General features: G+C 42.1%; 56 protein-coding genes (1 of these 56 running past the window's edge). 52 read left to right on the forward strand and 4 right to left on the reverse strand.

The window, feature by feature from the left end; all coding sequences use genetic code 11:
- Positions 1-65 precede the first annotated feature (65 nt).
- The 4 genes from PG418_RS03820 (at position 66) to PG418_RS03835 (ending at position 3,841) form a co-directional block, all read left to right on the forward strand.
- Complete coding sequence (locus tag PG418_RS03820) at positions 66-239, forward strand: hypothetical protein (protein WP_021739259.1); 174 nt, start codon at positions 66-68, stop codon at positions 237-239.
- A gap of 218 nt (positions 240-457) precedes the next feature.
- Positions 458-1,456 carry an aldo/keto reductase gene (locus PG418_RS03825; RefSeq protein WP_498837086.1) on the forward strand — a complete coding sequence of 333 codons (999 nt, stop codon included), beginning with the start codon at positions 458-460 and terminating at the stop codon, positions 1,454-1,456.
- 84 nt (positions 1,457-1,540) lie between these two features.
- Positions 1,541-2,488, forward strand: coding sequence for a hypothetical protein (locus PG418_RS03830; RefSeq protein ID WP_455346638.1), 948 nt, complete (start codon positions 1,541-1,543; stop codon positions 2,486-2,488).
- Positions 2,489-2,518: 30 nt separating this feature from the next.
- A complete protein-coding gene (locus tag PG418_RS03835) occupies positions 2,519-3,841 on the forward strand; it encodes an MATE family efflux transporter (RefSeq protein WP_455346639.1) in 1,323 nt (440 codons plus the stop codon).
- A 40-nt stretch (positions 3,842-3,881) separates the two neighbouring features.
- Here PG418_RS03835 and PG418_RS03840 read toward each other — a convergent pair whose 3' ends face one another.
- Entirely contained in the window at positions 3,882-4,772 is an 891-nt protein-coding gene (locus tag PG418_RS03840) for an AraC family transcriptional regulator (protein WP_055260736.1), read from the reverse strand.
- Between the two features lie 158 nt (positions 4,773-4,930).
- Here PG418_RS03840 and PG418_RS03845 point away from each other — a divergent pair, with 158 nt between their 5' ends.
- Positions 4,931-6,616: an alpha-glucosidase gene (locus PG418_RS03845; protein WP_498837087.1), complete on the forward strand. Its 1,686-nt coding sequence runs from the start codon at positions 4,931-4,933 to the stop codon at positions 6,614-6,616.
- Here the strand turns inward: PG418_RS03845 and PG418_RS03850 are convergent, their stop codons facing one another.
- Positions 6,617-6,778: a hypothetical protein gene (locus PG418_RS03850; RefSeq protein WP_498837088.1), complete on the reverse strand. Its 162-nt coding sequence runs from the start codon at positions 6,776-6,778 to the stop codon at positions 6,617-6,619.
- A 268-nt stretch (positions 6,779-7,046) separates the two neighbouring features.
- On the opposite strand from PG418_RS03850, the gene PG418_RS03855 reads away from it, so the two are divergent.
- From PG418_RS03855 to PG418_RS03915, 13 genes are all read left to right on the forward strand, one after another.
- Entirely contained in the window at positions 7,047-8,036 is a 990-nt protein-coding gene (locus PG418_RS03855; RefSeq protein WP_055155816.1) for a RelA/SpoT-related domain-containing protein, read from the forward strand.
- Positions 8,037-8,168: 132 nt separating this feature from the next.
- On the forward strand, positions 8,169-9,344 hold the full coding sequence (gene rlmD / locus PG418_RS03860) for a 23S rRNA (uracil(1939)-C(5))-methyltransferase RlmD (protein WP_498837089.1): 1,176 nt from the start codon (positions 8,169-8,171) through the stop codon (positions 9,342-9,344).
- Positions 9,345-9,750: 406 nt separating this feature from the next.
- Positions 9,751-11,112: an ankyrin repeat domain-containing protein gene (locus PG418_RS03865; protein ID WP_055297412.1), complete on the forward strand. Its 1,362-nt coding sequence runs from the start codon at positions 9,751-9,753 to the stop codon at positions 11,110-11,112.
- Positions 11,106-11,939: a radical SAM protein gene (locus tag PG418_RS03870; RefSeq protein ID WP_195434444.1), complete on the forward strand. Its 834-nt coding sequence runs from the start codon at positions 11,106-11,108 to the stop codon at positions 11,937-11,939. The genes PG418_RS03865 and PG418_RS03870 overlap by 7 nt, the downstream gene beginning before the upstream one ends.
- Positions 11,936-13,555, forward strand: a complete 1,620-nt coding sequence (locus PG418_RS03875) for an AAA family ATPase (RefSeq protein ID WP_055260746.1) — start codon at positions 11,936-11,938, stop codon at positions 13,553-13,555. The genes PG418_RS03870 and PG418_RS03875 overlap by 4 nt, the downstream gene beginning before the upstream one ends.
- 295 nt (positions 13,556-13,850) lie before the next feature.
- Positions 13,851-15,773, forward strand: coding sequence for an ABC transporter substrate-binding protein (locus tag PG418_RS03880; RefSeq protein ID WP_227084606.1), 1,923 nt, complete (start codon positions 13,851-13,853; stop codon positions 15,771-15,773).
- Between the two features lie 204 nt (positions 15,774-15,977).
- Entirely contained in the window at positions 15,978-16,958 is a 981-nt protein-coding gene (locus PG418_RS03885) for an ABC transporter permease (RefSeq protein WP_008369366.1), read from the forward strand.
- Between the two features lie 11 nt (positions 16,959-16,969).
- Positions 16,970-18,727 carry an ABC transporter permease subunit gene (locus PG418_RS03890; RefSeq protein ID WP_008369364.1) on the forward strand — a complete coding sequence of 586 codons (1,758 nt, stop codon included), beginning with the start codon at positions 16,970-16,972 and terminating at the stop codon, positions 18,725-18,727.
- 8 nt (positions 18,728-18,735) lie between these two features.
- The gene (locus tag PG418_RS03895) at positions 18,736-19,731 is read left to right on the forward strand and encodes an ABC transporter ATP-binding protein (protein ID WP_008369363.1); all 996 of its coding nucleotides are present in this window, start codon (positions 18,736-18,738) and stop codon (positions 19,729-19,731) included.
- A complete protein-coding gene (locus PG418_RS03900) occupies positions 19,721-21,193 on the forward strand; it encodes an ABC transporter ATP-binding protein (protein WP_055155822.1) in 1,473 nt (490 codons plus the stop codon). The genes PG418_RS03895 and PG418_RS03900 overlap by 11 nt, the downstream gene beginning before the upstream one ends.
- A gap of 18 nt (positions 21,194-21,211) precedes the next feature.
- Entirely contained in the window at positions 21,212-21,424 is a 213-nt protein-coding gene (locus tag PG418_RS03905; protein ID WP_008369357.1) for a hypothetical protein, read from the forward strand.
- A gap of 30 nt (positions 21,425-21,454) precedes the next feature.
- On the forward strand, positions 21,455-22,132 hold the full coding sequence (locus PG418_RS03910) for a GntR family transcriptional regulator (protein WP_008369355.1): 678 nt from the start codon (positions 21,455-21,457) through the stop codon (positions 22,130-22,132).
- A 166-nt stretch (positions 22,133-22,298) separates the two neighbouring features.
- Positions 22,299-22,541, forward strand: a complete 243-nt coding sequence (locus tag PG418_RS03915) for a hypothetical protein (RefSeq protein ID WP_008369354.1) — start codon at positions 22,299-22,301, stop codon at positions 22,539-22,541.
- Positions 22,542-22,735: 194 nt separating this feature from the next.
- Here PG418_RS03915 and PG418_RS03920 read toward each other — a convergent pair whose 3' ends face one another.
- Complete coding sequence (locus tag PG418_RS03920) at positions 22,736-23,359, reverse strand: HAD family hydrolase (protein ID WP_055246986.1); 624 nt, start codon at positions 23,357-23,359, stop codon at positions 22,736-22,738.
- Between the two features lie 53 nt (positions 23,360-23,412).
- Here PG418_RS03920 and PG418_RS03925 point away from each other — a divergent pair, with 53 nt between their 5' ends.
- The 7 genes from PG418_RS03925 to PG418_RS03955 all read left to right on the forward strand — a co-directional run bounded on the left by PG418_RS03925 (position 23,413) and on the right by PG418_RS03955 (position 31,866).
- Positions 23,413-23,598, forward strand: a complete 186-nt coding sequence (locus tag PG418_RS03925; protein ID WP_156333056.1) for a hypothetical protein — start codon at positions 23,413-23,415, stop codon at positions 23,596-23,598.
- On the forward strand, positions 23,556-24,533 hold the full coding sequence (locus tag PG418_RS03930) for a LacI family DNA-binding transcriptional regulator (protein ID WP_055155824.1): 978 nt from the start codon (positions 23,556-23,558) through the stop codon (positions 24,531-24,533). The genes PG418_RS03925 and PG418_RS03930 overlap by 43 nt, the downstream gene beginning before the upstream one ends.
- 112 nt (positions 24,534-24,645) lie before the next feature.
- Positions 24,646-25,146 carry an acetolactate synthase small subunit gene (ilvN, locus tag PG418_RS03935; RefSeq protein WP_008369341.1) on the forward strand — a complete coding sequence of 167 codons (501 nt, stop codon included), beginning with the start codon at positions 24,646-24,648 and terminating at the stop codon, positions 25,144-25,146.
- A gap of 137 nt (positions 25,147-25,283) precedes the next feature.
- The gene (gene ilvC, locus PG418_RS03940) at positions 25,284-26,303 is read left to right on the forward strand and encodes a ketol-acid reductoisomerase (RefSeq protein WP_008369340.1); all 1,020 of its coding nucleotides are present in this window, start codon (positions 25,284-25,286) and stop codon (positions 26,301-26,303) included.
- Between the two features lie 1,394 nt (positions 26,304-27,697).
- Positions 27,698-29,389, forward strand: coding sequence for an ATP-binding cassette domain-containing protein (locus PG418_RS03945; protein ID WP_022220264.1), 1,692 nt, complete (start codon positions 27,698-27,700; stop codon positions 29,387-29,389).
- Entirely contained in the window at positions 29,379-31,097 is a 1,719-nt protein-coding gene (locus tag PG418_RS03950) for an ATP-binding cassette domain-containing protein (protein WP_055247044.1), read from the forward strand. Before PG418_RS03945 ends, PG418_RS03950 begins: the two co-directional genes overlap by 11 nt.
- Positions 31,098-31,224: 127 nt before the next feature.
- A complete protein-coding gene (locus PG418_RS03955; RefSeq protein WP_008369334.1) occupies positions 31,225-31,866 on the forward strand; it encodes a type I phosphoribosyltransferase in 642 nt (213 codons plus the stop codon).
- Positions 31,867-32,015: 149 nt separating this feature from the next.
- Here PG418_RS03955 and rpsT read toward each other — a convergent pair whose 3' ends face one another.
- Positions 32,016-32,279 (reverse strand): 30S ribosomal protein S20, encoded by a 264-nt coding sequence (gene rpsT, locus PG418_RS03960; protein WP_008369333.1) that lies wholly within the window; start codon positions 32,277-32,279, stop codon positions 32,016-32,018.
- A gap of 193 nt (positions 32,280-32,472) precedes the next feature.
- On the opposite strand from rpsT, the gene gpr reads away from it, so the two are divergent.
- The 27 genes from gpr to PG418_RS04095 form a co-directional block, all read left to right on the forward strand.
- Positions 32,473-33,435: a GPR endopeptidase gene (gene gpr, locus PG418_RS03965; RefSeq protein WP_117823782.1), complete on the forward strand. Its 963-nt coding sequence runs from the start codon at positions 32,473-32,475 to the stop codon at positions 33,433-33,435.
- A gap of 119 nt (positions 33,436-33,554) precedes the next feature.
- A complete protein-coding gene (locus PG418_RS03970) occupies positions 33,555-34,733 on the forward strand; it encodes a stage II sporulation protein P (protein ID WP_270205947.1) in 1,179 nt (392 codons plus the stop codon).
- A gap of 228 nt (positions 34,734-34,961) precedes the next feature.
- Complete coding sequence (locus PG418_RS03975; protein WP_022220261.1) at positions 34,962-36,881, forward strand: DNA gyrase/topoisomerase IV subunit B; 1,920 nt, start codon at positions 34,962-34,964, stop codon at positions 36,879-36,881.
- An 80-nt stretch (positions 36,882-36,961) separates the two neighbouring features.
- Entirely contained in the window at positions 36,962-39,202 is a 2,241-nt protein-coding gene (locus PG418_RS03980) for a DNA gyrase/topoisomerase IV subunit A (protein ID WP_498837090.1), read from the forward strand.
- A 9-nt stretch (positions 39,203-39,211) separates the two neighbouring features.
- Complete coding sequence (locus tag PG418_RS03985) at positions 39,212-39,406, forward strand: Hsp70 family protein (RefSeq protein WP_173686261.1); 195 nt, start codon at positions 39,212-39,214, stop codon at positions 39,404-39,406.
- Positions 39,381-40,010, forward strand: a complete 630-nt coding sequence (locus PG418_RS03990; protein ID WP_498837091.1) for a hypothetical protein — start codon at positions 39,381-39,383, stop codon at positions 40,008-40,010. Before PG418_RS03985 ends, PG418_RS03990 begins: the two co-directional genes overlap by 26 nt.
- A gap of 12 nt (positions 40,011-40,022) precedes the next feature.
- Complete coding sequence (locus PG418_RS03995) at positions 40,023-40,583, forward strand: hypothetical protein (RefSeq protein ID WP_498837092.1); 561 nt, start codon at positions 40,023-40,025, stop codon at positions 40,581-40,583.
- Positions 40,584-40,712: 129 nt separating this feature from the next.
- A complete protein-coding gene (rimP, locus tag PG418_RS04000; protein WP_008369315.1) occupies positions 40,713-41,180 on the forward strand; it encodes a ribosome maturation factor RimP in 468 nt (155 codons plus the stop codon).
- Between the two features lie 19 nt (positions 41,181-41,199).
- Positions 41,200-42,381 carry a transcription termination factor NusA gene (gene nusA / locus PG418_RS04005; protein WP_195412942.1) on the forward strand — a complete coding sequence of 394 codons (1,182 nt, stop codon included), beginning with the start codon at positions 41,200-41,202 and terminating at the stop codon, positions 42,379-42,381.
- 38 nt (positions 42,382-42,419) lie between these two features.
- Positions 42,420-42,674, forward strand: coding sequence for an RNase P modulator RnpM (gene rnpM / locus PG418_RS04010; protein WP_334294126.1), 255 nt, complete (start codon positions 42,420-42,422; stop codon positions 42,672-42,674).
- 10 nt (positions 42,675-42,684) lie between these two features.
- Positions 42,685-42,975, forward strand: coding sequence for a L7Ae/L30e/S12e/Gadd45 family ribosomal protein (locus tag PG418_RS04015; protein WP_118217726.1), 291 nt, complete (start codon positions 42,685-42,687; stop codon positions 42,973-42,975).
- A 27-nt stretch (positions 42,976-43,002) separates the two neighbouring features.
- A complete protein-coding gene (infB, locus tag PG418_RS04020; RefSeq protein ID WP_498837093.1) occupies positions 43,003-45,630 on the forward strand; it encodes a translation initiation factor IF-2 in 2,628 nt (875 codons plus the stop codon).
- 13 nt (positions 45,631-45,643) lie between these two features.
- Complete coding sequence (rbfA, locus tag PG418_RS04025; RefSeq protein ID WP_008369305.1) at positions 45,644-46,015, forward strand: 30S ribosome-binding factor RbfA; 372 nt, start codon at positions 45,644-45,646, stop codon at positions 46,013-46,015.
- Between the two features lies 1 nt (position 46,016).
- A complete protein-coding gene (locus tag PG418_RS04030) occupies positions 46,017-46,979 on the forward strand; it encodes a DHH family phosphoesterase (RefSeq protein WP_055155875.1) in 963 nt (320 codons plus the stop codon).
- The gene (gene truB / locus PG418_RS04035; RefSeq protein WP_055155876.1) at positions 46,976-47,902 is read left to right on the forward strand and encodes a tRNA pseudouridine(55) synthase TruB; all 927 of its coding nucleotides are present in this window, start codon (positions 46,976-46,978) and stop codon (positions 47,900-47,902) included. Before PG418_RS04030 ends, truB begins: the two co-directional genes overlap by 4 nt.
- 16 nt (positions 47,903-47,918) lie before the next feature.
- Positions 47,919-48,851 (forward strand): bifunctional riboflavin kinase/FAD synthetase, encoded by a 933-nt coding sequence (locus PG418_RS04040; RefSeq protein ID WP_008369299.1) that lies wholly within the window; start codon positions 47,919-47,921, stop codon positions 48,849-48,851.
- Positions 48,852-49,071: 220 nt separating this feature from the next.
- Positions 49,072-49,338, forward strand: a complete 267-nt coding sequence (rpsO, locus tag PG418_RS04045) for a 30S ribosomal protein S15 (protein WP_008369295.1) — start codon at positions 49,072-49,074, stop codon at positions 49,336-49,338.
- Between the two features lie 329 nt (positions 49,339-49,667).
- Positions 49,668-51,755, forward strand: coding sequence for a polyribonucleotide nucleotidyltransferase (locus PG418_RS04050; RefSeq protein WP_498837094.1), 2,088 nt, complete (start codon positions 49,668-49,670; stop codon positions 51,753-51,755).
- Positions 51,756-51,859: 104 nt separating this feature from the next.
- Positions 51,860-52,777: a stage III sporulation protein AA gene (gene spoIIIAA / locus PG418_RS04055; RefSeq protein WP_008369292.1), complete on the forward strand. Its 918-nt coding sequence runs from the start codon at positions 51,860-51,862 to the stop codon at positions 52,775-52,777.
- The gene (locus PG418_RS04060; RefSeq protein ID WP_022220255.1) at positions 52,768-53,286 is read left to right on the forward strand and encodes a stage III sporulation protein AB; all 519 of its coding nucleotides are present in this window, start codon (positions 52,768-52,770) and stop codon (positions 53,284-53,286) included. Before spoIIIAA ends, PG418_RS04060 begins: the two co-directional genes overlap by 10 nt.
- A gap of 13 nt (positions 53,287-53,299) precedes the next feature.
- Entirely contained in the window at positions 53,300-53,494 is a 195-nt protein-coding gene (gene spoIIIAC, locus PG418_RS04065) for a stage III sporulation protein AC (RefSeq protein WP_008369289.1), read from the forward strand.
- Between the two features lie 12 nt (positions 53,495-53,506).
- Positions 53,507-53,893 carry a SpoIIIAC/SpoIIIAD family protein gene (locus PG418_RS04070; RefSeq protein WP_008369287.1) on the forward strand — a complete coding sequence of 129 codons (387 nt, stop codon included), beginning with the start codon at positions 53,507-53,509 and terminating at the stop codon, positions 53,891-53,893.
- Between the two features lie 12 nt (positions 53,894-53,905).
- A complete protein-coding gene (locus PG418_RS04075) occupies positions 53,906-55,120 on the forward strand; it encodes a stage III sporulation protein AE (protein WP_498837095.1) in 1,215 nt (404 codons plus the stop codon).
- Positions 55,121-55,130: 10 nt separating this feature from the next.
- The gene (locus PG418_RS04080; protein ID WP_207737980.1) at positions 55,131-55,400 is read left to right on the forward strand and encodes a stage III sporulation protein AF; all 270 of its coding nucleotides are present in this window, start codon (positions 55,131-55,133) and stop codon (positions 55,398-55,400) included.
- Positions 55,397-55,933: a SpoIIIAG-related protein gene (locus PG418_RS04085; RefSeq protein WP_270205165.1), complete on the forward strand. Its 537-nt coding sequence runs from the start codon at positions 55,397-55,399 to the stop codon at positions 55,931-55,933. Before PG418_RS04080 ends, PG418_RS04085 begins: the two co-directional genes overlap by 4 nt.
- A gap of 26 nt (positions 55,934-55,959) precedes the next feature.
- A complete protein-coding gene (locus PG418_RS04090) occupies positions 55,960-56,595 on the forward strand; it encodes a SpoIIIAH-like family protein (RefSeq protein WP_008369281.1) in 636 nt (211 codons plus the stop codon).
- A 68-nt stretch (positions 56,596-56,663) separates the two neighbouring features.
- Positions 56,664-57,671, forward strand: the 5' portion of a protein-coding gene (locus PG418_RS04095; RefSeq protein WP_498837096.1) for a peptide chain release factor 3. It continues 585 nt past the right edge of the window; only the first 1,008 of its 1,593 coding nucleotides appear in the window; its start codon is at positions 56,664-56,666; the stop codon falls past the right edge of the window.

The raw sequence follows: 57,671 nt of genomic DNA on the forward strand, positions 1-57,671 counted from the left end.
TCTTGGTCTTTCTTTTTTTTCGGGACTATTCTTTTTTCACAGCCCCATTTTATAACTAAGAAGTAATGGATTGGAAAGAAAATAATCAAGAACTTATTGTAGTATTATTAACCTTTGATACAGACGAAAAAGGTGGAGATGGTGGGGTCAATCCTAATGCTACATATACCAACTGGCAGTGGCATTTAGTGAAAACAAAAGATAAAAAGAATTGGGAAATAATCAGTTGGGGTTATTAATCGATTCCGGTTTGATGAATTCATGTGGCTTTTGAAATGGTAAAGTGATTTTATTTTACTTATTCCGGAGCGTGGTATATACTAATAGGTAGAGTAAGTAACGCACAGATGTGACAAAATTGTCTTTTTAAATATAGACAGCTTTGTCAGGGGAACGCTGTACGGTTAGGATACTGCATAAAAAGCAGGAAAGAATAACGAAAAACGGAGGAATTAAAATGAAATTTCAAAAGCTTGGCAACACGGACATCGATGTTTCTGTGGTTGCATTAGGTACTTGGGGGCTTGGCGGCGGAAGTGTCTGGACAGACGGAGATTCTACAGTTGAGGACGCGAAGAGTCTGCTTGATATTTGTCATGAACATGGCGTGAATTACATCGATACCGCACCGGTGTATGGCACAGGAGTAAGTGAGGAATTGCTTGGTAAGGCACTGAAAGGTAGAAGAAATGATTTTGTTTTGCAGACCAAATGCTCTCTGAACTGGAGAAATGAGGGCGGTAATTTTCATTATGAACGAGACGGTTATACCGTTAACAATGACACCCGCGCATCAGCAGTGAAAAAGGACGTGGAAGACTCTCTGCGCAGAATGGGAACCGATTATCTGGATTCTGTTATCGTACATTATGTCTGCGGCAGCTTTCCGGTGGAAGAAACTGTTGGAGCATTGGAAAATCTGGTTCGTGAAGGAAAGATCCGTACCTATGGACTTTCTAACAGTCAGCCGGCAGATCTGTCTGCATATCAGGAAGCCGGCGGAAACGTATCCGTTGTACAGGAATTTTTCAGTATTCTCTCTCCTTTCCATGGCAGAGAATATTTTGATCTGTGTAAAAAGTATAACACGGTATTTCAGACCTATGGTGTGCTGGAGGAAGGATTTTTAACTTCTCCTGCCTTTATGGACCGTGAATTTGCAAAAACCGATATCCGCTCCAGAATACCTTGGACAGATCCGGAGAAAAAAGAAGGACTTCGCAGGGCTTTTGAAATCTGGAAACCACTTTGTGAGGAATATCATTGCAGTTTTGCAACGCTGGTAGAAGCCTGGGCATTATCTCAGTACGACCGGATGAGTCTTCTGGTTGGAATGCGAAAAGCTTCCAGTGTGGAAGATACTGTAAAGTGCTTGGATATTAGGTTGCGTGCCGAGGACATCAAATGTATGGAGGAAGCAGTAAAGACAATTCAGGTTGCGGTTTTGGACAAATAGAAAACTGAAAAGGTGGAAAGGATCGGGAGCGTGTATCCGATCCTTTCTTTATCCGAGAATAGATAGCATGAAAGGAAAATAAGTATGAAAGAACCTATGATGGCAGACAGCCATGAAATCACAGTTAGAAACTATAAGCAACCGATGCGAAATCGTCTGATCATGATGCTGATCTGCATTGGGATTGCTCTTATATCATTTTTTGTTGTTTCCAAATGGGCAACTTCTGTCGAATCGTACCGTTGGGTTATCAAAACACTGAATGGATTGCAGAAAAAAGCACTTGGGCTTTCCGGAACAGCAACCGCTTTTGCAACAGGTGCTGCAGCAATACCGGGAGAAGCCGCAACTCCGATCGCGAATAAGCTGGCAGATGTCGCAGGCTATATGGTGATCGTTTATGCAGTGATCATTGTTGAAAAATATTTACTGACTATCACCGGGTATATTGCATTTAAAATCTTATTTCCTATCGGATGCGTGCTTCTGGCAGCAGGCAACTTTTTGAAAAACGGATGGAAAGAATTTATTTACAGAATCGGAATCAAGAGTATCATTCTGGGGGTTCTTTTGTGGGGACTGGTTCCTACCAGTGCATGGGTGACGAATATGGTAAATGAAACCTATGCAAAGTCCTATGAAGCTGATTTTACACTGGAAGATACGGAAGAATTATTAGATGAGGGAGATACCTCTGCAAACGCAGACAAGAAGGATGAAGCACAAGAAACGAAAGATAAAAAGTTTTCTCTCAGTGAATTCCTTAATAATGCGAAGGATAAGGTTGATGATGCGATTGATGCGGTAGGTGAAGTCGCTACAGAAAAACTCTCTGCTTTTGAGGATGGATTAAACAGAATTATAGAGGGTGTGGCAGTGCTGCTTGTGACAACCTGTGCCATTCCGGTTCTGGTCATGTTATCATTTACCTGGATTCTGAAGGGAATAATGGGTTTAAAAATTCCATCTATTACTCTTCAGTCAGTGCCAAGGGTTTCTGAAAGGAAAAGAAAGAAAACGGAAGAGAATTAATTTTAAATTTTACCGAAGGAGAGGAATGAGATGACAAAAGATCTGACAACCGGGAAAATCATGCCGATTCTTGTGGATTTCACTGTGCCGCTTGTTTTGGGAAATCTGTTTCAGCTGACTTATAATGCGGTGGACAGCATCATCGTAGGGCATTTTGTGGGGAAAGAAGCGCTGGCGGCAGTTGGTATCTGTAATCCGATCAGTACGCTTATGATACTGTTTTTAAATGGATTATGTATGGGGGCAAGTATCCTCATGGGAATTCAGTATGGGGCAAAGGATTATAAGACTTTGCACAGGCAGATCAGTACAACCATGTTGTCGGGAGTAGTTTTTTCATTTTTTCTGACTTTACTTTGCGTGGTATTTGCTGTACCGATCCTGCATCTGCTGCAGGTAGATGCATCGATTATGGAGATGACGCGGCAGTATTTACGGATTATTTTTCTGGGACTAATGTTCACCTTTTTGTATAACTTTTTTTCCAGTACCTTAAGAGCTTTGGGAGACAGTGCATCGCCTTTGTATTTCTTAATTATCAGTGCAGTCCTGAATATATTCGGAGATCTGTTTTTTGTCATTGTACTAAAGGCAGGAAGCAATGGATGCGCCATTTCAACAGTGCTTAGTGAGGCACTGTGCTGCCTGTTCTGTATTATTTATATACAGAAAAAAGTACCGATTCTTCGTCTGGGTAAGAAATGGCTGGTATTCGATTCACGTTTGCTGAAGAAAACAATTGCTTACGGATGGGCATCTGCCATGCAGCAGGCCACCGTGCAAATGGGAAAAATTGCGATCCAGGTGCTGGTTAATACTATGGGAGTTTCCGTGGCTGCAGCTTTTGCGGTGGTCAATCGGATTGATGACTTTGCAATTACACCGGAACAGAATATTGCCCATGCCATGACGGCACTTATGGCGCAGAATAAGGGAGCCGGAAAAAATGACCGCATGCGGGAGGGATTTCGTTGTGGGATGATTCTGGAAATTGTTTATGGAGCAGCTGTTATGGTGATCTGCCAGGTATTTGCCGGAGAACTAATGGCACTTTTCGTAAAAGATGAGGAAGTAATAGGACATGGTGTCATTTATCTGCATCTGATTGCTGTGATGTATATTCTTCCGGCCGTTACGAATGCAATTCAAGGATTCTTCCGTGGAATCGGAGACCTGAAGGTGACACTGATGAGCAGTTTTACCAATATGGCAGTCCGAGTCATTGCAGCAGCACCTATGATTTTGTTGTGGAACTTTGGAATTGAAGCGTTGCCATATTCCTATCTGGCAGGCTGGGTTGCCATGCTTTTGGTAGAAACGCCTTTGATGATTCGGATTTATCGTAAAAAATAACAGGATTTAAAGAAAATATAAAATCGCTCAGGGAATGAGCTTATACAGAATCCAGTTCTAATCTTTTTATAAAAGCCAGCGGTGTCATATGGTATTTTGCTTTGAATGCTCTGTAAAAATAAGAAAGATTATGAAAGCCAACAGATAAAGACACCTCTAATATGGAGGTGTTACCGTGTTCAAATAACTCTACCGCTTTTTCCAGTCTGATATTGTTAATATACTGAATGCAGGTCATATTCATGTGTTTTTTGAAAAAGCGCATAAAATGATACTCGCTGAAATAACATAGCTTTGCAAGTTCAGAAACCGACAGAGCTTCTGCATAATGCAGATCAATATGATCAAGTACAATTTTTAATTTGTCGGAAGAGTCTGATTCCGTGGAGAATCTTGTGCTACTGTACTGGAGCAGAAGAAAAAGTGTCTGCAGCAGATAAGATTTTATGGCGAGTTCATATCCAAACATCCGGGTATCGTAAAGGGAGGCAAGCTGTGCAAAAGACTTGCAAAGAGAATCATATGCAGGATGATCCGCGGTAATGAGACAGGGTAAAGATAATTCGTGGTTTACCAGGGGAGTAAGGTAGCGGGTAGAACAGATGTCTGCAGTATTTCCTCCCAAAAGCTTCATATGGAATACATAGGTTTCCGAACAGAAGTCCTGACTGCTTTTCAGGATAATGGAATGTAGCAGTAGGGGAGGAATAAACAGGATATCCCCGGTACTTGCCTCATATTCAACTAAATCGATCTGGTAGACACAGGAACCTTTTGTTATAAGTGTAAGCTCTGCTTCCTCGTGCCAGTGCATTGTTATGACAGGTGCTTCTTTTGTCAGCTTTGTAATATACTTCTGGATTGGAAAATAAACTTCTCCATGTTTGATATTTTCTTTTTGCTCCGGTATAAGTGAATGTGGCGTTTTCATTTTTTGTCCTCTCCATAATAGCAGTATTGTGTTATATAATGAAAAAATAATGCAAGATTTGTCAAGAATAAGATCTTATAATAGCAGTATAATACAGCTAAAGCAATAACGCAATGGCGAACAAATACTATGATTATATATGAAAGAGGTTGATAAAAATGGGAAAAAAGTGGTGGCATGACAAAGTAGCGTATCAGATTTACCCAAAGAGTTTTCTGGATACAAATGGGGACGGAATCGGAGATCTGAGAGGAATTATTTCTAAACTGGATTATCTGAAAAAATTAGGAATCGATATTATTTGGTTATCACCTATTTATAAATCACCATTTGTAGACCAGGGATATGATATTGCGGATTACTATGCAATTGCAGAAGAATTCGGAACAATGGAAGAATTTGATGAACTGCTGGCAGAAGCAAAAAAACGAGACATGCATATTATTATGGATCTGGTTATTAATCATTGCTCCGATAAACATGAGTGGTTTCAGAAAGCACTTGCTGATCCAGATGGAGCGTTTGCGGATTATTTTTATTTCCGCAAGGGAAAAAACGGCAATCCACCGAGCAATTACCGTTCCTATTTTGGAGGAAGTTGTTGGGAAAAGGTACCGGGAACGGACAAATATTATTTTCACATGTTTGCAAAGGAACAGCCGGATCTGAATTGGGAAAATCCGAAGTTACGGCAGGAACTGTACAAAATGATCAACTGGTGGCTGGAAAAAGGTCTCTCCGGTTTTCGAATCGATGCGATCATAAACATTAAGAAGGATCTGAATTTTCCTGATTTTGCACCGGATGGGAAAGATGGTCTGGCAAGCTGCTGGAAGATGGTTGAAAGTGTAGACGGAGTAGGGGAGCTGTTGGAAGATCTGAAAAAATCAACTTTTGAAAAGTATGATGCCTTTACAGTCGGAGAAGTATTTAACATGAAACCGGATGAATTACCGGAATTTATTGGAGAAACCGGTCATTTTTCAACGATATTTGATTTTAGCGCCCATACACTCACTGATGGAGAACATGGATGGTATGATGCTCCGAAGCTGGAATTTGCGAAATGGAGAGCTGCGATCATTCAGGCACAATTAGAAGCACAGAAGTATGGCTTTAAGGCGAATATCATTGAAAATCACGATGAGCCAAGAGGGGCATCCAGATTTTTGCCATCTTATGCTCAGACACCGGACGGAATCAAGATGCTTGGTACCATAAGCCTTCTCCTCAGAGGAATTCCTTTCATTTACCAGGGGCAGGAAATTGGTATGAGAAATGCCAAATGGAACAGCATGGAGGAATTTGATGATATCAGTACAAAAGACCAGTATCATACTGCCCGTGAAGCTGGATTATCGGATCAGGAAGCCTTGGAAGTATGCAGCCGTATGAGCCGTGACAATGCAAGAACACCGATGCAATGGACGAGCGGGGAAAATGGCGGTTTTACAAAAGGAACTCCATGGTTAAAGGTAAATCCTTTATTTAAAGACGTGAATGTGGAAGCTCAGGAACAGGATCCGGATTCAGTTTTGAATTATTATCGCAAACTGGTTGCACTGCGTAAATCGGATGAACTGAAAGAAGTATTTACCTATGGAGAATTTCTTCCGGAATATGAAAATGTGGATGGAGTCATGGCATTTTATCGTAAAGATGAATCCAAGTGCATTCTTGTGGCTGCTAATTTCGGAAAGGATGCTGCAACAATCAAACTGAAGAGCGAAATCGAAAAAGTATGGTTATCGAACCGTATAGATGGAACGGTAGATTGTGAAAAGGATTCATTGAATTTACGGAGCTGTGAAGTGGTTGTTCTGGAGCTGGAAAACCACAAGTAACTAACTATATAACTCCCGGATCTCTTTTTGAATCAGACGTCTTTTGCGAAGCACTCTTACCTCTGCTGCAGTATCCTTGATGGCAGCATGTTCTTCGTAAGCAGATCCGAAAGGAGCATTTGATGTCGGATATTTGATTTTTGATTTGGTTGCCGCTAGCATTATCTCCTTTAGATGCTACACTCCGGTAACACTATTCAGTAAAACAAAACCAAAAGTCAGATTACTGATGATTCTGAAGACATGTGCGTATATGTGGATCATTGCTATGGGGCTTCAGCTTTTATTTTAGAAATATGATAAATCAGGGATTGACCTTGCTGGATTATATGCAGCAGATCAATCCCTGCTTCTATTTAACAAAACGGTATCCAATCTAGCCAGATTCTGCTATACTGTATAAGAAAATCAAATAGAAAGGGTGGAACGTATGATCACATTAAATGACTATTTATATTCAGGTGATACGATTTTTCGGATTTTAAGAAATTATACAGTGGATCTGAAGAAAGAAGCAAAGAAGAATCACAATGAAATAGATCTCATCCATTCCAATTTCCTGATCCAGTTCAGGGAACTGCTTGAACACAATGATTTCCTTACTGCACAGTCGCAGAAAATCAGGGATTTTTATAAATACATGGTACAGGAATATCCTCTGCTTGCTTTTACTTTTAAAGGAAGGATCAAGTCCCTGATCCGCGCAGAGGAAAAATTCAACGGGTATATTGTAGAATATATTTATGATTATTATGAAAAACATCATACCTATCCGCCGGTGCCTGACCTAAGGGAAAAACTGAGCTGCTTTCGGGATATTATCGCATACCGTCTGGTAATTTCTCTTCCAAAATGCCATATCAGGGATGACAAACTGCGAGAAGAAGAGGAAATCAAGTATTTATATAGGATTGCGAATGTTCTTCCGGGATTTCTGGAGGAAAGAGGATTTACGGCAGAACCTGCAAAAGGGGTGCTTGAAAGTACATCTCCTTTTATGGATGAGGCGGTGAAACCTTATTATCGGGATTATATTTCCAATGGAAGCGGAGGCAGCTATCAATCACTCCACATCACGTTTTATGATAACTGTTCGAGAAGTTACATGGAAGTACAACTGCGGACAAAGAAGATGGATGATATAGCGGAGATTGGAGCGGCAAATCACCAGGCCTACGAGAAGGAACAGGAAAGAGTCAGGGCAAGAAGAGAAGCTATTCCGGAAGGAGAATGCATTTATTTTGATGAGGCATACGAAAGAGGAATGCGGCTTCTGGGGTTGGAACTGAAGGATCTGGAAGTTAATATGTTTGCTGCGGCAAATAATAGTCTCATCAATGACGGATGCGGATTATACAGGGGGAGACTGATCCTGCCGTATGAACATTTATCAAGATTCCAGACGGATCTGAACGATTAAAAGGGTTATAAGAATGAATACATCAGATACAAAAAAAGCATATTACCATCTCCAGGTCAGAGAAGAGTTGTATCTGGATAATATGCCGGATCTCTTTTGAGAAAAGAATGAAAAAAGAAGAGAGGGTAAAAAATGGAAGAAAAGAAAAAACAGACAGAATCGGAAGCCTGTAAAGTGGCAAAAAAATGCGGAGGATGCCAGTATCAGGGAGTGCCATATAAGGAGCAGCTGAAAAAGAAGCAGAAAATGGTGAACGCTCTGTTGTCAAAATACGGAAAAGTAGAACCGATCATCGGAATGGAGAATCCGTATTATTACAGAAATAAAGTACACGCCGTATTCGACAGAGACCGAAAGGGAAATATCGTATCCGGAACCTATGAAGCGAAGACACACAGGGTCGTTCCTGTTGAAAACTGTCTGATCGAAGACAAAAAGAGTCAGGAGATCATCCGGACGATCCGGGGACTTTTGAAATCTTTTAAGATCAAAACTTACGATGAAGATACAGGATATGGCCTGTTCCGTCATGTGCTGATCAGAAGAGGGTTTAAAAGCGGAGAGATTATGGTGGTTCTGGTGCTTGGATCACCAATCCTTCCATCGTCTAATAATTTCGTAAAAGCACTCAGAAAAGAACATCCGGAGATTACAACGGTTGTCCTTAATATCAACGACAGAAAGACCAGTATGATCCTTGGGGAGAGAGAAAAAGTGTTATATGGGAAAGGATTTATCCGGGATGAACTCTGCGGGTGTACTTTCCGGATTTCACCAAAGTCCTTCTATCAAGTAAATCCGGTGCAGACGGAGATCCTTTATCAGAAAGCGATTGAATTTGCACATCTGACAGGGAAAGAAAGCGTGATCGATGCCTATTGCGGAATCGGAACGATCGGTCTGATCGCATCGGGACATGCAAAAGAAGTAGTCGGTGTAGAACTTAATAAGGATGCCGTGAAGGATGCAATATTAAATGCAAAAGAGAATCAGATCCGGAATGTGAGATTTTTCCAGGGAGATGCCGGGGAGTTTATGGAGACGATGGCAGCAGAGGGAAATAGTATGGATGTGCTGTTTATGGATCCGCCGAGAGCCGGAAGTGATGAAAAATTTATGGCATCTGCAGTGAAGATGGGACCGGAGAAGATCGTGTACATTTCCTGCAATCCGGAGACACTGGCAAGAGATCTGAAGTATCTGACAAAAAAAGGATATCAGGTAAAAAAGATACAGCCGGTGGAAATGTTTGCGTTTACGGAACACGTTGAAACAGTCTGTCTCCTTTCAAAGAAATGCCCAGTTTAAGCGGGTTTGAAAGCACTATTTTAATAAACATATTCACAAAATAGTGCGGAAAAATATGTGCGTGTGATGAAAAATTGAAAATGATTTAACACCAGAAAGCCTTTTGGCGTACTTGTTCCAGTGGTACGCCAGAAGGTTATTTTTGTTAGGCCAAGGACCTGTTTTCATTGTGGAGTTTTTCGTTGATCCGAAAAACGGAACTTTGAAAAAAACCACATTTGTGTTGTTGCAAGTAGCTTCATTTAGTTGCATATATTAAGTAAATGAAGTGATGAGTTGCGCCTTTTGAATATTTGTTGCAAAAACACCCCTTTTCGTTGTGAAAAATGCAACGATGTATATAATGAGAGTATGAGATAAAGCCAATAATCAAATTACATACATACCTGTGAAAGGGGCGTTACTTATGGCAAATGATAATCAGATAGCTTTCCTTTGTTCGAGATTGAAGGAGTTTCGTGAAAAGAATGGCTGTACCATGGCTGACATGGCGAAGAAGATTGATGTATTAGAGGGCTTGGAACCAGGAACTGGTATGAACAAGTCGTCTATTTCACGTGTTGAAGGTGGAAAAACTGCAGAAAAAACTCTATTGGAAATGGCAAGAAAATATTGTAAGGTTTTTGGAATGTCAGAATCACAGACCGAACAATTTTTGAGAGGGGAGAAGGCTGCAGTTCCAGATACTTCAGCGTTACTTAAGAATTCACAGTTAATTGATGAACTGAACAAGGAATATAGCAAGGTAGTTATTCCAAAGGTAGTTGTTGATGAATTAGATAATATAAAGAATAAGAACTCAGGTTCTCTTGGGAGAAAGGCTTGGGAAGTTATTCGTGGTATTAGCTATGGTTCTCGTACAATTCTTATGGAATATAATGGCGATGCTGATGAAGATAACGAAGATTGCAAAATAATATATATTGCACAGGAGGCTTCTGATACATATCACTGCAAAGTAGATATCATAACAGAGGACACCGATTATTCAGCATATCTTAAAGGGCATGAATCCGTTTCAGCATTACATCTTAGAGAATATATGGCTACTAAGCAGGATCTTATCAATATGACTAAATTGGCTAGAATTGACGCTTATTACGCAGATTCATATGAGGAATGCGAAGAACCGACAGCAGACGAAGTTAATGCATATCTTCAGGATGGAAATACCCTTATTATTTCTGCTGTAAGAAATAATAGGGTCACAATTGAGCAAAGAAAAGAAAAAATCAAATGGCTCATTCAGCTTGGTGCAGATGTTAATAAGCGTGATTGCAGTCGTAGATATTTCCCTGCTCTATCGCATGCAGTGCAGATGAAGGATTATGAGATGTTTATGTTTTTGCTTTTAGAGTGTAAGGCAAATCCTAATGTTGGAAGTAGAAATCCTTTTGATGCCGGAAAAGTACGCCAGAAGAATGAGGGCAATATGCCATTAATGATTGCTGCCTGGGAGGGAAAGAAGGATTTTGTAATTGCTTTATGTGAGGATGAAAGAACCAGTATTAACCAGCAGGACGCTAATGGATTTACTGCGCTCATGAAGGCCTGCATGAATGGTCACTTTGAAAATAATAAGGAAAAGCATACTTGGGATATTCGAAAGATACTCATTGATGCAGGAGCTGATCAGAAGATCGTTGACATTGATGGTAAAACTGCTGCTGATTGGGTTAGTGAGTATCATGAATCTGGTCCTACAAGAAAGCAGTTTAATAGAGGTAACAATACGAATAGTCAGAAGAGGGGGAATAGAAGATGGTAACACGAGCTTGTATATCGATAAATAATCGATGCAATCTCAATTGTACTTATTGCCATTTTCATGAGAAGAAGGATTACATTCAAGAGGACAATATGGATGTAATTACTATCCTTGATATTATTACTTCGCATATTGAAGACAACGATATTGATTTGTTTAAGTTAGGGTTCGTGGGTAATGGAGAACCAATGTTAGATTATGAAAAATTTAAGCAGTATATCGCTCATATTGGAGATTATTTGAAATCTGGAAGAATTGCTGCATACACCATTACAAACGGTCTTTTAGTTGATCGTGAGAAGTTAGAATTCTTCAAAGAATACAATGTAAATGTTGGCTTTTCAGTAGATGGAATCTCTGCTATTCACGACAAGTATAGATGTGGAACTCATGAGCGAGTGATGGCAAATATAGCTTTATACAAAGAAGTGAATGGAAAGTATCCTTCTATGAATTGTACTGTTGGAAAAGAGATCATTGATAATCCGGAAGCGACCATAGGGTTCTTTGAACAATTTGGTAATAGGATCACGTTTTCTAGGATGATTGGAAAACAGGGGATATCGTTACCTGATTTTAATGCGTTCTTGAATAAGGCGATGGAACGATTGAATGTTAGAACTGGTGGCTACGACTGTACCATGTATGGTGGTATGTGTGGTGCAGGAATGGATAATATTTTTTACGCAAATGGAAAGATATTCATATGTGGTAATTGTATCGATTTACCTTTTTCAATGCCTTACGACACACCTCTAAATGAGGTCAGTTTTGACGTTATCGATTTTGACAGAAGCTGTTGTTTCAAGGAGGTGTTTACTGGTTGAAGATAGCATTATATGGAATGCCTTGTGCAGGCAAAAGTACATTGATGGATAGAATCACTGATGCAAAGGTTATTAATGGCAGCCAGGAGTTGAGACGTATTTGCGGTGGTTCCTTTTTGGAACTATCAGAAGAAGAGAAACATCAAGTTAGAATTAAATACACAGAATATATTAATGGTTTGAATGATGAAGTAATTGTTTCAGATGGACACTATTCATTTATGGAAACTGTTGCATTTACTGAGGCTGACGGAGAGTTGTACGATATCTTTATTTATCTGTATTGTTCTCCGGAAAATCTTAAGGAAAGATATGCTTTGTCAGAGAAAAATGGTAAGTTTGCTGGCGAGTCCATTGAGTCGTTAAGACAATGGCAGGAATTTGAAATAAATAATCTTAGAGAGGAATGTCATAGGCGAAATAAGGACTTTTACGTTGTCAGTGATAATGAAGAAGAACAGAATAAGTTTTTTGATTTCTTATCTTTACTTCGAGAAGGTTTCAGCTCCTACGATTTAGCGACAGATATCTGTAATCAAATAATGGAGCAGTTCAACAAGCAGGATATCTTGTATATAGTTGACGGAGATAAAACCATTATTATTCAAGATTCATATAGGTTCTGTTGTAATGGCAAGACAAAGATCTTCGATGGAGATTTTTATACTGGCTATCAATCATTTCTTTTTGAAAAGGAATTACAAACCGCGTCTATTGACAAATCTAAAATTGCAGAGATAACAATTAATAATGAAGTGTATGACATAGTTGCATCGAATAATTATGTTGTACTTTCTTCTGGAATAAAAGATTTGTGGAGCGATATTGCTAATGCTAAGAATCTTGGAACTATATTTGCTAGTCCATACATAAGTGCAGATGTTAAGTATTATGTCGTAAAGCAATTGCGAGAACATGGATACACTATTTTTGCCTATGGAGATAGCAAGATTGATTTATATATGTTACGCGAGGCTGATAAAGGATTTCTGTATATTGGTAAGCGAATAAGCAGATCATTGAAGAATGAAAGCTTATCAGGCTTGGTGCCGATTTACGATCATTCTTTGGTGATATTGGCTGATGAGGACGAAGAAGTACAAGCTGATATTGCTATCTGCAAATCGAATTCAGGAATAAGTGGAAGTAGGCTGGCAGCAGCACATGTGCGTTTAGGAGAAAAAATAGGAAGGCACATTGCTGCCGTATTCCCAGAGAAAAATACATCAATCTTAGTTTTGGAACGAGGTGGCAGGTTTTTTGGTGACGGAGTATATATGGGAGCAGGCGGCATTTTTTATTCGATGAACCCGAAGCAAGATGATGCTCCTGTGATTAATACAGAGAGAGTAGTTATTGTTGATAGTGTGATTAATACTGGAAAATCAATAATGAGGATTATTGATGAGTTAAAGAATCATAATCCAGGCATTGACGTTATTATCGCTGCAAATGTTATTCAGAATGAAGCTGTCGAGTTGTTTAAGGATTATCTTGTGTTTGCAACAAGGCTTTCGAAGAATTCATTTGTAGGAGTTAATCAATCAAAGCAAACTGGCAAAACAGGACCGGATACTGCAGATAGACTTTTTAATTTAATAAAAAAACGATATTGAAATGATTTTGTTGCAACAAGATTTTTTTTGTTTTTAGTCAAATGTCAACATTTAACAATTTGTTAAAAATGCACAAATTGTAGACTGTTAACAATCTGAATGTGTGTGAATGAAAAACAGATATCGTTCATATATGTAGTAAAATCCGTCCACGAAAGACTTGTTTTTTTTGTATACAATAAAAATACGTCGTATTCCACAAAAATGCACAAAAACGAAAACGATAATAGATGTTTAATTGGTAAAATGTTATAATTGTCTTAACACAAAGTTTACATTTATGGAGGAATGCAAAATGAAAAAGAGAATGATAGCCCTCATGCTGGCTGGTATCATGGTACTCTCGGTCACAGCCTGTGGCGGTGGAGGAGCTTCCAGCAAGAACCAGAATAATCAGGATGATGGTGAAAGCAAACAGGTTGGAGTTGAGGTAACCGAGGACATGCAGAGTGCACCGCCGGAAGATGCACCTGTAGGAGGACAGGTTGTAGTTGCGATCTCACCAGGTACCTTATCACCGGATATGTACGGCGGATGGTCAAACAATGCAACAAACTCCGGATTCATTGGATTGATGAGTGGTTACGCCCTCGCTGATTACAATCGTGATTATGTTCTTGATTGGGACCCGGTTGTTGTTAAAGATCACGAAGTAATCGAAAACGATGACGGAAGCAAGACATACCGTTTTGAAATCAATGATAACCTGAAATGGAGTGACGGTTCTCCGATTACAGCAAAAGATTATGTATTCAGTCTTCTGCTTCATTCTTCTCCGGAATTTGCAGCCTGTGAAGGTGATGCAACATACGGATGGGCTTTAGTTGGATACAACGATCATGTACAGGGAACAACAAAAGAATTCGCAGGTGTTAACCTTCTTGGGGATTACGAATTTTCTATGACAATCAGTGCAGATCAGCTTCCGAACTATTATGAGATGGCAAATGTTGCCTATGGACCGGAACCGCTTGCAGCAATCGCTCCTGGATGCGACGTGAAAGATGATGGAAACGGAGCATACCTTACAGACGGATTTACAGAAGATCTCATCAGAGAAACCTTGCTTGATCCGGATAAAGGATTCCGTTACAAAGCACCGGTTGTATGCGGACCTTACAAATTAAAGAGTGTTGACCTTACAACTGAAACTGTTGAACTTGAAATCAACGAAGAATACCTTGGAACATATGATGGAACAAAACCACATATCCAGACAATTATTTCCAAACCGGTTGCAGATGAAACAATCCGTGACGAATTTGAAAAAGGAACAATTGATTTCTACTCGGCAGGTACAGGAGAAAAGATCGAAGCTGCTTTAACAAAAGTAGAAGAAGGAAAATTAGATGCAAACTATGGTCTTGTACCGGGAACACGTATCAACGAGATGCGTTATATGTGTGACTTTGGACCGACACAGTTTGAAGAAGTAAGACGTGCAATCGCTTATATCGTAGACCGTGATGAAATCAACAAACAGTTAACAGGCGGATACGGTACAGTGGTAGACTGTTATGCAACAGATGCTACAACAGATTTTGCAGCAATCAAAGATGATATTGAATCTGAACTGATTCACTACTCATATGACCTTGATAAAGCAAAACAGGAACTCATCGATGGTGGTTGGACACTGAACGAAAAAGGTGAAGAGTACAAAGAAGGTACAGACAAATACCGTTATAAAGAAGTAGATGGTGAATTGATGAAATTAAAAGTTGAAGTAGCATGCTGTGAAGATGACTACTCAAAACTTTACAACACAGTAATCCCACCGGAAGCAGAAAAGATCGGTATGGAATACAAATACACATCTATGGACTTTGCACTTATGATCAACCATTTGAATCGCCAGGGTATCGATGAACCAGAATATAACATTTTCTACAGTAGTATCGGAATTCCGGAAATTCTCTTCTACTGGAACTGCTTCGATGACGATCCGAGTTTAATGGGAAGCTGGAATGTTAACTACATTTCCGATCCGGAATTAAAAGCAATCGGTAAAGAGATGCAGAAAGTTGATCCTGAAGACATTGACGGATTCAGAAAATTATATGGAGAATTCCAGCTGGCATACAACAAAAAACTTCCAAGTCTTCCAATGGGATCAGGAGTTTCTTATATGTTCTTCAATCCGAAGCTTAAGAATTTCGTTCCTAGAGCTCATGTGGGATGGGGAGCAATGGTATTAGATGCATACTTTGAAGAATAAGCATAAAGGATTCATCAGAATAGATCAATTCTATTAACTTTTGATATGCATGACAAAACAGGGAGGACAGAACAAAGGCAAATGTTCTGTCTTCCCGTATCTTTTCTTTATACGAAAACAAAATTATGGTAATGGTTCAGACAGAATCACATGTCATGAATAATTCAGGAATAACTATTTCATCCAGAAGGAGAAAACTACATTATGGCAAAATACATATTGAAAAGACTTGGTTATATTATTATAGTATTCTTCCTGCTTTCCATCTTACTGTTTGGTATTTTTAAAATGGTACCTGGTGACCCTGCCAGACTTATGGTCGAGGGACAAAAGCAGAGTGTTTCACCGGAACAGTATGAGATGCTTTATCAACAGGCAAGAGTACGTCTCGGACTTGATAAACCGATTCCGGTTCAGTATTTAAGCTGGATGGGAAATATCTTACAGGGAGATTTCGGTTACTCTACCGTATATCGTATTCCGGTTAAAGAACTGATCGGACCTCCGATGAAAAATACAATCGCCCTGAACGTTGTATATTATATTTTCCTTTTCGCAATCGGAATTCCGCTGGGAATCAAATGTGCGGTAAAAAAAGACACGGTGTTTGATACATCACTCCAGGTAGCAACTATGATCGGTATCAGTATTCCTTCATTTATTTCGGCGCTGATCTTTATCTACCTGTTTGCAATTAAAATTCCGATCTTTCCAATCAGTGGAATGGTCACAACGGGTGCAAATTTTACAGGCTTCCGTGCATTCTTAGATTATTTATATCATATGGCACTTCCTATTATTGTATGTCTGACAGGTATCGGTGGTCTGATCCGTTATGTCAGAGGAGCTCTTCTTGATGCATTATCTATGGATTATGTAAGAACAGCCCGTGCCAAAGGTCTGAAAGAAAAAACTGTTATTTACAAACATGCGTTCCGTAACGCGATGATCCCGATCACAGGCTGGATCGTAGGCTCTATCGTAGGTATCTTTGGTGGAGCGGTTATCATTGAGACTCTGTTCTCATGGAAAGGTGTCGGAAAACTTCTGATCGATTCCTTGAACCAGCATGACTATACAGTCGCACTGTCCATGCAGATGTTTTACATTTTGTTAGGACTTGCTGCAAACCTGATCACAGACTTATGTTACTGTATCGTTGATCCAAGAATTAAACTCGATTAGGAGGAAGACAAATGTTATTTGGAAAGAAGAAAGAAAAAGAGCAGCGTTCCGTTCTTGAAGAAGAACAGATGCAAAGTCCTTTTCGTACGATTATAAAAAATCTGCTGGAAAACAAACTGGCTATGGGAGGATTGATCGTATTTGTATCAATTTTTGCAATGTGCTTCATCCTTCCGATCTGGTTTCACCAGGATTTAAACTATCAGGATCCAACACAGAAAAATATCGCACCGGGATTTTCATTCCTTTCGGTTCCGTCAGATTTAAAAGACAATGCCGAAGTGATTGAATTTGGTCCGACATATGGTGTAGGAGTAGACAAAGACGGTTACGTTTATGAGTGGGGACAGTTAACGAAAAACCTGAAAAAAATTCCGGCTGATATGGGAAAAGTTGTTGATATCGCAGTTGGTCAGGACCACGTGCTGGCAATCAACGATAAAGGTACCTTATACACCTGGGGCTTCAACCGAATGGGTCTTAATGTGATTCCGCCGGAACTGAAAGGCAAAAAGATTGCTGACATTGAAGCAGGATATCAGGTATCCGTTGTTGTAACAGAAGACGGAAAAGTTGTTTCATGGGGAAATACAAGTGCAGTTGATATTTCTACAGCTAATGTAAAGGATGAAAAAGTCAAAGAAGTAAAAGCAAATATTCAGACAGCCATTGCCCTTACAAAGGATGGAAAAGTCATCTCGCTTGCAAAGAAAGAAACTGCTTTAGATAATGTACCGGAAGAGATTCAGGGAAAAGTAGAAAAAATCGCTTTAACAGATAAAGCAGCAGCAGCTGTATTAAAAGATGGTACTGTAAAAGTCTGGGGAAACAATCACAACCATATTTTCTCCGTACCGGAAGAAGTGCAGGGCAAAGCAGTGGATATTTCAGGTGGACGTAACCATCTTGTTGTTGTGACAGAAGATGGAAACGCAGTAGCCTGGGGCGGAAATGAAAATAATCAGGCAAAGGTTCCTGCTAAGGCAACCAATATTGCAAAATTAGCTTCCGGCTATTATCAGAACTGTATTATCAAAGAAGACGGCTCTGTTGTGACATGGGGACTGAAAGGTTACTTACTTGGAACAGATAATCTTGGAAGAAACGTATTCTACCGTATCTTAAAGGGTGGACAGATGACTATGACAGTCGGATTCATCGCTGTTATCATCCAGTTCGCGATCGGTATCTTAGTAGGGGGTATTTCCGGATACTACGGTGGAACTGTGGATATCCTTCTTATGCGTCTGGCAGAGGTTGTCGGATCCCTTCCGTTTATCCCGCTGGCACTGATCCTTTCTGCTTTGATCGGAAATAAAGTATCTGATGTCGGAAGAATCATCATGATCATGTTGATCCTCGGTTTCCTCGGATGGACCGGTATCGCAGGTCTTGTCCGTGCACAGGTGCTTGCAGAACGTAACAAAGAATTCGTTGTCGCTGCAAAAGCACTGGGTGTAAAAGAAAAGAATATTATTTTCCGTCATATCGTACCGAACGTAATGACGATCATTATCGTACAGGCAACAATCTCATTTGCAACCTGTATGCTGACAGAATCCGGATTATCATTCTTAGGATTCGGTGTTGCAGAGCCAATTCCTTCATGGGGAAATATGCTGAACAACTGTCGTTCTTCAGAAGTTATCTCACAGTACTGGTGGAGATGGGTATTCCCGTCAGTTGTATTAGGACTTTGTACTGTAAGTATCAACTTGTTTGGTGACGGACTTCGTAGAGCAGTTGACCCGAAAGCAAATGAAAGGTAGGAATAACGATGGCATATTTATTGGAAGTAGATGATCTACATACATTTTTTAAGACAAAAAAAGGAATTGTAAAAGCGGTCAACGGTGTTTCCTATCGAGTAGAGCCTGGGAAAACATTAGGTATCGTAGGAGAATCCGGAAGTGGAAAGAGTGTATCGGCAATGAGTATCTTAAAACTTTTGGATGGAAACGGATATATCGACAGCGGTACAATTACTTTCAAGGGAAGAAATCTTGCGGAGTGTACAATCAATGATATGTACCAGATTCGTGGAAATGAGATTTCCGTTATTTTCCAGGAACCGATGACAAGTTTGAACCCGGTATATACGATCGAAAAACAGTTAAATGAAGTTTATTTAACCCATCAGAAAATCACAAAAAAAGAAGCAAGTGAGAAATCACTTGAAATGTTAAAAGCTGTTAAGATCCCGAATCCGGAATCTGTTATGAAACAGTTCCCGCATCAGCTGTCAGGTGGAATGCGTCAGAGAGTTATGATCGCCATGGCTCTTGCCTGCGAACCAAGTCTTCTGATCGCTGACGAACCGACTACTGCTTTGGACGTTACCATTCAGGCACAGATCTTAAAGCTGATGAATGAACTGAAAAAGGAAAAAGGGACCTCTATTCTGTTCATTACACATGACCTTGGAGTTATCAACCAGATGGCAGATGAAGTGGCAGTTATGTATTGTGGTCAGGTTGTGGAAATGTGTAAAGCAAGAACTATCTTTGCAAAAGAGACAACCTGTTCACATCCATATACGGAAGGACTTATGACTTCAATTCCACGTCTGGATACACCGGTCGGAGCAAGACTTGAGGCAATTCCGGGAGCAGTACCTCATCCGCTCAATCTTCCGAAGGGATGTAAATTTGCTCCGCGTTGTAAATATGCAACAGAGAAATGTATGAATGAAGAACCAAAATTAGAGTTGGCAGAAGACAATCACTTGATTCGTTGTTTCTACCCGGATAAGGAGGCACGCCATGCCAAATAATGATGAAAAGAAAGTGCTTTTGAAGGTCACGGATCTGAAACAGTGGTTTCCACTTAAGAAAACAAAGTTATTCCAGAAAGAGCAGGAGTATGTAAGAGCCAATGACGGAATTACTTTGAATATTTACGAAGGAGAAACAGTTGGTCTTGTTGGAGAATCCGGATGTGGAAAATCAACATTTGGAAGAACTTTACTTCAGATCTACAAACAGACAGAAGGTAAGACAATGTATTACGGCAGAACTCTTACCGATATGGCACCGCTTTATGTAGACGAAACAATCAAAAATATTTCTTCTGGTAAAAAGAAAATTGCCGAATTAGAAGCGAAGGCAGAAGCATTAAAAGCGGAATATGAAAAAATGGAAGATTCTGCGGAAAAATTCCAGAAACAGGCCGAATATGAAAATATCCAGAAGAAATGTAATATGGAATTCCTGAATCTTGTTCAGATCATTGGTGGATTCTATAGCTTAGATGACACAAAAGAAGCAGAACAGTTACTGCTTGAAAAATTCAAAGTTGCCAGAGTGATCAGCGGTTTAAATGAAGAAAACCAGATGGAAGGTGTCGATAAGACAAAAGAAATCGCAGAGAAGAAAGTGGAACTTGAAAAAGCGGAGAAGAAGTTAGAAGAACTCCGCAGCAAATATAAAAATGATGAAGCTTTTACAAAATACGAATCATACCGTGATAATGGAGTAGATCTTGCGAGACTGAAAACACAAGAAATGCGTTTCCTTCGTAAAGATATGCAGATGATCTTCCAGGATCCATACTCATCACTGAATCCACGTATGACAGTTGGACAGATCATCGGAGAAGGTCTTCTTGCACATGGCATTTTTAAGAAAAATGATGAAAAAATGCAGGCGTATGTTATGGAAGTCATGGAAAAATGTGGACTTGCACCATATATGATCCATCGTTATCCACATCAGTTCTCCGGTGGACAGAGACAGAGAATCGGTATTGCACGTGCACTTGCATTGAAACCAAGATTCGTAGTCTGCGATGAGGCGGTTTCCGCACTTGACGTTTCCATTCAGTCGCAGATCGTCAACCTTCTGAAAGATCTCGGAAGCGAAGACAATCTTGCATACTTATTTATTTCACATGGTTTGAGTGTTGTAAAATATATCAGTGACCGAATTGGTGTTATGTACCTTGGAAACATCGTAGAGCTTGCAGAGTCACAGGAAATGTTTGATCACCCTACACATCCATATACAGAAGCGCTGTTATCAGCAATTCCGACGACAGACGTAGATTCTAACAGAGAGATGATCCCGCTTGAAGGAGATATCCCAAGTCCGGTTCATCCGCCGAAAGGATGTAAGTTCCATACAAGATGTAAATACTGTACAGAAATCTGTAAGCATATTACACCGGAACTTGTGGAAATGAGACCGGGACATTTTGTAGCCTGTCATAATCCACTCGGAGTAGAAAAGGATTCATAAAATCAGAAAGGAATTAGCATGAGCTTTTTTGGAGGATACAGCAAACGAGGAAGACAGTTGGAAGAACAGGATAAAAAGTTCCTGGAATTTAAAAAGCAGATGAGTGACCAGAACATTGTTTTTGAAAAGGGAGATTATCTGGCTATGGTTTTGGGGGCATTCTGGGCACTCTGGCCGGCTCTGGCCATTACACTGGCAGTAATTGTGGGGATCAGCCTGTTCTTTTTATAAAAAACTGCAAAAATCTGAAAGGAAGAATGAATGGATTATACCAGGAAGGCATCAATACAAAGAAAAACTCTTTGGCAGCAAATCGCTGATGTATTAAGAGAAGACATCATTCGGGGGAAGATCAAACCGGGGGAACGAATTGTAGAAGAAGATATTGCGGAGAAGTTTCATGTAAGCCGGGGACCGGTCAGAGAAGCCCTGCGTCATATTGGGGAGGAAGGATTTGTTGTTTATGAGTCTCATAAAGGCAGTACAGTAAAGACGATTTCCTATGAAGAAATGCAGGAAAAATATCTTGTCCGCTCTACCCTGGAAGTTCTGGCAATCAGGATCATTGCCGGAAAACTTCCGGAAGAAATCGAACGGGAAATGGATGAGTGTCTGGAGCAGATGGAAAAAGCTGCGAAAGAAAAAGATGTGTACCACATTATGTGTTATGATGAACAGTTTCATTCATGCATTGTTCGAGCAGCAAAGTGCGAAACCTTATATAAAATATGGGCAATGCTCCGGGAAAGCAATTTGTGCGGATATTATACAATGGGTGTTGAATCCATCATCCCCTTTGATGTACTTCGCTACAATCATGAGATCCTTTTAAAAGGAATAAAAGAATTGCCTGTTGAAAAGACAGCAAAATTGATTGAGGAGCATTATATGATCGTTCCGGAAGTTCTGCATGAAAAACAGTGTAAGAAATCCGAATAGAACGAAGGATAATGTGATTTCAGTTGTTTTAGATCAGGTGGCTAAAAAGACCACCTGACAGCGGCGTTCTACTTCAAAGCTTCGTCACAAAACAGACTGTGTAAATACTTGCAATTACAAGAAAAAACGAATACAATATAGAAAAAGAGGCAGGTATCAGGCGGAAATGAGACAGATGGAATTTAAAATGGAGCGTCCGGGACTGGTTGAACCCGGACAGATTGTTGATGTGACAGAGGGCGTTGTAGCTGCGTATTTTTATTATACGATTGAGCCGGCTGTGGCAATGAGCGCCAATTATCGTTCATGGCAGAGACTTAAGTCAGGACAGGGAAAGGTGATTGACGTAAAGCAGACACCGCAGGGGTATTATGTGGTGTGTGAATTTGATGAAGAGGATGTGGAATAAAGAGAAGGAAAAATCCACTGGAAAGAATTCAATATAAAAAGATCAGAGAATGATAAAAAATGTGATTATCAGACTCTGATCTTTTTATATTGTCATGTGTATGGAAGGAAACTACCGGTGGCAGACTCTGCTGATGCTGAATGATGGAAAAAACTGCTATATAATCCTGAACCAGGAACATAAACAGAGAAAATCTACAGTCCAAGAAGAGCAGGAAGTTCCCTGATTGCGCCAATCTGTCTTGGTGGATCCGGAATATCACCAAATCCATACGAAGCATAAATAAAAGGCACGTCTGCTTTCTGGCAGGCATCAAAATCACCTGAAGTATCTCCGACATAAACCACATCCTGCAGATGATTGCGCTCCATCAGAAGACGGATGGATTCATTTTTTGGAACCTGTGTCTGACCAAAGCATAAAAAATCTTTGATATATTTTTCGAGTCCCATCGTTTTTAGAAAAACTTCGATATATCCACACTGGCAGTTGCTGACGATATAAAGGCCGGTTTTCTGAGAAAGGTTTTCCAGTGTCTGCGCAACATCTGGGTAAAGAACACCGTGATCGGTTTCAAGCAGCCGATTTTCATAGTTAAAGCAAAGATAGCCGATTCGGTCACGTTCTTCTTTTGGGCAGGAAGGAAAGAGTGCAAGCGTGATCTCATCCATTGTTTTTCCAAAAAGTGACTTAAGCCAATCTGCTGTAAGTGAGAGGGAAAAATCTGTATTCTCCTCTATCGCCTGATTCCAGGATCTGGCAACTGCTTCGGTTGAGTCCCAGAGTGTGCCGTCTACGTCAAATATAATACCATCCATGATTCAATCTCCTGTATCTGAAAAATTATTTAACAGATTAAGGATAGCACAAGGTGGATATCCGGGCAATGATCTGTAAAATATTTTATCGAAAAGTTACAGGTGATGTCGAAAAAATGCGAATTAGTAAGAAAGAAGAAAAGAAGTGTAAGATAGTAGAAACAGAAAAAACAAAAGAAATAAATGGGGGAAAGAAATGGCTGAGGGGAAAATCAGGATCAAAGATATTGCAAAAATAGCCGGAGTGAGTGCAACAACTGTATCGAATGTGATCCATGGAAGAACGGAAAAAGTATCAAGAAAGACGAGAAAAAGGATAGAGGAGATCCTGGATGAACAGGAATATGCCCCAAGCATGGGAGCACGTATCCTTTCCGGAAAATCTTCCGGGATGATTGCTGTAGTTGTTGGAAAAAGGCAGGAATGGGAGCAGGAGAGTGAAAAATTAGAAGAAATACTGCGTGAGATCGAGAAGAGTCTGGATGAGAGGGAATACTATATGCTGCTGCATTTTGTAAAAACAGCAGAAGAATTTGTACGATATGCGGCGGTATGGAAACTGGATGGGGTTATCTGTATCTGGCTCAATGAAGAGGCGTGTACAAGAATCCGACAGATGTGTGCAGTTCCGGTGGCTGCGATATACAGAACAGACCGGATTTACGGAAAAGCCGGTGAGGAAGTCGCAAGGTTTCTGTTTAAAAGAGAGAAACAGAGAATCTGGTTTCTGGATGGAACGGAAGAGTACGGAAAAGTGGTATGGCAGGGAATGCAGAAAATATTTTCAAAAAAAGGCTGCTGTCTTGAAGAAGAACAATATCTGGAAATTCCAAAAGACAGGGATCTGCGGAGAATGTTCTATAAAATCCGGCTGGCAGGGCTTGCTTTATCCGCAGATATGCTCGTATTTGCATCTGCCGTACAGGGAGCAGAGGCTGTCGGTTATCTGCATGATCTGGAAATCAAGGTGCCGGAGGAAATTGAAGTGATGGCAGTCGGAAAAGAAGAAACAGCACTCATTTGCCGACCGCAGCTGACAACAGTCGAATTTGACAAAAAACGATTTGTCCGACAGGCAATTGAAGAATTATATGTCCAGATGATAAAAGGATATATTTTGACAAAATCCGGAAAAATCAGTGTGAAAACGATAATTAGAGGTTCCTGTAATTGATAAAATCGAATTAAAGTGATAAAATTTTAGAAAGCTACTTGACAAAGGTGGTGTCAATTGCTACAATAAAAAAACAGAACGCACTCTGTTTTGTAAAGTAAAGGAGTATGTTATGAGAAAACAAGCTTATTCAATTTTGGTTTATAACAATCCGGGACTATTAAGCCGTATGGCAGGATTGTTCAGCAGACGGGGGTACAATATTGAAAGTATTACCGCAGGTACAACTGCAGATCCGAGATTTACAAGGATCACGATCGTAGCAAGTGGAGATGAACAGATTCTTTCACAGATCGAGAAGCAGGTTCGCAAGATGGAAGATGTGATCGAGATTAAGCCGTTAAATGACAGCAATTCAGTATGCAGAGAACTGGTTATGATCAAGGTTCGTGCAAATGCATCTGAAAGAGCAGAACTTATTTCACTGGCAGATATTTTCCGTGCGAAGATCGTTGATGTTGAAAAAGACTGTCTGATGATTGAACTGACGGGAACCGAATCAAAGCTGAAAGCGTTTATGGAGCTTCTGGACGGATATGAGATCCTGGAGCTGGCAAGAACCGGTATTACCGGACTGAAGCGCGGAAGCGATGATGTGATCATGTTTGATTAAAGCAGAGAGACGTTTTGAAAAGAGCGACGAGCTCGAAAGCGGCACCTTCAGGGATGCAGCAGTAGTTACATAAGAAAGCTAGGGGCATGGAGCCTTTAACTCTATAGAATTCAATAAGTCATAGGAGGAAATTAAAAATGGCAGCAAGAATTTTTTATCAGGAAGACTGTAATTTATCAGTATTAGAAGGACAGACAATAGCTATCATCGGATATGGTAGCCAGGGACATGCACATGCACTGAACCTGAAAGATTCAGGATGCAATGTCATTATCGGTCTCTACGAAGGAAGCAAATCATGGGCAAAAGCAGAAGCTCAGGGATTTGAAGTATATACAGCAGCAGAAGCTGCAAAGAAAGCTGATATCATCATGATCCTTATCAACGATGAACTTCAGGCTGATATGTATAAGAAAGACATCGAACCAAACCTTGAGGAAGGTAACATGCTGATGTTCGCACACGGATTCAACATCCACTTCGGATGCATCACACCTCCGGCATATGTAGATGTAACAATGATCGCTCCAAAAGCACCGGGACATACAGTAAGAAGCGAATATCAGGCAGGAAAAGGAACACCATGTCTGATCGCAGTAGAACAGGATTACACAGGAAAAGCCTGGGACAGAGCACTTGCTTACGGTCTTGCAATCGGTGGAGCAAGAGCAGGACTTCTTGAAACAACATATAGAGTAGAGACAGAAACAGACCTCTTCGGAGAACAGGCTGTACTTTGCGGTGGTGTATGTGCCCTTATGCAGACAGGTTTCGAAACACTTTGCGAAGCAGGATACGATCCAAGAAACGCATACTTCGAATGCATCCATGAAATGAAACTTATCGTAGACCTGATCTACCAGAGCGGATTCGCCGGAATGAGATACTCAATCTCCAACACAGCAGAATACGGTGATTACATCACAGGACCAAAGATCATCACAGAAGATACAAAGAAAGCAATGAAGAAGATCCTCTCAGACATCCAGGACGGAACATTCGCAAAAGAATTCCTTCTCGACATGTCACCGGCAGGACGTCAGGTACACTTCAAAGCAATGAGAAAGAAAGCCGCAGAACATCCATCAGAAGTAGTAGGAGAAGAAATCAGAAAACTCTACAGCTGGAATGGTGAAGATAAACTGATCAATAACTAAGCGATAGGCAACAAGCCGGTCAGCTAAGCGGAAATAGAAGGAGTCCCGGAAAAACATGCTCGCATGCTTTTCCGGGACTCCTTCTATTTCTGATTAGTTAGTTGGCGCCGCCAACGGTCGAACAAGCTCTGCTTGTGAGACTCTGACCGGCTTGTATGTAAATCATTCGACCCACAAACTCACAAACACACCCAGCGGAATCGCGCTATGCGCCAATTCCGCGTCCCCCCCAAAACAGAAGTCCCGTCAAACTACCCATCCAGCCAAACCGCGCTCCCGCGCCAGTTTGGCGTCACCTCTAAACAAAAGTCCCGTCAAACCAATAATTTTCATCTCCAGCATCTCACTTACCTAAGTCGAAAAAAATAAGATTATATTACTGTGAGCAGAGTGGATGAAGAATGGACAAAAGAAATTGTATGATATTATAAAAGACAGTTGTAAAACAGATTTTTCTGTCATTTTTTAGTGATATTATATAAATGAGGCGTAAAACTATAGTAAAGTTGCTTGAATTACTGTTTTTAACATTTTTTGCATAAAACTACAATATTGCTCTTTACAAAACGATACGCTTACATTATATAAAATAAAAACCGTTTTCTATCACAAATGTTCAATGATATATTTTAAATTGATTTGTCAAAAAAATAATAAAACAACAAAAAAGACTGAATATTATTCCTTGTATCAAGTAATATATTGATAATTATCCCATCTGTGATATAGTAAAGATAATAGGTGTCTTTATTGGAGAGGTGAATGAAATGAAAAATGATAAAAAAATGATATTTTTGAAGTTATTAAAGATGCACGAACGAACCCGATTCAACAAATAGAAACTATGGCCAGTGAACTGCATAAAACAGAACATATTTCTCCACTAGATGCTTGCAAATGCACTGGAAATTGTGGTGCTATGTAAATTATGCAAATATAAAGCGTATTAAAATGTAGATATTTAGTGCAAGTAAAGACACCTATCTTGTAAATTACGAATTTCAGTAAAGATATAATGAGAGGGATTAATTATGAGATTTAGTAGTTATAATATGGAAGGGAGAATTAAAAGTAAAACAAAATTTATAAATGAAGGAGTTGCTGAATGTTTTAATAGTGTAAAATATAATAATCATTATATGTTAAATAAGCATGACATAGATATTTTTGAAATATGAAATAATTATGATAGTTATGATAGAAATTATTCTAATTTTATTGCTTGCAAATTTTGCACTAAGTTGTTGGAACAAGGTGGAAAAGATAATTTCTTAAAACTTATTTATGAACAAACTATTTCGAAAGCTGAAGAAATTTATGGAAGTCTCTTATATGATATAAAAAATGAGGTGGAAAGGGAAATCTTATTAGGAATTGATTGTTAGGACGATGAAATGAGAAACGAAAAAAAGTACAATAAAAGTATTTATTTTACAATGGTATTTGTACAGACAATAATACATCTTGTTGTTTTGTCTGAGATATTTTTAAAGCTTTTTTTAATTGACCATATTGTATATGATGCTTCTTCTAAAATTATTATAATGGATTTTATTTGGATCATTATATTGTTTTTACTAGAAAACATCTTACATATATTTAAACAGGCTGCGAAAATATGGATTACAAAACAATATAAAGACGTAATGCCGGAAAAGATTATGCATGTCTGTCAAAAACTTTCTCTTCAATTTTTAGAACAGCAAAATATACAGGAAATAATAAAACGATCCGATTCATATTTTGAAAAATCATTGGAATATACGGATGCATTAGTCAGTTGGCTCAGACTTGTTTTGTCTTCTATCGTTTTAGTCTGGTTTATGAGAAATACTTCATTTTTCGCAATACTTGTTATGAGCATACTCGTTTTAGTTGCTTTTGTGATTAATTTACGGACAACAAAAAATACCTTTGGTTTTTGGAAACGATATATGGAGACAGCACGTCGGTTTAATTATCTTTCTGATTTACAAATTAAACGGGAATATGCTTATGAGCGCCGGATTTATGACACATCGAAGGCTATGGATGAACGATTTTCAAAAGAATTTGATCAGGCTGCCAGGATAAATCGAAAGAGTGGTCATACTCGGTTTCGTGGACAAATATTGCTCGAGAGTATTTTGATAGGAATTACAGTTTTTGTAATGTTTTATTTTGCTTTGCCGAATACAATGGAGTCGATTACACTCGGAACTTATACCGCAATCACGGAAACCATTGCAAGAATGCTAGAGGAACTTTCACGGTGTGCAGAAAGCGTATTTCCAATTCGGGAGTTTCATGGTCTTCGCACAGAATTAATCCGATTTGTAGAAAATGATTTTTTGGAAAAAGGGTCAGCGAATAACTTCAGGGCAGAATCACCCAGAGAAAATGTATTGTCTTTGGACAATTTACAGTTTCGTTATTATGAAAATAATGAAGATACTTTGAAAGGGATCTGCTTTACTTTTGAAAAGGGAAAACACTATGGTCTTGTTGGAGTAAATGGGGCTGGAAAGACGACACTTGCAAAACTGTTGCTTGATCTTTATAAACCGACAAATGGCAGAATCTATGATGGAACTGAGAAAAAGACAGCGCTATTTCAGGATTTTCAGGTTTATCCGGTAACTGTAAGGGAATATCTTTTGATGGGAAATGATTCGAATCTTTCGAATGCCAGAGTGTCAGAGGTACTGGACATGCTAGAATGTTCAAATCTGAAGCAGGGGCTTGACACACCACTTACACTTTTGACAGAAGAAGGAACATTACTTTCAAAAGGACAATTGCAAAGACTGGCAATTGCCAGAGCTTTTCTTTCGGAGGCAGATTTCATTCTTTTGGATGAACCGACAGCCAGTCTTGATCCTATTTCTGAACGGGAAGTATATAGATTGAGTGAACATATATTTCAAGAAAAGACAACGTTATTTATCACGCACCGTCTCGGCGCTGTCAGTCAGATGGATGAAATTCTTGTATTGGATCATGGTCAGTTGGTAGAGCATGGGTGTCATGAAGAACTGATGCGCAAAAATGGAGTTTATCGAAAACTTTATCAAACACAGAAGGAGATGTATGTGGATGAAATTTAACTGTAAGCATACGGTTGTGGCGAAATGTCTCAAACTGGGTGCAGAAATGATGCCAAAACATTTTGCAGGGATGATATTCGTCCACCTATTTCTGGCTGTACTTCCAGTATTTGGCATTCAGATCAGTCGCCGAATCTATCAGCTTGCCGAAAAGTCTGTATTGTCAGACTATCAGGTATTAACATTGCTTCTTCCGGTTTTGCTCTATGGAGCGTATTTGTTTCTGATGAAAAGCTACACCATTTACTATGAGCGTGTGATTGTTCAGTTCGGAGGATTGCTGGAATTTGAGAAGAAAACAAAATTGATACTTCATGAAAAATGTGGAAAAATTGCGATGCGTTATTATGAGATGCCGTCCTTCTATAACAGACTATGGGAAGCGAAAGTTGCAAGTATCAATGTATATCGGGTAGTCGAATGCGTGATTACTTTATCTGGTGCGGTGCTGTCAATTGTTCTTCTTTCTGGATATGCATCTATTATCCATTCGTCTTTTTTTCTTCTTATTGTACTGGCTGCCATTCCAGCACTTTTTGGAAATGTCAGTGAAGCAATTTTAAAAAGTCGCAGGCGTACACAATTAGCGGCTCTTGCAAAAGAAGAAAAGGACCGAAAAGAATGTACAACTGATATCCGCTACACAAAAGAGCGGATTGTATATGAAAGCAGTGATTTTCTTATTCAGAAATGGAAAACTTCTTCCAGAAAACTGCGTGAAAAAGAATATGAAGTGGAAATGCAGGTGTTAAAGATTCGTACTTTTTTGATGTTTTTAAATGTTGCTGCAACAGCAGGTGTCTATGTACTGGCCGGCTATTTGTTTTTCCAGAGAAAAATTGATTATCCAGCGTTCATGGTAGCAGTTTCTGCAACATTTCAGCTTCAGAATCAGTATGCACAGTTGTTTTCAGACTTGGGAGCTTTTTCGCAGTTTTGTCTAATGGTAAAACCATTTTTCCTGTTTCTGGATACAGAGAACGAAACACAAAGAATCGCATCAACGGGTAAAATTGCATTCCATCATGCAGGATTTACGTACCCGACAGGAAAAGAACCGGTGCTTCATGATTTGAATTTTACAATACATGCCGGAGAGAAAATCGCTATAGTGGGGGTGAATGGTGCTGGGAAAACAACACTTTCTAAATTACTGGCAGGATTACTGGTAGTTACAGAAGGGAAAAATGAAGGTGTTCTCGCTGATACACCTTCTGTTATGTTTCAGGAATATCAGCAATATGCATTAACGTTGCTGGAAAATCTTGCTCCCCAGGAATTGGAATTAAAAAATCCAGTACTTGCAGAAGAGCTTCTTACAGAACTAAACCTCAGTCAGATTGCAAAAAATGAAATTCTTGGACGGGAGTTTGGAAAAGTAGATTTGTCGGGAGGGCAATGGCAGAAATTGGCGATGGCGAGAGCATTTTACCACGGAGGGACTTTCTTTTTATTGGACGAACCTACATCAGCCATTGATCCGCTATATGAAAAAGAATTAAATGATCTTATTTTCAGACGTATAGGAAATGACAGTACGCTTATCATTATTTCACATCGTCTTAGTATTGCAAAAATGGCTGACCGGGTACTGGTGCTGGATCATGGTACAATAGCAGAGCAGGGAAAACATGAAGAATTGTTAGCAAATTCAGATTCACTTTATCAAAAACTATGGAATGCACAACTAAGTTGGTACGGAGAATAGATTAGAAAAATTTTTAACTTGTTTCCTTTTTAAAACCTCACGAAATATACATATTGCACAACCCATCCCTCTGTGCTATACTAAAACCAGTCAAAACCACCAAAACAACTTAAAGGAGGAACTAGAAATGGATGAAAGACTGGAAGACCTTCGCTCCGCTAAAAACCCAAAGGCGCGAATTAAAATTTTAAAAGGACACTTTGCAACAAGTCATTCCCACATCAACACCTACATCGACATGTCAACGGTCAAATCCCGTCACAACAATGCCCGTGAAACTGCAAAAGTTCTTGCAGCAGCTTACCTTTCTAACACAACGGTAGATACCATCGTTTGCATGGAAGAGACAGAAGTGATCGGAACCTTCCTTGCCGAGCAGCTTGCCGATGAGAACCAGTACTCACTCAGCAAAGGAAACAACATTTCCATTATTACCCCGGAGATGTATCAGGACGGACAGATCCTGTTCCGTGACAACAAACAGAGAATGGTTGAGAACAAACAGGTTCTGATCCTTGCAGCGTCCATCACAACCGGTAAATCTGTCAAACAAGCAATCGAGTCTGTTCTCTACTACGGTGGAAGAGTCTGCGGAATCAGCGCAATTTTCAGTTCAGTCAACAAGATTGCAGGAATGGAAGTCAATACGATCTTCACAAGCAGTGATCTTCCACATTACAGAGCATATTCTCCAGAAGATTGCCCGAAGTGCAGAGAAGGACAGCGGATCGAAGCTATCGTGAACAGCTACGGTTATTCTAAATTATAAGAGAAAATCAGAAGACAAAAAAAGTCTGTACCGAATACAAGCAGCATTTCAGTACAGACTCTTTTTTGAAAGATTTATGAAAACAAAAAAGACAGCCACTGACGGGATGGCTGCCTTTTTATCATTCATTATTTATCTCGAAACCGGAATTAAGCAATTTCGTTAACAGCTTTTGTTAAACGAGAAATCTTTCTTGCGCAAGTATTTTTGTGGTAAACACCCTTGCTTCCTGCTTTGTTGATTACAGAGATTGCTTCTTTTAATGCAACCTTTGCAGCTTCAACGTCTTTCTTTTCAACAGCAGTTTCAACTTTCTTTACATAAGTTTTCACTTTAGATTTGATTGCTTTATTTCTAGCTGTCTTTGTCTCAGTTACTAAAATTCTCTTTTTTGCGGATTTAATATTAGCCATTTCCGACACCTCCAAATTATCATTTCATAAATTATATAATCATAATATTGAATTCGACGAAAAGTGACACGGAACATCCGTCGAACACACTTATTTATTTTAGGCGAAGAAAGATTGCTTGTCAATACATAATTCCAATTTTTTGCGAAAAACTAAGTGAATAAGACAGAAAATACAGAAATGGGAGAGGACTATGGTTGAAAAGTATAATATCAGGACGGATCTGGCGCTGGAAGAGAAGGAACGGTTTGAATCTGACCATGTTGAGGTTCAGGGTGTGATCTTGACGGAAGAGTATGATGAGGAAAATGAGATCCGCATCACGACCGTGAGGATTGAGACCGAAAACGGAGCAAAAGTGATGGGGAAACCGGTTGGCAGCTATATCACGATCGAGGCACCGGAAATGGCAGTTCCCGATGAAGGATATCATGAAGAAATTTCACAGCAGCTCCGGAAATTCATTGGAGAACTGCTTCCTAAAAGAAAGATGGAAAAGATCTTGGTGGTCGGTCTTGGCAACCGGCAGGTGACACCGGATGCACTTGGTCCTTATGTGGTAGACAACCTGCATATCACAAGGCATATCATTGAGGAGTACGGAAAGTATGCAACAGGGGAAGATGAGGTCTGGTCAGTCAGCGCGATCGTACCGGGGGTTATGGGGCAGACCGGAATGGAGACTGTGGAGGTGATCCGGGGGGTGGTGGCAGAGACAAAACCGGATATCCTTCTGGTGATCGATGCATTGGCAGCGAGAAATTCAAAAAGGCTGAACCGGACGATCCAGATTGCGGATACGGGAATCAATCCGGGATCCGGGGTGGGAAATCACCGAAATGCAATCACGGAAAAGACAGTCGGGATCCCGGTGATTGCAATCGGTGTGCCGACTGTAGTGGATGCGGCAACCATTGTAGGCGATACGATGGATAATCTGCTCAGTGCAGTGGAAGTATCTGAATCTTTAAAAGGCATGGCAAGTGTGATTAAAGGATACAGTCCGGCAGAAAAATATGAGCTGATCAAAGAACTGATCGCGCCACATTTAAATGGAATGTTTGTAACACCAAAAGATATTGATGAGACCGTCAGGCGAATCAGTTATACGATTTCGGAGGCACTGAATATGCTTTTTGCAGCTTCAGCGACATAATCAGGCAGTGAGCTGCATATATTATGTCAATATGACACAAAAGGTCAGGGGCAGGATCCAGTCTGGAAAGATATGGTTTTGCTACAGCGATCTTCAGAAACTGGCAGGGAGGCGCGCAGATGAAAAAAGAACAGAGAATTTGTGTGCTTCTTGCCATTATGATTTTGGGAATCTGGGGACTGGAAGCAAAAAGCAGCGGTTCACTGATCCCGAAGTCCTGGAAGATCAGGATGATCCAGAGTGTTCAGGAGAATGCGGAGCGACTTTATATGCCGGGAGTTACATATACGGAAAAAAAACAAGGGGAAATCCGGGTGACGGAGGCTGTTGTCCACATGGCATCTGCTCTGATTCCTCTTGGCAATTATGTGACTGAACGGGAGGCGGCAGAGCTTCTGACAGAAGATGAGGCTACCTATGCGATTCTTGCAAAAAAGCAGGCAGAAGAAGAGAATTCGGTGGATGAAAATGGACAGCTTATCGGGAAAGACAAAAGTGAAGAGACAAGGCAGGCGTCCGTACCGACGATGGATCTTTCGATGGAGCGGCTAAATGATTTTGAATATCTTGTGAGCAATTTTTATACGGTGGACAGCGTGACTTATATCAATCCTTCGGAATTGAACGCTTCGGAGCTGCTTGGAAAGGATTTGAGGATCGATCTGAGTACGGGCGGTTCGAAAATCCTGATCTATCACACCCATTCCCAGGAGACATTCGCAGATTCGGACAATGATCCGTCCACCTCAATTGTAGGGATCGGGCGTTATCTGACGGAGATTTTAAATAACAAATACAAGATTCCGACCATGCATCATGAGGGTGTATATGATCTGATCAATGGGAAACTGGACCGGAGCGAGGCCTATGAATTTGCCAAACCTGAGGTGGAACAGATCCTTGCGGAAAATCCGAGTATCGAAGTGGTGATCGATCTGCATAGAGACGGAGTGGCGGATACTACGCATCTGGTGACAGAGATAAATGGGAAACCGACGGCACAGATCATGTTTTTTAACGGACTGAGCCGGACACGGGTAAACGGAGACCTTGTCGGAATGGCCAATCCATATTTGCAGGATAATCTTGCATTTTCCCTGCAGATGAAGATTGCGGCAGAAACAAAATATCCGGGATTTGCAAGGAGAAACTATCTTCGCGGCTATAAATACAATATGGATCTGATGCCGCGGATGCTTCTTATTGAGGCGGGCGCGCAGACCAACACGGTAGAGGAAATGCGAAATGCCATGGAGGTGCTGGCAGACCTTTTAAATAGTGTGCTGACCGGACGATAGAGGGAGTATTCTTATGACAGAATGGAAACTACAGAAGTTTAATGATATAAAATATGTTATAATGGTAGGGAGGGTCAATTTGGCTTGACAAGAGGATTGAAATTGAGATAGAATTTTTCTTACTGAATTGAAGAAACAGATCAGGGAATCCGGGAAATTGTAAGGAGGCTGCTGCTGCAGGATTTTACCTGGATATTTTAGGATAGATCATAAGAGGAGAGAAAGAAAATGGCAAAAAAGACTACATATGACGCGGAGAGTATTACCATTCTGGAAGGACTTGAAGCCGTCCGGAAAAGACCGGGAATGTATATTGGAAGCGTCAGTACCAAGGGGCTTAACCACCTGGTGTACGAAATTGTAGATAATGCGGTAGATGAGCATCTGGCAGGATTTTGTTCACAGATAGAGGTGACACTGGAAAAGGACGGTTCTGCAACGGTAACAGATAATGGACGCGGTGTGCCGGTAGGTATGCATGCAAAAGGAGTATCGGCGGCCAGAATCGTATATACCACCCTACATGCGGGAGGTAAGTTCGATGATTCGGCATACAAGACAAGTGGCGGTCTGCACGGAGTAGGTTCTTCGGTTGTTAATGCACTATCTACTTATATGGATGTAAAGATCAGCCGTGACGGTGCGGTTCACCACGACCGTTATGAGAGAGGAATTCCGGTGGTAGAACTGGAGGATGGGCTTCTTCCGGTGATCGGAAAGACCAAAAAGACCGGAACCTGTGTCAATTTTCTTCCAGATCCGACAATTTTCGAGAAGACGAGATTTAAAGAGGAAGAGATCAAGAGCCGACTGCATGAGACAGCCTACCTGAATCCGGAACTGACGATTATATTTACAGATAAAAGAAAGACACAGGAAGAGAGGATCGAGTATCATGAACCAGATGGGATCATTGGATTTATCAAGGATCTGAATTCCAAAAAAGAAGTGATCCACGATCCGGTTTACTATAAAGGAGAAGCAGAAGGTATCGAAGTGGAAGTTGCATTCCAGTATGTGAATGAATTTCATGAAAATGTACTAGGTTTCTGCAACAATATTTATAATGCGGAAGGGGGAACCCATCTGACCGGGTTCAAGACGACATTTACGACGATCATGAACCAGTATGCCCGTGAAATTGGTGTGTTAAAGGATAAGGATGCCAACTTTACCGGTGCGGATGTACGGAACGGAATGACGGCGATCGTATCGATCAAGCACCCGGATCCGAGATTTGAGGGACAGACCAAGACAAAGCTGGACAACCAGGATGCGGCAAAAGCGACCGGAAAGGTGACCAGTGATGAGATCCCGCGTTTCTTTGACCGGAATCTGGAGACACTGAAAAAGGTTCTTTCCTGTGCGGAAAAAGCAGCAAAGATCCGTAAGACTGAGGAAAAAGCAAAGACGAATCTTCTGACCAGGCAGAAATATTCTTTTGACAGTAACGGTAAGCTTGCTAACTGTGAGAGCAGGGATGCATCCAAATGTGAAATCTTCATCGTTGAGGGAGATTCTGCGGGAGGAAGCGCAAAGACTGCCCGCGACAGAATGTATCAGGCAATCCTGCCGATCCGTGGAAAGATCCTGAACGTGGAAAAAGCAAGCATCGATAAGGTTCTGGCAAATGCCGAGATCAAGACCATGATCAATGCATTCGGATGTGGATTTTCAGAGGGATACGGTAATGACTTTGATATCACAAAGCTGCGGTATGACAAGATTATCATCATGGCGGATGCGGATGTGGATGGAGCGCATATTTCCACGCTGTTGCTGACCTTATTCTACCGGTTTATGCCGGAACTGATATACGAAGGTCATGTCTACGTGGCAATGCCGCCGCTTTATAAGGCAATGCCGAAAAAGGGAGAAGAAGAGTACCTTTACGATGATAAGGCACTGGAGAGATATAGAAAGACACATTCCGACTTTACCCTGCAGCGATACAAAGGTCTGGGTGAAATGGATGCAGAGCAGCTCTGGGAGACAACCCTCAACCCGGAAACTCGAATGATGAAACGGATCGAGATCGAGGATGCACGTATGGCATCCGGTGTAACAGAGATGCTGATGGGAACAGAAGTTCCGCCGCGCCGCGCATTTATTTATGAAAATGCGACAGAGGCAGAACTGGATATTTAAAAACAGATCGGAAAGGCATGGATTTTCAAAAGGGGAAAGTCTGTGTATCAGAAAACATAAACTAGAAGAGGTAAGAGAAAATGGAAGAGTCACAGATCATCCGGACGGAATATTCGGAGCTGATGAAAAAATCATATATTGACTATGCCATGAGTGTTATCATTTCCAGAGCCCTCCCGGATGTCAGGGATGGTTTGAAACCGGTACAGAGAAGAACACTCTATGACATGTATGAGCTGGGAATCCGTTATGACAGACCATACCGTAAATGTGCGCGTATTGTCGGGGATACCATGGGTAAATATCATCCACATGGAGACAGCTCGATCTATGAAGCGTTGGTTGTTATGGCACAGGAATTCAAAAAAGGAATGATCCTGGTAGATGGTCATGGAAACTTCGGCTCCATTGAAGGAGACGGGGCTGCAGCCATGCGTTATACTGAAGCAAGACTGGCGAAAATCACACAGGAGGCATATCTTGCCGATCTGGACAAAGATATTATTGATTTTGTACCGAATTTTGATGAGACAGAAAAAGAGCCGGCAGTTCTTCCGGTAAGAATTCCGAACCTTCTGCTGAACGGTGCGGAAGGAATCGCAGTTGGTATGGCAACCAGTATTCCGACACATAACCTGGGTGAGATTGTGGATGCGGTTAAGGCATACATGAAGAACAATGACATCACGACAAAACAGCTGATGAAGTACATCAAAGGACCGGATTTCCCGACAGGCGGGATTGTCGTCAATAAAGATGATCTGGCAGAAATTTATGAGACTGGAACCGGAAAGATCAAGATTCGTGGAAAAGTAGATGTGGAAGAGATAAAAGGCGGACGGAAGAAGATCGTCATTTCCGAAATCCCGTACACCATGATCGGAGCCGGAATCGGTAAATTTCTGAACGATGTCTGCAATCTGGTGGAGACAAAGAAGACCAGTGACATCGTAGATATTTCCAATCAGTCTTCCAAGGAAGGAATCCGTATTGTAATTGAAGTGAAGCGTGATGCAGATGTGGACAATCTGATCAACATGCTTTATAAAAAGACCAGACTGGAGGATACCTTTGGTGTCAATATGCTTGCGGTAGCTGATGGCAGACCGGAAGTACTGGGACTCAAACGTATCATCGAACATCATGTAGATTTCCAGTTTGAACTTGCAACCAGAAAATACAAGACGCTGCTGAAAAAAGAGCAGGATAAAAAAGAAATCCAGGAGGGTCTGATCAAGGCGTGTGACGTGATCGACCTGATCATTGAGATCCTGCGTGGAAGCTCGTCCATCAGGGATGCAAAAGAATGTCTGACAACAGGTACGACGGAGAAGATCAAGTTTAAGTCGAAAAGATCTGAGAAGATGGCATCCATGCTCCGGTTTACTGACCGGCAGGCACAGGCAATTCTGGAGATGCGTCTGTACAAGCTGATCGGTCTGGAAATCGAGGCGCTGATGAAGGAGCATGAGACAACGCTTGCAAATATTGCAAAATATGAGGATATTCTGAATAATTATGATTCTATGGCGCAGGTGATCATTGATGATTTGGATGCGCTGAAAAAAGAATATGCCGTGAAGCGTAAAACGAAGATCGAGAATGCAGAAGAAGCTGTGTTTGAGGAAAATAAAGTACAGGAGCAAGAGGTTGTCCTTCTGATGGATCGATTTGGTTATGCAAAGACGGTGGATGGATCCGTCTATGAACGTAACCGGGAAGCGGCAGATAAGGAGAATAAGTATATTCTGCGCTGTATGAATACTGGCAAGTTGTGTCTTTTTACATCGGATGGCAAGATGCATCAGATCAAAGTGATGGATCTCCCTTATGGAAAATTCAGGGACAAAGGATTTCCAATCGACAATGTAAGTAATTTTGACAGTACAAAAGAAGAAATCGTATATCTATGTGATGACAGAGAACTCTTTTTCTCAAAATTTCTGTTTGTCACGAAGCAGGGAATGATCAAAAAGGTGGCAGGAAGTGAATTCCAGGTAACTAAGCGGACAATCGCGGCAACGAAGCTGCAGGATGAAGATGCACTGGTAAGTATCCGGCCGATTCGGGATGCGCAGGATGTAGTTCTGATGACGGAGAATGGATTTGTGCTCCGTTTCCCGGCGGAAGAAGTTTCGGAGAAGAAAAAGGGTGCAGTTGGTGTGCGCGGTATGAAATTACAGAAAAATGACAGCGTGGAAGAGGTATATCTGTTTGAAGAAGGAACGGAGAGCAAGGTGATCTTCCATGAAAAAGAAGTGACACTGAACCGCTTGAAACGGGCGAAAAGAGATGGAACAGGAACACGAATGAGAAAGTAGGTCGATCGTATGGCAACGGTAGGAATTGATCTTGGAACAACAAACAGTCTGGTAAGCGTGTGGCAGGATGATAAATGCACGTTGATTCCAAATAATCTGGGAGAATATTTAACACCGTCGGCGGCAGCACTTGCCGGAAGAGCCGCGGCGGATGGAAGAAGAATCCGGAGAAGATCGCATGGAAAATTCTCGGGAGAAAGATGAGAAGTCAGAGGAGAGTGCTACACAGTCAGTAGAACCTCCTGAGCAACCGAAGGACGACTCAGAAGCGTGGGAAAGTGACTGGACCCGTCAGTTCCAGAATATGGCGGATGCTTCTGAGCGACAAGGCGCGGATGACCGTGAGGTCCGGAAAATCATGGAGCAGTGCATCAGTCTGTATTTGAATGAAAAGGAACGGAATAAGTTGTATCACTGGAAGGATATTCTGGAGGAACCGGCGTATAGAGAATATTTCCGAACAAAAACCTTTGTGGAATCCTGGTATCATTTTCTGGACACCCACCGGATGTTTGATGCGGCGATCTGGCAGTATTTTCAGTGGATTGATGGAAAATTATTTTCAGCTCTTGAAGCAGATGTGATGCCGTTTGCCTATCCGACACAAGAAGAAATCGAAAGAATGCCGCGGCAGGAGACACCGGAACAGACGCAGGAGAGGCGAACACCGGAGCCTGGTCCGGCACTTCCAAAGGTAAAAAAGGAGAAATCCAAAGCGGTGAAGGTACTCTTATATCTTGCGGCGCTTGCGGGAACCGGGATCGGCGGAATGATCCTTGGAATTATAGCAGGTACGATATTAGGGTAAGGAGGACGGAAGATGAAAAAGAAAAAATCCGGAAAAAGAATTTTTGCAATCGTTCTTCTTGCTGTGATTGGAATTGGTGGTTTTTACTTTGGATATGATATCGGAAGAATGGATCACGATGAGGAGAGGATTCGGGCAGAGCTGAAAAAGACGACTGCTGATTCAGAAATATCCATCCGCCCGGTTGCAAAGGGTGGTACTGGAAAAACGGAGATCGAAATCCTGACAGAATGTCTGGAGGATGCGAAGGACAGCCTGGAGAATCTGGAAAAATATAATGAACAGCTGCAGGCACTCGATGGAAAGACACCGGATACAGAAACCGTTGTTTTGATACAGGATCTGGATGATAAGAACGAAAAAGCATATGAAGTACTGAAAGATCTTACGGAAGACCCGGCGGGATACATCGTAGAAAAAGCGGCGGCGCGTGGCGAAGGTGATGAAGTCTGGGCAGATGACTGGGCAGCAGATATCCAGGTTGTAAAATGGCTGAAAGAGAACGACGGAAAGCGTCTTTACAAAGAGAATCAGGCATATATTTTAAAAACCCTTGCATTTCAGGAAAAGTAGTGCTATACTGTATGCAGTTACATAAGAAATCTGGCAGAAGAGTGGACGAAAGTTCACTCTTCTTTTTGCCAGTCATACAACCAAAATCGGACAGATTTTTGGAGCCTGATTAAGAAAGGAAGTTGCAGATTGTCAAAAAAAGAAGTATATGAACAGAAAACAGAAGAGATTCTGAACCCAATCGTGGAAAAGCATGGATTTGATCTCTGGGATGTAGAATATGTAAAAGAGGGCGGAAACTGGTACCTGCGTGCTTATATTGATAAGCCGGGAGGAATTATGGTCGATGACTGTGAGGTTGTAAGCCGGGAACTTTCAGACATTCTGGATGAGAAGGATTTTATCGATGAAGCGTATATTCTGGAAGTGAGTTCGCCGGGACTTGGCAGACCGCTGAAGAAAGAAAAAGACTTTGCAAGAAGCCTGGGAGAAGAAGTAGAGGTTCGTACTTACCGGGCAATCGACAGACAGAAAGAGTTTATTGGAATCTTAAAAGATTATGATAAAGATACAGTTACCATTGAATATGAAGACGGCGAGACGATGACATTTGATAAAGCAGACATCGCACTGATCCGTCTGGCGTTCGATTTCTAGTGACAGGAGGAAGAAGGAAATGAATACCGAATTATTAGAAGCACTTACAATTCTTGAAGAGGAAAAAGATATCAGCAGAGATACTCTGATGGATGCCATTGAGAATTCACTGATCAATGCATGTAAGAATCATTTCGGAAAAGCAGACAATATCAAAGTAATTATGGATAAGGAGACATGCGATTACACTCTGATCCAGGAGAAGACCGTTGTAGAAGAAGTAGAGGACAAAGTAGAACAGATCAGTCTTGCAGATGCGAAGATGATCGATCCTTCTTATGAGATCGGTGACATCGTACAGATCCCGGTTGAGTCCAAATCCTTCGGACGTATCGCAACACAGAATGCAAAGAACCTGATTCTTCAGAAGATCCGTGAAGAAGAAAGAAAAGTTGTATATGATCAGTACTTTGAAAAAGAAAAAGATATCGTGACAGGTGTGGTTCAGAGATATATTGGCAAGAATGTCAGTGTAAACCTTGGAAAAGCAGATGCGATCCTTACTGAGAATGAACAGGTAAAAGGTGAGAAATTCGAGCCGACAGAGCGTATCAAACTTTACGTTGTAGAGGTGAAGAACACGACAAAAGGACCAAAGATCCTTGTATCAAGAACACATCCGGAACTGGTTAAGCGTCTTTTTGAGGCGGAAGTAACCGAGGTGCGTGATGGTATTGTAGAGATCAAGAGCATCGCAAGAGAAGCAGGTTCCCGTACCAAGATCGCAGTATGGTCTAACGACCCGGATGTAGATCCGGTTGGAGCATGCGTTGGTATGAACGGTGCCAGAGTCGGAGCCGTTGTAAATGAACTCCGCGGTGAAAAGATTGATATCATCAACTGGAGTGATAACCCGGCAATCCTGATCGAGAATGCACTCAGCCCGGCGAAGGTTATTTCTGTAATGGCTGATCCGGATGAGAGAACAGCAAGTGTAATTGTACCGGATTACCAGCTTTCACTTGCAATCGGTAAAGAAGGTCAGAATGCACGTCTTGCAGCAAGACTGACCGGATATAAGATCGATATCAAGAACGAAACACAGGCGATCGAGTCTGGCGAACTTCCGGCAGATTATATGAATATGGCTGAGAATTATGAAGATGATTATCAGGAGGAAGAGTATTCAGACAAAGAATATTCTGCTGATGAAGAATCAGAGGAAGAAGTAGCAGATGATCTTGATCTGTATGAAGAATAGACAGAGGTGATTATTTGAGTACGACCAAAAAGATCCCGATGCGTAAATGCGTGGGATGTCAGGAAATGAAGAATAAAAAAGAAATGCTGCGTGTTCTGAAAACAGCAGAAGGCGAATTCATTCTGGACGCAACCGGACGTAAGAACGGGCGCGGGGCATATCTGTGCTTTTCCGGAAAATGTTTGCAGGAAGCAATAAAGAATAAAGGACTGGAACGTTCTTTCAAACAGGCGATACCAAAAGAGATATACGAAAATCTGGAAAAGGAGCTGGAGCAGCTTGAACATAAATAGAGCATTATCGATGATCAGTCTGGCGACCAAAGCCGGCAAGACAAAGAGCGGGGAATTCATGACAGAAAAAGAAGTCAAGGAAGGACGCGCGCATCTGGTGATTGTGGCAGACGACGCATCGGACAATACAAAAAAGAAATTTCAGAACATGTGTGATTTTTATAAAGTGCCAATATACTTTTTTGAAGATAAAGATACCCTGGGCCATGCGATGGGAAAAGAGTTCCGCGCTTCGCTTGCAGTAACAGATGCAGGGTTTGCAAAAGGAATCAGAAAACATCTGGATATGGAAGAAGGATAATAGGAACTGTATACAGGAGGTAGATTTATGGCAAAATTAAGAGTATATGAACTGGCAGAACAGATGAATAAGACAAACAAAGAAATACTCTCTATATTAAAAGATAAAGGAATTGAGGTGGCAAGTCATATGAGTACACTTTCAGATGAACAGATTGATGCAGTAAAAAGTGAAAAAACTTCTGAAGATACCCCGAAGAAGAAAAATATCGTTCAGGTTTTCAGACCGCAGAACTCACAGGGCGGCGGAAGAGGTCGTAATGGTCAGGGACGCCCGCAGGGCAGTCGAAACGGACAGCGCCCGCAAGGCAATGGAAATGGTCAGGGACGCTCACAGGGCAATGGAAACAGACAGGAACGTTCACAGAATGGTAACAGCCAGGGACGCCCTCAGGGAAATGGCCAGGGACGTCCGCAGAACGGAAACAGACAGGAACGCCCGCAGGGTAATGGAAATGGCCAGGGACGCCCGCAGAACGGAAACAGACAGGATCGTCCGCAGGGAGAAAATCGTGATAACAGACAGCGCAGAAATCCAAACGGACCAAGAAACGGTCAGGATCAGAGACAGGGACGCCCGGGTGATGGAAGAAGAGATGGCGGATTCCAGAACCGCGGAGACAGAAGAGATAATCGAGATAACCGTGATAACAGAGACGGAAGAGAGATGCGTGATGGCGGACGCCGTGACGACAGAAGAAAATCCAGCCCGTCTATTCCGGCACCTGCAATCGCAGAACAGAAACCAAGCCGCAACAAACCAAAAGATGCGCACAAGAAGAAAGAATATAACAGAAATGAAGAGAACGAAGACAGACTGCAGAAAGGCAAAAAGGGCAAAAACAATAACGCTCAGCCGAAAATGGTAAAACCACAGCCGAAGAAAGAGGTTGTGGAGGAGCAGATCAAGCAGATTACAATTCCGGAAGTACTTACAATCCAGGAACTTGCAGATGCAATGAAGATCCAGCCATCTGTAATCGTTAAGAAACTCTTCATGCAGGGCAAGATTGTAACAGTCAACCAGGAAATTGATTACGAGACAGCTGAAGAAATCGCTCTGGAATTCGATGTGCTCTGTGAAAAAGAAGAAGTAGTCGATGTGATCGAAGAACTTCTGAAAGAAGACGAAGAAGACGAAAAGAAAATGAAGAAACGTCCGCCGGTAGTCTGCGTTATGGGACACGTTGACCACGGTAAAACCTCTCTTCTTGACAAGATCCGTGATACTCATGTCATCGCAGGAGAAGCAGGTGGAATCACACAGCATATCGGTGCTTCAGTTGTGGAAATCAACGGTGAGAAAATCACCTTCCTCGATACACCGGGACATGAAGCATTTACCGCAATGCGTATGCGTGGTGCAAATTCTACCGATATTGCAATCTTGGTTGTTGCAGCAGATGACGGTGTCATGCCGCAGACTGTAGAAGCGATCAACCATGCAAAGGCAGCAGGGATCGAGATCGTAGTTGCGATCAACAAGATTGACAAGCCAAGTGCCAATATCGACCGTGTAAAACAGGAACTGACCGAATATGAACTGATTCCGGAAGACTGGGGCGGAAGCACCATCTGTGTACCGGTATCTGCTCATACAGGAGAAGGAATCAAAGAGCTTCTGGAAATGGTTCTTCTTACCGCAGAAGTGATGGAACTGAAAGCAAATCCGAACCGCCGCGCAAGAGGTCTTGTAATTGAGGCTGAGCTTGACAAAGGAAAAGGACCGGTTGCAACCGTTCTTGTACAGAAGGGTACACTCCGTGTCGGAGATCCGATCGCAGCAGGTTCTGCATATGGTAAAGTACGTGCCATGATGGATGACCAGGGGCGCCGTGTAAAAGAAGCAGGTCCTTCTATGCCGGTTGAGATCCTCGGTCTTAATGATGTGCCGAATGCAGGTGAAGTATTTGTTGGCTGCAAGAATGATAAAGATGCAAGAAGCTTTGCAGAGACATTCATCAGTCAGAACAAGATCAAGAAACTGGAAGAAACCAAGTCCAAGATGTCTCTGGATGATCTGTTCAACCAGATCCAGGAAGGCAACTTAAAAGAACTTGGAATCGTTGTAAAAGCAGACGTACAGGGATCTGTAGAAGCGATCAAGCAGAGCCTTGTCAAACTTTCCAATGAAGAAGTCGTTGTCAAGATCATCCATGGTGGTGTTGGTGCGATCAATGAATCTGACGTTACGCTTGCAGCAGCATCCAATGCGATCATTATCGGATTCAATGTACGTCCGGACGCAACTGCAAAGGAAACGGCAGAACGTGAAGGCGTTGATGTGAGACTGTACCGTGTCATCTACAATGCAATCGAAGACGTTGAATCAGCCATGAAGGGTATGCTTGAGCCTGTATTTGAAGAAAAGGTACTTGGCCATGCCGAAGTACGTCAGACATTCAAGGCTTCCGGAGTCGGAACAATTGCAGGATCTTATGTCCTTGACGGTACATTTGAACGTGACTGCCAGGCAAGAATCGTTCGTGACGGCGTTGTGATCTATGATGGAAAGCTTGCTTCATTAAAGCGTTTCAAAGATGATGTGAAGGAAGTTAAAGCCGGATATGAATGTGGTTTCGTATTTGAACGTTTCAACGATGTCAAAGAAGGAGACCAGGTAGAAGCATTCAAGATGGTGGAAGTTCCTAGATAAAGAAGGGTAGAAAATGAGAAAAAACAGCATTAAGAATACAAGAGTAAACGCAGAGGTGCAGCGTGAACTGAGTACTATTCTGCGTGGAGGGATCAAGGATCCGCGTGTTGCACCGATGACTTCGGTTGTAGCGGTAGAGGTTGCTCCGGATCTTAAAACCTGCAAAGCATATATCAGTGTCCTGGGCGATGAAAAAGCCCAGGCTGATACCCTGAAGGGATTACAGAGCGCAGAAGGCTATATCCGCCGCGAACTTGCTCATACACTGAATATGCGTAACACACCGGAGATCAAGTTCGTACTGGATCAGTCCATTGAATATGGTGTCCGGATGTCAAAGAAAATTGATGATGTAACAAGAGATTTACGGGAAGAGGATGATTAGTATGTTATTAGATGCAATTTCTAAAGCCGGGACGATCGCACTTGGCGGACATGTCCGCCCGGATGGGGACTGTGCAGGTTCCTGCATGGGATTGTATAACTATGTCAGAGAGAATTTTCCTGAAAAAGAGATCGATGTTTATCTGGAAGAGCTTCCGAATACACTGAAGTTCATGAAAAATACAGATAAGATCCGGCATGAAGTGACGGAAGAAAAAACCTATGATCTGTTTATTGCACTGGATTGCGGGGATATGGGAAGACTTGGATTTTCGGCAGTCCTTTTCAAAAAAGCGGCAGTAAGATTCTGTGTAGATCATCATGTGAGCAACCAGAGTTTTGCAGATCAGAACTATATCATGCCAGATGCAAGCTCGACAAGTGAGCTGATCTACAATCTGCTGGATTATGGGAAGATGTCTGTGGAGACTGCCGAGTGCCTTTACACAGGAATGGTGCATGATACCGGTGTGTTCCGTTATTCCTGTACCCATCCGTCGACCATGCGCGCAGCAGCAGCACTGATGGAAAAAGGGATCGATTTTACAAAAATAATTACAGAGACTTTTGATGAAAAGACCTATGCACAGAACCAGATTCTGGGGCGTGCATTGTTGGAAAGCTTTCTTTTTATGGACGGAAGATGTATTGTATCTTACGTTACAAAAGAAGAGATGGATTTCTACCAGGTAAAAGCGAAACATCTGGATGGAATCGTAAGCCAGCTGAAACTCACAAAAGGTATCGATGTTGCAATTTTTATGTATGAGCTTGAACATGGAACCTTTAAGGTAAGTCTGCGATCCAGTGAAAAGATAGATGTAAGTGTAGTTGCAAGCTATTTTGGCGGCGGCGGACACGCAAGGGCAGCCGGATTCTCCATGACTGCCACACCACATGATATCATCAACAATCTGGCAAGAAGACTGGAACTTCAGTTTAACAGTGGGAGCGAAGCGGAATGATACATGGCGTGCTGAATGTATATAAAGAAAAAGGCTATACGTCCCATGATGTGGTTGCAAAGCTGCGTGGGATCGTAAAGCAGAAAAAGATTGGGCATACCGGAACCCTTGATCCGGATGCCGAAGGAGTACTTCCGGTCTGCTTTGGGAAAGCAACAAAGCTTTGTGACCTGCTGACAGATAAAGATAAAACCTATCAGGCGGTTCTTCTTCTCGGTCAGGTGACGGATACACAGGATACTTCCGGTCAGGTTCTGGAAAAACATAGCACAGAAGATCTGACCAATGAAAAAGTGGAAAATGTGATCCGCAGCTTTGAGGGAGAATACGATCAGATTCCGCCGATGTATTCGGCACTCAAAGTTAACGGGAAAAAGCTTTATGAGCTTGCCAGAGAGGGCAAAGAAGTAGAGCGGAAAGCACGAAGAATCACGATTCATGAGATCCGGATCCTGGAGATCAATCTTCCGGAGGTAAAACTGGAAGTGACCTGTTCAAAGGGAACGTATATCCGTACACTGTGTCATGATATCGGTCAGAAGCTTGGCTGTGGCGGATGCATGAAAGAGCTTTTGAGAACACGTGTAGAGCGGTTTGGACTTGAAGACAGTATCCGGCTCGGTGAAATTGCACAGCTTCAGAAAGAAGGGATTCTGGAGGAGAAGATTATCGCGATAGATGAAATGTTTCCAACGTATGCACAGGTCGTACTGCCACCAAAAACGGCCGCGGCAGTACGGAACGGGAATAGTTTCAGAAAAAGAGATATTTCACAGGAAACAGCATTAAAGGAGTATGAGAACGATGAGAGAGTCCGCGTGTACGATGAATCGCATCAGTTTATTGCGATTTACTGTTACTGCAGGAAAGACGATCTCTTCAAGATTGTAAAAATGTTTTTTGATGGAAATGAAAAAAAGTAATTAAAGAGGAAAGAACATGGACTATATCAGAGGGCTGGAAGCCTATCAGGATTCCAGAGAGGCAGCAATCACACTCGGCAAATTTGATGGAGTTCACAGAGGACATCAGAAGCTGATCAAAAAAGTATGTCAGCTGAAGGCGAAAAAAGGCGTTCGTTCTGTTGTGTTTGCATTTGATATGAATCCGCTTTATGAAAAGCTTGGAAAATCAAGAGAAGGGATCATGTCCAATGAGGAGCGCAGATGTCTTCTGGACGAGAAAGTAGATGTACTGCTGGAATGCCCGTTTTCCGAAGATGTTACAAGTATGTCGGCAGAGGATTTCATCCGGAAGATCCTGATTGAGAAAATTCATGCCCGGTATATTGTGATCGGAACGGATTTCCACTTTGGGCATGACAAGCGTGGTGATGCAAAAATGCTTGCAGAATATGCCGATGTGTATGGATATGAACTTTTTGTGATTGAAAAAGAGATGTACGGAAAACGGGAGATCAGCAGCAGCTATGTCAGGGAAGAGCTTCGGAAGGGAAATATGGAAGCTGTGAATGATATGCTGGGGTATGCATATACTGTACGGGGAAAAGTAGAGCATGGCAGGCAGCTGGGCAGAAAACTGGGATTTCCGACACTTAATGTACATCCGTCAAGGGATAAACTTCTTCCACCGAACGGAGTTTATCTGGATAGTGTGAGGATTGATGGAATCTGGTACAACGGAATCGGTAATGTCGGGTTTAAGCCAACGGTATCCGATGAGAACCGGATGCTGATCGAGAGCAATCTACTGGATTACAGTGGTGATGCCTACGGAAAAGAGGTAGAGATCCAGCTTTATCATTTTAAGAGACCGGAGCAGAAGTTTGAATCGGTAGAAATGATGAAGGCACAGATCGATCAGGATATTGCTTACGCAAAAGAATTTTTCCGTTATCATCATAAGAAATAACAGAGCCGGTGAAAAAGCTCTGGAAATGCGGTTATTTACAGGCAGCCTGTGAACAGGAATATGAAAACCTGCCAGATGCGGGAAAGATAAAATCCTTCTTGACAGGATTCGGGGCATATGGTACACTAGGCAAGTATGAAAAACCGATGTTCGGCAGATGGAATCTCCAACCACTGCTTAATATCAGGCAATTAACAGTATATTTAGGAGGTAGTGACAAATGATCACAAAAGAAATGAAAGAACAGATTATCAAAGAATACGGAAGAACAGAAGGAGATACAGGATCTCCGGAAGTACAGGTAGCTCTTCTTACAGCAAGAATCAATGATCTTACAGATCACTTCAAAGCTAATCCGAAGGATCACCACTCAAGAAGAGGACTTCTTAAGATGGTTGGACAGAGAAGAGGACTTCTTGCATACCTTAAGAAGAATGACATTGAAAGATATCGTTCACTGATCGAAAGATTAGGTTTAAGAAAGTAAGACGTATTTTACAGGGAGCGAAAGGCATCAGCTGGATGTCTTCGCTCCCTGTTTGTTTACGCAAACAATGAGCCGAACCGGTACAACATGCATCATCCATGCCAATCAGCATAGTGATTGACATGGGAGTGACCAATAACCGTGTTTTGCCACATTTTAAAGTTAGTTATATAGAATCTTGCAAGAGATGTAAGGATATGATATAATACAAAAGATTGTGGGTAGAGATTGCGTCCGAGACCACTGAAAAGTATATTTTGAGAAGTGTATTTTTCAGTAGTTTCGGAGATTTTACCCGTCAGATAAACAGATAAAAAAGGAGAACATTTATGTACAAAAAGTTTGAAATGGAACTTGCAGGCCGTACACTCCGCGTAGATGTTGGAAGAGTTGCCAAACAGGCGAACGGCGCAGTACTTATGCATTATGGTGATACAGTTGTGCTTTCAACAGCAACTGCATCCGACAAACCAAGAGAAGGAATTGACTTCTTCCCGCTCAGCGTTGAATACAATGAGAAGCTTTATGCAGTAGGAAAGATCCCGGGAGGATTTAACAAGAGAGAAGGAAAGGCATCAGAAAATGCTGTTCTTACCTGCCGTGTGATCGACCGTCCGATGAGACCGCTTTTCCCGAAGGATTACAGAAATGATGTAACTTTGGAGAACTTGGTTCTCTCTGTTGAACAGGACTGCTCACCGGAGCTTACTGCTATGCTTGGATCAGCGATTGCAACTGCTATTTCTGATATCCCGTTCGATGGTCCGACAGCTTCTACCCAGGTAGGACTTGTTGACGGAGAACTGGTATTCAATCCAACCGCAGAGCAGAAAGAAAAGTCTGACCTTGCACTGACTGTTGCATCTACAAGAGAAAAGGTAATCATGATTGAAGCCGGAGCAAATGAAGTACCGGAAGCTAAGATGCTCGAAGCCATCTTCGCGGCGCATGAAGTGAATCAGAAAGTCATCGCATTCATCGACCAGATCGTTGCAGAATGTGGAAAACCAAAACATGATTATGTAAGCTTTGCAGTACCGGAAGAACTCTTTGAAGCGATTCAGAAGATCGTAACACCGGAAGAGATGGAAGTTGCAGTATTCACAGATGACAAGCAGACAAGAGAAGAAAATATCCGTAAGATCACAGAAAAGCTGGAAGAAGCTTTTGCTGATAACGAAGAATGGCTTGCCAAACTTGGTGAAGCTGTATATCAGTACCAGAAGAAGGTTGTCCGCAAGATGATCCTCAAAGACCACAAGCGTCCGGACGGTCGTGCAATCGAAGAAATCCGTCCACTTGCCGCAGAAATTGACCTGATCCCGAGAGTACATGGTTCTGCTATGTTTACACGTGGACAGACACAGATCTGTACCATCACCACACTGGCTCCGCTTTCAGAAGCACAGAAGGTAGACGGACTGGATGAATCTGAGACATCCAAGAGATATATGCATCACTATAACTTCCCGTCATACTCTGTAGGTGAGACAAGACCTTCCAGAGGACCGGGACGTCGTGAGATCGGACATGGAGCCCTTGCTGAGAGAGCACTGGTACCGGTACTTCCGTCAGAGGAAGAATTCCCGTATGCGATCCGTACCGTATCTGAGACATTTGAATCTAACGGTTCTACTTCTCAGGCAAGTGTATGTGCATCTTCTATGTCACTTATGGCAGCCGGTGTACCAATCAAATCTGCAGTTGCAGGTATCTCATGTGGTCTTGTAACAGGTGCTGCTGACGATGATTATCTGGTACTTACAGATATTCAGGGGCTGGAAGATTTCTTCGGAGATATGGACTTCAAGGTAGCAGGTACACATAAAGGTATCACAGCGATCCAGATGGATATTAAGATCCACGGACTGACAAGACCGATCATCGAAGAAGCAATTGCACGTACAAGAAAAGCAAGAGTTTACATTCTGGATGAAGTTATGGCTAAGACAATCGCTGAGCCAAGAGCACAGGTTGGCAAGTATGCACCGAAGATCATTCAGATGAATATTGATCCGGCTAAGATCGGTGAAGTTGTAGGTCAGAGAGGAAAGACCATCAACGCAATCATCGAAAAGACAGGCGTTAAGATTGATATCACAGATGAAGGAAGTGTATCTATCTGTGGCGTAGATGCAGACAGCATGGAACAGGCAAGAAAGATGATCGCTACCATCGTAACAGACTTCGAGGCAGGAATGGTTCTTGAAGGTGATGTTGTAAGCATCAAAGAATTCGGCGCATTCATCGAATTTGCACCGGGCAAAGAAGGAATGGTACACATTTCCAAAATCGCTAAGCAGAGAATCGATCATGTAGAAGATGTTCTTTCTATCGGAGATCACGTCAAAGTGGTTTGCCTTGGAAAAGACAAGATGGGACGTTTGAGCTTCAGCATCAAAGATGTTGCAGAATAAAGTTTTATAAAATCAGAAGGACTTTACCAGTATCGGTAGAGTCCTTTTTTAGTTCTATTTTTCTCCTGCCTTCCATATACATTCTTTAAAGAGAGGTGGACAAGATGAGAAGAGAAAAGAAAGATCAAATTCTGGCGGTGCTTCCGGAGAAAATCCGAGGGATCCTGTTGAATCATGGACTGGATTTTGAGAAGATCCAGGAAATCCGGCTTCGGGAAGAGCAGCCGCTTGCAGTGAAAAAAGAGGGAAAGGAAGAACTTTTTACCCATCGGGTGACAAAAGAAGAACTGCGTGAAACGATGGAATATGTATCCAATTATTCCCTGTATGCCTATGAAAATGAACTGCGCCAGGGGTTTCTGACGATTGAAGGAGGGCATCGGGTCGGAATTTCCGGGAAAATTATTTCGGAAAAGGAACAGATCCGGAATTTTCAGTATATTACATCGATCAATATCCGAATCTGCCATGAGATTACAGGTTGTGCGAATAAGCTGTTTCCTGTGATCCTTGAAAAAGGAAGACTTTGCCATACCATGATCATTTCCCCACCAGGTGGAGGAAAGACTACACTTTTGCGGGATCTGGTGCGGCAGATTTCGGATGGGAACCGCTGGGTGGAAGGAAGAAATGTGGGTGTGGTGGATGAACGTTCAGAGATTGGAGGATGCTACCGTGGCGTGCCACAGAACCAGCTTGGGATGCGGACAGATATTTTGGACAACTGCCCGAAAGCAGAAGGAATGATGATGCTGGTGCGGTCCATGGCGCCGGAGGTGATCGCGGCAGATGAGATCGGGACAGCGAAGGATGTAGAGGCGATCGAGTACGCCATGCACTGTGGGGCAACCATGCTGACGACGGTGCATGGTTCCGGTATGGATGAGATCCGTGAAAAGCCACTGGTCAGCAATCTGGTAAAGGAAAGATGCTTTGCCAGATATGTTGTGATGAAATCCGGGAAACATGTAGGAGAAATTGAAGGGATTTATAACGAACGGGGAGAAAAACTGTGTATCTGAAAATGGTCGGATGCCTGGGAATTGTGGCGGCGACATCCGGCTATGGATACAGCAGGGGAATGGAATATCAGAGGCAGATCACGGATACCGGAGAGCTGCAAAGAGTGATAAGGCAGCTTGCGGGAGAAATGGAGTATACTTATGCACCACTCGCCCAGGTATGCGCTTCTGTTTCCCGAAGATGCAGTCAGAACTACAGGATCTGGTTGGAACATCTGGCAAAAGAATTGGAGATGCCGTCAAGAAGTCTTGCAATAATCTGGGAGAGGTGCTGCGAAAGTGATCTTGAATGTCTGCTCCTTGGCAGGGAGGAAAGGGTACGTCTGCATGAGCTTGGGATGCAGCTTGGCAGCCTGGATAAGAAGCAGGAAACGCAGATTTTCTTGCAGTATGCAGAATTTCTGGAAGAAAAAAGAGGCGGTCTTTTAAAAGAAATTCAGGAAAAACGGAGGCTTTGCAATCTGCTGGGTGTTACAGCAGGGCTTTTCCTGACAATTTTGATTCTGTAAATAGGAGCGAAACATGAGTGTAAATCTGATATTTAAAATTGCGGCAGTCGGGATTCTGGTTTCTGTCCTGGGACAGGTGCTGAAACACAGCGGAAGAGAAGAACAGGCATTTCTCACAAGCCTTGCAGGACTGCTCCTGGTTTTATTCTGGATCCTTCCTTATATTTCAGATCTGTTTGACGATATCAGACGGCTCTTTGCTCTGTAAAGGAGGGAAAAGATGAGTATCCTTAAGGCAGCCTGCATCGGGATTGCAGGAACTTTCCTGGCATTACAATTTCAAAATACCAGAAAAGAGTATGGGATCTATCTGGGGATTGCGGTCAGCATTTTCCTTTTTCTCGGAATGAGCCGGAATCTGTCGGTGATCCGGGAAACTTTGGAATTGGTTGGCAGCTTTGTAAAGATCGATGCGGTATATCTGACGGCAATGCTGAAAATCCTGGGTGTGACCTATCTGGCGGAATTTGCGGCAGCAATCTGCAAGGATGCCGGTTATCAGACGATCGCCGGGCAGATCGAGGTCTTTGCAAGGCTCAGTATACTTGCAATAGGAATGCCGATATTAAAAGCACTGCTTCTTGCAATCCGCGAACTTGGACAGTAAAAGGGAAGAAAAATGAAACATTATTTTCAGAAATATGGCATAGCATGCATGATCGGACTTGTAATCTTCGTACTGATACTGCCGGTACAGGTATTTGCGGCAGGGGAAGATTCCTCTTCGGAAAACAACCGGACAGAAGATAATATGACAGAAACGGATCTGGAAAAAACACAGGAGGAAACAGAGCAGAAAATCTGGGAGCTGACAGAGGTAAAGGATCTGGATACGGCAATCCGAAAACTGTTCCCGGAAGAAAAACTGCATTTTCAGGATCTTGTTGAGTCTGTGATCCGGCAGGATGAGAACCTGTCTGCCGGACAGATCAGAAACTTTGTGACGGATCAGTTTTTCTATGTGCTGAAGGTCAATAAACCGGTGCTTGCATCTATCATTTTTCTGGTGCTGATCGCAGCGGTTTTTTCCAACTTTTCGGAAGTGTTTCAGAACTGTCAGATCTCACAGACCGCCTTTTTTCTGGTATACCTGTCTGTGATTACAGTCGGCATACGGAATTTTCAGGCAGCAGCCGTAGAGGTACAGCATGGACTCGAAAATCTGATCGTCTTTATGCGAGTACTCTGTCCTGTCTACTTTGTCTGTATGGCAGTCGCAGTGGGAAGTATTTCTGCGATCGCATTTTATAATCTGGCGCTTTTCCTGATCTTTCTTGTGGAACTTGTGATTTTGAAATGGATCGTTCCGTTGATCCAGATCGCACTTCTGATGGAAATCTTGAACAATCTGACGGAGGAGGAATTTCTTTCTAAGGCAGCGGAACTTTTGCGACTTGTAATCGGATGGAGTCTGAAAAGTCTGCTTGCCCTGGTGACGGGGATCGGGTTTATCGAGCGGATAATCAGTCCGGCGGCAGATCAGGTGAAAAGGAGTGTCTGGACAAAGGGCGTGGGAATGATTCCAGGAATCGGTGATGTAGTCAGCGGGACAAGCGAAGTCGTGCTTGGAAGTGCGGTCCTTTTAAAAAATGGAGTTGGAATTGCAGGGGCACTGCTTGTAACGGGAGTTGTGATGATCCCGGTCATCAATATGGGAATTCTGACGCTTCTTTACAAAGGAACGGCGGCACTTATCCAGCCGGTGTCTGATAAACGGATTGTGGAGGCCATCAGTTTTACCGGGGAAGGTTATCATATGCTGCTAAAGACGGTGCTTGCGACGGCGGTCCTGTTTCTGGTGACACTTGCAGTTGCGGCATCGGCAGCTTCGTAGGAGGGATAAAATGATACAGCTGGTTTACGGGTGGATGCAGAATCTCGCCGTTTATATGATTCTTGTAACCGCATTTTTGCAGGCACTTCCAGAGAATAGCTACCGGAAATATGTCCGTTTTTTCTGCGGACTTCTTCTGACAGTTCTGCTTGCCCAGCCGGTTCTGGACCTTATGGGGGAAGCCGGACAGGTAACGGAGCTGTATCGGACGGCGGAGTATGAGCAGATGATAAAAGAGATGGAGTATGCGGCGGATTTGCTCGAAAAGGGCGGTGAATGAAGATGTTTGAAATCCGTAAAATAAAAAAAGACAAGTGGCTGATCATATTACTTGTCGGACTACTTCTGGTTGTGATCGCGATGCCTGTTTCCGATATAAAATCAGACCAGACACAGGATGAACAGCAGATGCAGAAGGCGGAAAATGCATCGGAGGATACTTATGCAGATGCACTGGAAACACGGCTGGAAAATGCACTTGCAAAAGTAGAAGGAGTTGGAAATGTAAAGGTGATGATCACTCTGGCTTCTTCCTCGGAAAAGGTAGTGGAAAAGGATCAGGAGATGACAAGTGAGGTGCAGGAAGGGGAGAACGGAGGAAAAAATACCAGTTCTTCAGAGACGGCAGTTTATGCAAACGGAAATGGAGAAGAAACGCCATATGTGAAACAGGAATTAAGTCCCCGGATAGAAGGTGTTCTCGTAATTGCAGATGGCGGAGATAATGCCATCGTGATTGAAAATATCACAGAGGCTGTGCAGGCATTATTCGGAGTAGACACGCATAAGATAAAAGTAATGAAGCATAACTAAAAAAGAATCTTATAGGAGGAAGGCTAGTGAAAAAAGTATTTAAGAAAAATCAGATTGTGATTGCGGTTCTTGCGGTGATGATCGCTGCGGCAGGATATCTGAACTATTCCGGAAAAATTTTCGGCTCAAAAAACAAAACAGCAGAGACGGGAAGTGAGATGGCAAATAAGGAACTTCTGGATATTTCGGATCAGGATACAGGAGGTGACAGCTCCCTCCAGACAGCGGATAACGATCAGGTGGACGGAAATCCGGGAGAGGCGGTGCTGACAAATGGATCGGTCAGTGCGCTTGTAGCACAGGCAAAAGTGAACCGGGAGCAGGTGCGGGCAAAAAACAAAGAAACCCTGCAGGCGATCATTGATAATGCAGATATCGCAGAAGACCAGAAAGCAGATGCAGTTGCGCAGATGGTGGAGATGACACAGCGCGCCGAACAGGAGGTCGCAATTGAGACTCTGCTTGCCAGCAAAGGCTTTCAGGATGCGGTGGTAAGTCTTACCGAAGAATCCGCAGATGTGGTCGTTGATGTGGCGGATCTGTCGGATGCAAAACGGGCACAGATCGAGGATATTGTCACACGCAAAGCAGAGGTAAATGCTGCAAATGTGGTGATCACACCGATCCATGAAAGTACAAATACGAGTGAATCAGGGGATTGATATTATAGCAAAAATACCATATAATAAGAGTTTGAGTGACATTGAGAAAATAGTAGGAGTAGAATAACATGGCAGATTTTACGAATGAGATAAAGAAAAGAAGAACATTTGCGATCATTTCCCATCCGGATGCAGGTAAGACTACCCTGACAGAGAAGTTTCTGTTATATGGTGGGGCAATCAATCAGGCAGGTTCTGTAAAAGGAAAGGCAACAGCGAAACATGCGGTTTCAGACTGGATGGAGATTGAAAAAGAAAGAGGTATTTCGGTAACATCTTCTGTCCTGCAGTTCCAGTATGACGGTTATTGCATCAATATTCTGGATACACCGGGACATCAGGATTTCTCGGAAGATACTTATCGTACTCTTATGGCGGCTGATTCGGCGGTTATGGTGATCGATGGATCAAAAGGTGTGGAGGCACAGACAAGAAAGCTGTTCAAAGTCTGCGTCATGCGTCATATTCCGATTTTTACATTTATCAATAAAATGGACCGTGAAGCGATGGATACCTTTGAATTACTGGATGATATTGAAAAGGAACTGGGGATCGCTACCTGTCCGATCAACTGGCCGATCGGTTCCGGAAAAGAATTCCGCGGCGTATTTGACCGGAACAGCAGAGAGCTGGAGATTTTCTCAGATACCAAGAAAGGAACCTCGATCGGGGAAGTTGAGAAGGTTTCCATCGACAGTGAGGAAGCAAAGGGCATCGTAAGTGAAGCACAGTTCGCACAGCTGGAAGAAGAGATTGAGCTTCTGGACGGAGCGAGTGCGGAATTTGACCAGGAGATGGTCAGCAAAGGAGAACTCTCTCCGGTATTTTTCGGATCAGCTCTGACCAACTTCGGTGTGGAGACCTTTCTTCAGCATTTCCTTAAAATGACGACTTCGCCGCTTCCGAGAATGTCCGACAAAGGATTGATCGATCCGATGAAAGAAGAAGATTTCTCCGCATTTGTGTTTAAGATCCAGGCAAATATGAATAAGGCACACCGGGACAGAATCGCATTTATGCGTATCTGTTCCGGTGAGTTCAAGGCAGGCATGGATGTCTTCCATATCCAGGGAGGC

The organism is Bariatricus sp. TF06-38A, assembly GCF_027690675.1.
Taxonomy (GTDB): domain Bacteria; phylum Bacillota; class Clostridia; order Lachnospirales; family Lachnospiraceae; genus Allocoprococcus; species Allocoprococcus comes.

Excerpts from the sequence above, each read along its gene's own strand:
- PG418_RS03820 (WP_021739259.1), top strand. The coding sequence starts at position 66 with ATGGATTGGAAAGAAAATAATCAAGAACTTATTGTAGTATTATTAACC.
- PG418_RS03825 (WP_498837086.1), top strand. The coding sequence starts at position 458 with ATGAAATTTCAAAAGCTTGGCAACACGGACATCGATGTTTCTGTGGTT.
- PG418_RS03830 (WP_455346638.1), top strand. The coding sequence starts at position 1,541 with ATGAAAGAACCTATGATGGCAGACAGCCATGAAATCACAGTTAGAAAC.
- PG418_RS03835 (WP_455346639.1), top strand. The coding sequence starts at position 2,519 with ATGACAAAAGATCTGACAACCGGGAAAATCATGCCGATTCTTGTGGAT.
- PG418_RS03840 (WP_055260736.1), bottom strand. The coding sequence starts at position 4,772 with ATGAAAACGCCACATTCACTTATACCGGAGCAAAAAGAAAATATCAAA.
- PG418_RS03845 (WP_498837087.1), top strand. The coding sequence starts at position 4,931 with ATGGGAAAAAAGTGGTGGCATGACAAAGTAGCGTATCAGATTTACCCA.
- PG418_RS03850 (WP_498837088.1), bottom strand. The coding sequence starts at position 6,778 with ATGCTAGCGGCAACCAAATCAAAAATCAAATATCCGACATCAAATGCT.
- PG418_RS03855 (WP_055155816.1), top strand. The coding sequence starts at position 7,047 with ATGATCACATTAAATGACTATTTATATTCAGGTGATACGATTTTTCGG.
- rlmD (WP_498837089.1), top strand. The coding sequence starts at position 8,169 with ATGGAAGAAAAGAAAAAACAGACAGAATCGGAAGCCTGTAAAGTGGCA.
- PG418_RS03865 (WP_055297412.1), top strand. The coding sequence starts at position 9,751 with ATGGCAAATGATAATCAGATAGCTTTCCTTTGTTCGAGATTGAAGGAG.
- PG418_RS03870 (WP_195434444.1), top strand. The coding sequence starts at position 11,106 with ATGGTAACACGAGCTTGTATATCGATAAATAATCGATGCAATCTCAAT.
- PG418_RS03880 (WP_227084606.1), top strand. The coding sequence starts at position 13,851 with ATGAAAAAGAGAATGATAGCCCTCATGCTGGCTGGTATCATGGTACTC.
- PG418_RS03885 (WP_008369366.1), top strand. The coding sequence starts at position 15,978 with ATGGCAAAATACATATTGAAAAGACTTGGTTATATTATTATAGTATTC.
- PG418_RS03890 (WP_008369364.1), top strand. The coding sequence starts at position 16,970 with ATGTTATTTGGAAAGAAGAAAGAAAAAGAGCAGCGTTCCGTTCTTGAA.
- PG418_RS03895 (WP_008369363.1), top strand. The coding sequence starts at position 18,736 with ATGGCATATTTATTGGAAGTAGATGATCTACATACATTTTTTAAGACA.
- PG418_RS03900 (WP_055155822.1), top strand. The coding sequence starts at position 19,721 with ATGCCAAATAATGATGAAAAGAAAGTGCTTTTGAAGGTCACGGATCTG.
- PG418_RS03905 (WP_008369357.1), top strand. The coding sequence starts at position 21,212 with ATGAGCTTTTTTGGAGGATACAGCAAACGAGGAAGACAGTTGGAAGAA.
- PG418_RS03910 (WP_008369355.1), top strand. The coding sequence starts at position 21,455 with ATGGATTATACCAGGAAGGCATCAATACAAAGAAAAACTCTTTGGCAG.
- PG418_RS03915 (WP_008369354.1), top strand. The coding sequence starts at position 22,299 with ATGAGACAGATGGAATTTAAAATGGAGCGTCCGGGACTGGTTGAACCC.
- PG418_RS03920 (WP_055246986.1), bottom strand. The coding sequence starts at position 23,359 with ATGGATGGTATTATATTTGACGTAGACGGCACACTCTGGGACTCAACC.
- PG418_RS03930 (WP_055155824.1), top strand. The coding sequence starts at position 23,556 with ATGGCTGAGGGGAAAATCAGGATCAAAGATATTGCAAAAATAGCCGGA.
- ilvN (WP_008369341.1), top strand. The coding sequence starts at position 24,646 with ATGAGAAAACAAGCTTATTCAATTTTGGTTTATAACAATCCGGGACTA.
- ilvC (WP_008369340.1), top strand. The coding sequence starts at position 25,284 with ATGGCAGCAAGAATTTTTTATCAGGAAGACTGTAATTTATCAGTATTA.
- PG418_RS03945 (WP_022220264.1), top strand. The coding sequence starts at position 27,698 with ATGAGAAACGAAAAAAAGTACAATAAAAGTATTTATTTTACAATGGTA.
- PG418_RS03950 (WP_055247044.1), top strand. The coding sequence starts at position 29,379 with ATGAAATTTAACTGTAAGCATACGGTTGTGGCGAAATGTCTCAAACTG.
- PG418_RS03955 (WP_008369334.1), top strand. The coding sequence starts at position 31,225 with ATGGATGAAAGACTGGAAGACCTTCGCTCCGCTAAAAACCCAAAGGCG.
- rpsT (WP_008369333.1), bottom strand. The coding sequence starts at position 32,279 with ATGGCTAATATTAAATCCGCAAAAAAGAGAATTTTAGTAACTGAGACA.
- gpr (WP_117823782.1), top strand. The coding sequence starts at position 32,473 with ATGGTTGAAAAGTATAATATCAGGACGGATCTGGCGCTGGAAGAGAAG.
- PG418_RS03970 (WP_270205947.1), top strand. The coding sequence starts at position 33,555 with ATGAAAAAAGAACAGAGAATTTGTGTGCTTCTTGCCATTATGATTTTG.
- PG418_RS03975 (WP_022220261.1), top strand. The coding sequence starts at position 34,962 with ATGGCAAAAAAGACTACATATGACGCGGAGAGTATTACCATTCTGGAA.
- PG418_RS03980 (WP_498837090.1), top strand. The coding sequence starts at position 36,962 with ATGGAAGAGTCACAGATCATCCGGACGGAATATTCGGAGCTGATGAAA.
- PG418_RS03985 (WP_173686261.1), top strand. The coding sequence starts at position 39,212 with ATGGCAACGGTAGGAATTGATCTTGGAACAACAAACAGTCTGGTAAGC.
- PG418_RS03990 (WP_498837091.1), top strand. The coding sequence starts at position 39,381 with ATGGAAAATTCTCGGGAGAAAGATGAGAAGTCAGAGGAGAGTGCTACA.
- PG418_RS03995 (WP_498837092.1), top strand. The coding sequence starts at position 40,023 with ATGAAAAAGAAAAAATCCGGAAAAAGAATTTTTGCAATCGTTCTTCTT.
- nusA (WP_195412942.1), top strand. The coding sequence starts at position 41,200 with ATGAATACCGAATTATTAGAAGCACTTACAATTCTTGAAGAGGAAAAA.
- rnpM (WP_334294126.1), top strand. The coding sequence starts at position 42,420 with ATGCGTAAATGCGTGGGATGTCAGGAAATGAAGAATAAAAAAGAAATG.
- PG418_RS04015 (WP_118217726.1), top strand. The coding sequence starts at position 42,685 with ATGATCAGTCTGGCGACCAAAGCCGGCAAGACAAAGAGCGGGGAATTC.
- infB (WP_498837093.1), top strand. The coding sequence starts at position 43,003 with ATGGCAAAATTAAGAGTATATGAACTGGCAGAACAGATGAATAAGACA.
- rbfA (WP_008369305.1), top strand. The coding sequence starts at position 45,644 with ATGAGAAAAAACAGCATTAAGAATACAAGAGTAAACGCAGAGGTGCAG.
- PG418_RS04030 (WP_055155875.1), top strand. The coding sequence starts at position 46,017 with ATGTTATTAGATGCAATTTCTAAAGCCGGGACGATCGCACTTGGCGGA.
- truB (WP_055155876.1), top strand. The coding sequence starts at position 46,976 with ATGATACATGGCGTGCTGAATGTATATAAAGAAAAAGGCTATACGTCC.
- PG418_RS04040 (WP_008369299.1), top strand. The coding sequence starts at position 47,919 with ATGGACTATATCAGAGGGCTGGAAGCCTATCAGGATTCCAGAGAGGCA.
- rpsO (WP_008369295.1), top strand. The coding sequence starts at position 49,072 with ATGATCACAAAAGAAATGAAAGAACAGATTATCAAAGAATACGGAAGA.
- PG418_RS04050 (WP_498837094.1), top strand. The coding sequence starts at position 49,668 with ATGTACAAAAAGTTTGAAATGGAACTTGCAGGCCGTACACTCCGCGTA.
- spoIIIAA (WP_008369292.1), top strand. The coding sequence starts at position 51,860 with ATGAGAAGAGAAAAGAAAGATCAAATTCTGGCGGTGCTTCCGGAGAAA.
- spoIIIAC (WP_008369289.1), top strand. The coding sequence starts at position 53,300 with ATGAGTGTAAATCTGATATTTAAAATTGCGGCAGTCGGGATTCTGGTT.
- PG418_RS04070 (WP_008369287.1), top strand. The coding sequence starts at position 53,507 with ATGAGTATCCTTAAGGCAGCCTGCATCGGGATTGCAGGAACTTTCCTG.
- PG418_RS04075 (WP_498837095.1), top strand. The coding sequence starts at position 53,906 with ATGAAACATTATTTTCAGAAATATGGCATAGCATGCATGATCGGACTT.
- PG418_RS04080 (WP_207737980.1), top strand. The coding sequence starts at position 55,131 with ATGATACAGCTGGTTTACGGGTGGATGCAGAATCTCGCCGTTTATATG.
- PG418_RS04085 (WP_270205165.1), top strand. The coding sequence starts at position 55,397 with ATGAAGATGTTTGAAATCCGTAAAATAAAAAAAGACAAGTGGCTGATC.